We start from the raw sequence: 57,671 nt of genomic DNA on the forward strand, positions 1-57,671 counted from the left end.
AACGGATTGACCGTAGTCATCTGCGCCGTGAAATCGACCTCGATCTTGAGCTCGGTCGTCTTCTCCGGAAAGACGTAACGCGCGATCCAATTGCCCAGCGGATCCTGCTGCCAGTTCACGAAATGATTGGCCGGAGTGACCTTGAGCGAATAACTCAGGATCGGCGTGCGGGTATGCGGCGCCGGCCGCAGACGAATGGTCTGCGGGCCGAGATCGATCGGGCGGTCGTATTTGTAGTGCGTGACGTGGTGTAATGCGACGTAGATCGACACGGGGTGCGGTACTCCAGCAGCTTTTTTAAGCAGAACACCGCTGGTGACCTCGATCAAGCACTAACAACGGGCAAAGGGTGCCTACGCAAGGTGCGGCCCGCCCGCTTTCTTCCTTCTCCTCTTGCGGGAGAAGGTGGCGCGAAGCGCCGGATGAGGGGTACGCCTCCGCGAATTCCGGCGTGAGAGGTGCGCGCGGAGAGAGACCCCTCACCCGTCTCGCCGCTGAGCGGCGAGCCACCCTCTCCCACAAGGGGAGAGGGGAAGAATGCGCGTCCTCTCCGCGATGTCCTACGCCGCTGACGTCAGCCGCTGCAAAAACTGCGTCACCTCGCGCCGGAGCGTCTCGACCTCGCCATGGACGCGTTCGGAGGCGCTGTTGACGCGGCTCGCCACACGGCCGGTATCGGCGGCGGCTTCGCTGATGCCGGTGACGTTGGAGGACATTTGCGAGGTGCCGGCCGAGGCTTCCTGGACGTTGCGGGCGATCTCACGGGTGGCGAGACCCTGCTGCTCGATCGAGGTCGCGATCGAGGCGGTGATGCCGTTGATCTCGGTGATGGTCTGCGCGATCGCCTCGACGGCGGCGACCGAATTGGTGGTCGATTGCTGCATCTCGCCGACCTTGGCGCTGATCTCCTCGGTCGCTTTCGCGGTCTGGTTGGCGAGGCTCTTGACCTCGGATGCGACCACGGCGAAGCCGCGGCCGGCCTCGCCTGCCCGCGCGGCTTCGATGGTGGCGTTGAGCGCCAACAGATTGGTCTGCTCGGCGATCTCGCTGATCAGCTTGACCACGTCGCCGATCCGCATCGCCGCATCCGCAAGCGTGCGAATCTCGCTGCCGGCACGATTGGCTTCGTTCACCGCCCGCCCCGTGCTCGTGGTCGAGCCGGCCACCTGGCGGCTGATCTCCGCGATCGATGATGCGAGCTGCTCCGCGGCACTCGCGACGGTGGCGACGTTGCGCGAGGCCTGGTCGGACGCACTGAGCACGCCGGAGGTCTGCCGGCTGGTCTTCTCGGCCGCCGCCGCCATCTGGCCGGCGTCGGATTCGAGATCGGTTGCCGCGCCCATCAGAGTGCCGGCGACCTGGTCGAGATGCGTGCCGAACTGCTTTGCGAGATCCGCGATCTCGACCACGCGACGGCCGAGGCTGTCGGTGCCGGAATTGATGACGGTGGCTGAACGGCGGAACGAGCCGGGTAATCCCCGCGCGAGGATCTTGCGGAAATATTTACCGCGGCTCGCATAGTCCATCGACGCCGAAGCCTCCCGCAAATAGGCATCGGTAATGTCGAGCATGTCGTTGACCGCCTTCTGAATGGCGCCGATCCGTCCGGCCTGGCGGATGCTGAGGATGCGCGTCTCGAGGTCGCCACGTGCGGCCTTGCGGCACACGTCTGCCATCTCGTCGACGGCCACCGCCGTGCGGTGCTGGCACCAGACGGCGTAACCGAGCAGCACGACCGTCGCGCCAAGCAACGCCGTGGCGGAAATTCCAGTCGCACCGGCCAGCGACAGCACGAACGCAACGACGGCAAGAACGGATGCGAGCGCGGTCGCTCCCTGCGCCTTAGAGAGAGAGCACAAATTCATCGTAACCGACACCCTGTTGCTTGAGCAGCCCGACCATCGCCTCGAAGCTCGCATGCATGCCGTCCTTGGCATTGGCATGCCGCGCCTCTTCCGCGCACAGCGCCTTGTAGATCGGCTTGATACGCTCGATCTGCGCAGGATCGGGTTTGCGGCGATTGGAGTGATAGCCGACGACATTGCCACGCTCGTCGAATGTCGGCGTGACGTGGGCGAACACCCAGTAATGGCTGCCGTCCTTCGCGAGGTTGACGACGTAGGCGAAGATCTCCTGCCTGGACTGAAGCGTGTCCCACAACAGCTTGAAGACGGAGCGTGGCATCTCGGGGTGGCGGATCAGGCTGTGGGGGGCGCCCATCAGCTCCTTCCAGGAGTACTTCGCCATCCGGATGAAGACATCGTTGGCGTAGGTGATGCGGCCTTTGAGATCGGTCTTCGACACGATCAGCTCCTCCTCTCCGAGGAGATATTCCACGCCGGTCGGCCGTATCGCACGCGTCATCGTTGACGAATCCTCACGAAGGGCGAACGCCCCTAGTGGGTGGAGCTCGCATCGCTCCAGGGATTACGGCAGAAGATGTTAATCAGGTGTGACCGCGGGAACCGCCGAGATCACTTCACGGCTCCGTATCATTACTTAGGAGCGTCGCTTGCAGTGCGGGGCTACCGCCGACGCGCAACGAAGGGATTACATCGTCGCGCCCAGCACCCAGGGCGCGAACTCGGCGCCGCCGAAATCAAAACTCTCGCTCTTGGTCGGCTGGCCCGACGCGGTCTTGAGAATCAGATCGAAAATGCGCTGGCCGCACTGCTGGACGCTCTCCTCGCCTTCGAGAATGGTGCCGCAATTGACATCCATGTCCTCTTCCATGCGCTTGTACATCGGCGTGTTGGTGGCGAGCTTGATCGAGGGCGCCGGCTTGCAGCCGAACACGCTGCCGCGCCCCGTGGTGAAGCAGACCAGATTGGCGCCGCCAGCGACCTGCCCGGTCGCGGCAACGGGATCGTAGCCGGGCGTGTCCATGAACACGAAACCCTTCTTGGTGATGGGCTCGGCGTAGCGCAGCACCTCGACGAGATTGGTGGTGCCGGCCTTCGCCATCGCGCCCAACGACTTCTCCAAAATGGTGGTGAGACCGCCGGCCTTGTTGCCCGGGCTCGGATTGGCGTTCATCTCGGCGCCTTCGCGCGTCGTGTACTCATCCCACCAGCGCATGAGATCGACCAGCTTCTCGCCGACCTCGCGGCTGACGGCGCGGCGCGTGAGCAGATGCTCGGCGCCATAAGTCTCCGGCGTCTCCGACAGGATCACGGTGCCGCCGTGACGCACGATGAGATCGCTGGCCGCGCCCAGCGCCGGATTGGCGGAGACACCGGAATAGCCGTCCGAGCCGCCGCATTGCAGCGCCACGGTCAATTCGCTCACCGGAACGGACTCGCGCTTGACCTTGTTGGACTCCGCGAGTGCCTCGCGCACGAAGGCAACGCCGGCTTCCACCGTCTTGCGGGTGCCGCCGACCTCCTGGATGTCCATCGCGCGCAGGCGGCCGGCGAGCTTCTGCTCCTCCATCAGGCCGCCGATCTGGTTTACCTCGCAGCCGAGGCCGAGTACGATGACGTGGGAGAAGTTCACGTGCCGCGCATAACCACCGAGCGTGCGGCGGAGCAGCGCCAGGGGCTCGTTCTGCGTCATGCCGCAGCCGGTCTTGTGGGTCAGCGCGACCACGCCGTCGACATTGGGGAAATCGGCCAGCGGATTGTCGCCGGTGAAGGGATTCTTCTTGAAGACGTCGGCGACCAGGCTTGCGACATGCGCGCTACAATTCACCGAGGTCAGGATGCCGATATAGTTGCGCGTGGCGACGCGGCCGTCCGGACGGCGGATGCCTTCGAAGCTCGCCGGCAGATCGAAATTCGGCGTCGGCTTGACGTCGGCGCAATAGGCATAGTCCTTGGCGAAATCGCCCATGCCGCAGTTCTGCACGTGCACGTGCTGGCCCGGCGCGATCGGGGTGGTCGCGAAGCCTATGATCTGGCCATAGCGTATCACCGGCTCGCCGACAGCGATCGGCTTGATCGCGACCTTGTGGCCGGAAGGAATGCGCTCGACCGTAGTCACGCCGTCGGCCACCAATGTTCCCGGCGGCAAGCTTGCGCGCGCGATCAGCACGCCATCATCGGGATGCAGGCGAATGACGGGGCTGATGGTCATGGGAGGTCTCCTGTATCGAAACTATCGTGCCCCGGACGCAGCGCAGCGCGAAACGATGCGCTGCTGAGCCGGGCCTAGTTGTTTACGTAATGTGCTTCACTGGCTTCTGGGTCCCGGCTCTGCGGAGCGGCGCTACGCGCCGCACCGCGTCCGGGACACAGAGAGAGCTCAGGCCTTGCCGCCGGAATCCTTCCGGGTGGCGTTGACCTGCATCTTGGCGTAGGTCGTCATCAGGCCGACCTCGTTCGAGAGCGTCACCAGCTTGAAGCCCATGTTGATGGCGCGCGCGGCACCTTCGGCGCCGCTGCAATGGATGCCCGGGTTGAGGCCGCGCTTGCCGCACTCCTTGATGATCTTCTCGTAGATCGCGAGGATCTCGGGCTCGGTGCGATCGAGCTTCGGCTCAAGGCCGTAGGAGAAGCCGAGGTCGGACGGGCCGATATAGACGCCGTCGATGCCTTCGACGTCGAAGATCGCTTCCATGTTCTCGACCGCGGTCCTGGTCTCCATCATCGGCAGCAGCACGATGTCGTCGTTGGCCGTCTTCTGGTAGGAGCCCGCGGTGCCGTACATGCCGGCGCGGATCGGGCCGTTGGAGCGCACGCCCTTCGGCGGGTACTTGGAATAGGAGACGAGGTTCCTGGCTTCCTGCGGCGTGTTGACCATCGGGCAGATCACGCCATAGGCGCCGCCATCGAGCACCTTGCCGATGATGCCGGGCTCGTTCCAGGGCACGCGGACCATCGGCGTGATCGGGTGCTTGTCCATCGCCTGGAAGCACTGCACCATCGACAGATAATCCTGCACGCCATGCTGCATGTCGACGGTGACGCTGTCGAAGCCGCATTGCGCGATCATCTCGGCCGAGAAGCCGGAGGGAATCGCGAGCCACGCGTTGACCACGGCCTTGCCCGACTTCCAGATTTCCTTGACCTTGTTCGCCACGTTGCCTTCCTTCTTTGTTGTTCGGACCGTGTTATTTGGACCGTGTGATTTGGACCATCGTCACCATGACGAGCGTCGCGACAGCACAACCGCTGTTACCGCGAACTGGCGCGTCGCGCTACGCTCGCAATGACGCAAGACCTATGCGGTCGCCCTCTGGATGCTGACTTCGCTGACGCCGACCTCGCGGGCGGTATTCACTATTGCCGCCCAGGTGTCATCCGGCAAGGGGATGCCGTTTCGGGTCCGCTCAGCCCGGGTTTTCCGCTCAGGGTCGCCGGGAATCAGCACTTGGTCCATCCCGGCCACCGGCTTGGTGGCACGGATGAAGTCGGCATAGCGCGACACCTCTGCGTCGAAGACATGGGAGGTATCGACCACTTTCGGATCGACGTAGAAGGCCAGCATGCCGTTGGCGAAGCGGCGGCCGCCGGACGTGGCCCCGGTTCCGGTCAAGGCGCCGCCGAGCAGCTCGCACATGAAGGCAAGGCCCGAGCCCTTGTGCTCGCCGAACGCACGGATTGCGCCCGTTCCCTTGGTGTGATCGCGCGGCCCGTCCGGCGTGTAGGGGCCGTAGAGTACGGCCGGCTCCTCGCTCAGGCTGCCGTCGGCATCGACCAGCGCGCCCTTCGGCAGCTTCTTGCCGCCGCGGCTCGCGACCAGCACCTTGCCTTCGGCCACGACTGAGGTCGCAAAATCAAGCACGATCGGATCCTGGCCCTCGCGCGGAATGCCGACGCAATAGGGTGCGGTGGAGAGCCGTTTCTCGACGCCGCCGAAAGGCGCCACCAGCAGCGAGCCCGCGGCATTGACGAAATGTACCGAGATCAGTCCTTCGGCGGCGGCCATCTCGGCCCAATCGCCGACGCGGCCGATATGGCCGGCATTGCGCAGCGCGACGGCGGCAAGTCCCGCCTTCCTGCACTTCTCGATGCCGATCCGGACCGCCTGCGCCGTCACGGTCTGGCCGTAGCCGAACTTGCCGTCGACCACCGCGAGCGAGGGCGTGTCGAGCACGATTTCGGCGTTCTGGTTGGGCACGACCGCGCCGCTCTTCTGCCAGCGGATATAGACGGGGACGCGGATCACGCCGTGGCTGTCATGGCCGGTCAGATTCGCCGCGGTTAGATAAGTGGCGATGCGCCGGGCTTCGTCAGGCGACGACTGCGCATGCGCGAAGACCTCGCTGACGAAGTCGATCAGCTTCTGAACCTGGATGGTGACCATGAGGGTCTGTTTGCCTCTACCTGGCGCCGATTTTGCAGTCACCGGCTTGAGCGGCACTTGAGCGAAAAAATGCGGCGATGTCCATGATTGTTGCCGCGCGCTCGCGCATATCTGCTTTCACTCCTCGGCACTTGCCTCCTCGCCGGCACCGAGCCCTGCGAGACTTTGTTCGAGCTCGCCGAGCATCCCCTGCAACTCGACGAGCTTGCGCGCGCCAAAGCGGCGCGTGATCTCCGCATAGATCGCTTCGGAGGACGGCGCCACGGACGCCATCAGCTTCACGCCTTTTTCCGAGATCGAGACCATGCTGCGGCGCTGGTCCGCCTTGGCGGTCTTGCGCTCGATCAGGTTGCGCGCCTCCAGATCGCGCAGGATGCGCGACAGGCTCGGGCCGAGCAGGAACGCGGTGCGCGCGAGTTCCGTGACCTCGACCGTGTCGATCGCCGCGAGCGCGCGCAGAATGCGCCATTGCTGCTCGGTCAACCCATGCTCACGCAACGAGGGACGGAATTGCCGCATCACGGCTTCGCGTGCCCGCAGCAACGACATCGGCAACGAACGCGAGAAGTCGCGCATCGGCACCTGTCGCGCGGCGGTGGCGCCGTCGTCCGCTGGATCAGCCGGTCTCTTCACGATGATGCCCCTTCAACCGCAAAACGTTTGCAGTGCAGCAAGCCAAAATGGCGTTGACGCATTCACTTAACATGTTAAGTATCTTCGAGCTCCACATTTTGTAAGATCACAAATGGCGCTTTCCAACGACGATATCCGAGCTTGCGCGAGCCGTCTGCATCAGGCGGAGAAGACCCGTACGCAGATCCGGCAGCTGTCGCAGGACTTTCCCGCCATCAGCATCGCTGATGCCTACGCGATTCAGAAGGCCTGGGTCGACGTCAAGATTGCCGAGGGGCGCATCGTCAGGGGACACAAGATCGGCCTGACCTCGAAGGCGATGCAGAGCGCGCTTGGAATCAATGAGCCGGATTCCGGCGTATTGCTCGACGACATGTTCTTCGCCGATGGCGGCCTCGTCCCGACGGAGCGCTTCATCGCGACGCGCGTGGAAGCCGAGCTCGCCTTCGTCATGAGCAAGCGCCTCGCGGGCCCTGACTGCACCCTGTTCGACGTGCTCAACGCCACCGATTTCGTCGTGCCGGCGCTGGAGATTCTGGACACGCGCATCGAGCGCGTCGATCCCCGGACCAAGGCGACGCGAAAGATCTTCGACACCATCGCCGATAACGCGGCCAATGCCGGCATCGTGCTCGGCGGTCGGCCGATCCGCCCGCTGGATGCTGATTTGCGCTGGATCGGTGCGCTCTGTTTCAAGAACGGCCAGCTCGAGGAAACCGGCCTTGCCGCGGGCGTGCTCAATCATCCCGCGACTGCCGTCGCCTGGCTCGCCAACAAGATCGCACCGCTCGGCCTTGCGCTTGAGCCCGGACAAATCGTGCTCGCCGGCTCTTTCATCCGTCCGATCGAGACCCGCAAGGGCGACACAATTCAGGCCGATTATGGCGCCTACGGCTCGGTGAGCTGCTACTTCGCTTAGACGAACAAAAAAACAGGGAGTGAAACCGCGATGCCGCATTTCACGATCGAATATTCGGCCAATCTCGACGACCGCCTCGACATCGGCGCGGCGTGCGAGGTGGTGCGCAAGGCCGCGGTCGAGACCGGCATCTTCCCGCTCGGCGGCATCCGCGTCCGCGCCGTCAAATGCGAGCATTATGCGATCGCGGACGCGCGACAGGACTACGGCTTTCTCGACATGGTGCTGCGCATTGGCGAAGGCCGTGACCTCGAGACCCGCAAGAAAGCCGGCGAGCAAATCTTCCAGGCGCTCTCCCGGCATCTCGATCCCGTGTTCGCAAGCTCGAAATTCGCCCTCTCGTTCGACATGCAGATCAACGACAAGGACACGAGCTGGAAGCGCAACAACATCCACGACGCCCTGAAAGCGGAGGCCGCCCATGGATAAGCCCACGCCGAAAGCCGATGTGTTCCAGGCCAATCGCGACCGCATCGCACCGCTGCTGAAGTCGCTGCGCGCCGACGGCATCGGCCACATGATCGACGGCAAGATCGTGCCGTCGATCTCAGGCGAAACGTTCGAGACGAAATCGCCGGTCGACGGCGCGACCCTCGCGAGCGTCGCCCGCGGCAATGCCGAGGATATCGACGCCGCGGCAACCGCTGCTTCGCTGGCCTTCAAATCCTGGCGCGACATGGCGCCGGCGATGCGGAAGAAGCTGCTGCATCGCGTCGCTGACGCCATCGAGGACAATGCCGAGGACATCGCGGTGCTCGAATGCATCGACACCGGCCAGGCCTATCGCTTCATGGCCAAGGCCGCGATCCGCGCCGCCGAGAATTTCCGCTTCTTTGCCGACCGATGCGGCGAGGCGCGCGACGGCCAGAACACGCCGAGCGACGAGCATTGGAACATCTCGACCCGCGTGCCGATCGGCCCGGTCGGCGTGATCACGCCGTGGAATACGCCGTTCATGCTCTCGACCTGGAAGATCGCCCCTGCCCTCGCAGCCGGCTGCACCGTCGTGCACAAGCCGGCGGAATGGTCGCCGATCACGGCGGCTATCCTGGCAAAGCTCGTCAAGGAAGCCGGCGTTCCCGACGGTGTGCTCAACACCGTCCACGGCTTCGGCGAAGAGGCCGGCAAGGCGCTGACAGAGCATCCCGCCATCAAGGCGATCGGCTTTGTCGGCGAAAGCTCGACCGGCTCGGCGATCATGGTTCAGGGCGCGCCGACCTTGAAGCGCGTGCATTTCGAACTCGGCGGCAAGAACCCGGTGATCGTGTTCGACGACGCCGATCTCGACCGCGCGCTCGATGCCGTCGTGTTCATGATCTACTCTCTCAACGGCGAGCGCTGCACGTCGTCGAGCCGCCTGCTGATCCAGGCCGGCGTCGCCGAAAAGTTCATCGAGAAGCTGACCGCGCGGGTAAAGGCCTTGAAGGTCGGCCATCCCCTCGATCCCGCAACCGAGATCGGGCCGCTGATCCACGAGCGTCACCTGGCAAAGGTCTGCTCCTATTTCGACGTCGCACGCCAGGACGGCGCGACGATCGCCGTCGGCGGCAAGGCCTATGACGGCCCCGGCGGCGGGCACTATGTCGAGCCGACGCTGGTGACCGGCGCACACGGCAAGATGCGCGTGGCACAGGAGGAGGTGTTCGGCCCCTTCCTCACCGTGCTGCCCTTCAAGGACGAAGCAGACGCAATCGAGATCGCCAACGACATCCGCTATGGCCTGACTGGCTATGTCTGGACCAACGACGTCGGCCGCGCTTTGCGCGTTGCCGATGCGCTGGAAGCCGGCATGATCTGGCTGAACTCGGAAAACGTCCGCCATCTGCCGACGCCGTTCGGCGGCATGAAGGCCTCGGGCATCGGCCGCGACGGCGGTGATTACTCGTTCGATTTCTACATGGAAACCAAGCACGTCTCGCTCGCGCGGGGCACGCACAAGATTCAGAAGCTGGGAATTTAGAGCCACCGTCGTTCCGGGGCGCGAAGCGAACCCGGAACCTCGAGATTCCGGGTTCGGTCTTAAGGGACCGCCCCGGAATGACCGGGTCTAGAGAGGGGAAACGGCAATGCCCGTACCGCAACATATCTTCGAGCCGCCGTTCAACATCATCCGCTCCAGCCACGCCGTGCTGGACGTCACCAATCTGAAGCTCAGCCGCGAGTTCTATGAAAGCGTTGTCGGCCTGCATGTCGAGGACGCCGACGACAAGGTCGTCTACTTGCGCGCCGCCGAGGAGCATCAGCACCACTCGCTGGTGTTGCGCAAAGCGGCTGCGCCTGCCTGCAACCGCCTCGGCTTCAAGGTCGGCAATGACGGGGATCTGGACAAGGCCGCAAAGTTCCTGTCCGAGAACGGTCTTGGCTATGCCTTCGTCGATCAGCCCTTCCAGGGCCGCACGCTGCAGTTCACCGACCCCTTCGGCTTCCAGATCGAGCTGTATGCGTCGATGGACCGGCGGCCGCATCTGCTGCGCCGCTACGATCTCTACAGGGGATGCCACCCGCAGCGGCTCGACCATTTCAACGTGTTCGCCGCCGAGGTGCAGGACACCGTCGAATTCTATGCCCGGCTCGGCTTTCGCCTCACCGAATACGCCGAGGAGGACGGACCGAACGGGCGCATCGCCGCGGCCTGGATGCATCGCAAGGGCAATGTCCACGATTTTGCGATCACCAACGGCAAGGGCCCGCGGCTGCACCACTTCGCCTACTGGACGCCGACGGCGATGAACATCATCCATCTCTGCGACGTCATGGCCTCGCAAGGCTTCGTGAAGAACATCGAGCGTGGACCCGGCCGCCACGGCATCTCGAATGCGTTCTTCCTCTACGTCCGCGACCCCGACGGTCACAGGCTCGAGCTCTACACCAGCGACTATTTCACCGGCGACCACGACCACGAGCCGCTGCGCTGGTCGCTGCGCGATCCGCGCCGCCAGACATTATGGGGCGCGCCGGCCCCGCGCTCCTGGTTCGAGCAGGGCTCGCCGTTCTCCGGGCAAGCCGTGCGTGAGCCGAAGTTCGTGGCCGACGTGCTGGTGGCGGATTAATGTCAGTGACTGTCGAGCTTCCCAAGCCGTCGTCCCGGCGAAAGCCGGGACCCATAGCCACAGGGAGACGTTTGGCGAAGACACGTTGTTCGGTACTTCTACCTTCTCCAATCGAGAGATCACGCGGTATGGGTCCCGGCCTTCGCCGGGACGACGAGGAATGAAGAGCAGCAAATGAACCTCCCTCGCCTCGCCACCTATTCCGTCAAGGGTGAAACGAAGTACGGCGCCGTCGTCGATGGCGGCGTTGTCGAGCTCTCCGCGCGCCACGCCAAAGATTATCCGACGCTGCGCGAGGTGATCGCGGCAGGAAAGCTCGCGAGCCTCGCCGAAGAAGCCGCCGGCCGCACGCCCGATCACGCGCTCGGCGATATCATCTGGCTGCCGCCGGTACCCGCGCCGGAAAAGATCATCTGCATCGGCGTCAACTACCCTGATCGTAACGCCGAGTACAAGGACGGCCAGGACGCACCGAAATATCCGAGCATGTTCATGCGCTCGCCGCGTTCCTTCGTCGGCCATGACACGCCGCTGGTGCGCCCGCGCGCATCCGCACAGCTCGACTATGAGGGCGAGATCGTGCTGGTGATCGGCAAGGCCGGCCGGCACATCCCCGAAAGTTCTGCGCTCGACCACATCGCCGCGCTGACGCTCTGCAACGAAGGCTCGGTGCGAGATTGGCTGCGCCATGCCAAGTTCAACGTCACGCAGGGCAAGAACTTCGATTCCAGCGGCAGCCTCGGCCCGTGGCTGGTGCCCTACGTACAGGAATCGCAGATCGCGGACATCCGCCTCACCACGCATGTCAACGGCGAGCTTCGGCAGGACGACCGCACCAGCAGGCTAATGTTTCCGTTCCGCTATCTCATCAGCTATATCTCGACCTTCGCGACGCTTGTCCCCGGCGATATCATCGTCACGGGCACGCCGACCGGCGCCGGCGCGCGGTTCGACCCGCCGCGTTATTTGAAACCCGGCGATGTCGTCGAGGTCCATGCCGAGGGCATCGGGACCTTGCGAAATGGCGTCGTCGACGAAGCCTGAACACCGATTGAAATGGAATAGTGCCATGACCACCCTCACCGGAGGCGAAGCGATCGTAAGCGGCCTTGTCGCCCACGGAGTCGACACCGTGTTCGGCCTGCCAGGCGCGCAGGTCTACGGTCTGTTCGACGCCTTCCACCAGGCTCAGCTCAAGGTGATCGGCGCGCGGCACGAGCAGGCCTGCGGCTACATGGCGTTCGGCTATGCGCGCTCCAGCGGCAGGCCCGGCGTGTTCAGCGTGGTGCCGGGTCCCGGCGTGCTCAACGCCAGCGCGGCACTGCTCACCGCCTTCGGCTGCAACGAGCCGGTGTTGTGCGTCACCGGCCAGGTGCCGACGCAGTTTCTGGGCAAGGGCCGCGGCCACCTGCACGAGATGCCGGACCAGCTCGCGACCTTGCGCACCTATGTGAAATGGGCGGACCGCATCGAATATCCCGGCAACGCGCCGACCACGGTCGCGCGCGCCTTCCAGGAGATGACGTCCGGACGGCGTGGCCCCGCCTCGGTCGAGATGCCCTGGGACGTCTTCACCCAACGCGCGGACACGGCTGCAGCACAGGTGCTGGAGCCCTTGCCCGCGCCGCAGCCCGACCCTGATATGATCAAACAGGCGGCCGCGCTGATCAGGAACAGCAAGGCGCCGATGATCTTCGTCGGCAGCGGCGCGATCGAAGCGCGCGAGGAAATTCTCGAACTCGCCGAGATGATCGACGCACCTGTCGTCGCCTTCCGCGGCGGCCGCGGCATCGTCTCCAATGCGCATGGGCTAGGACTCACGATGGCGGCGGCCTACAAGCTATGGCCGACAACCGATTTGATGATCGCGATCGGCACGCGCGCCGAACTGCCGGCGTCAGGCTTCCGCTGGCCGTATCAGCCGAAGGGGCTGAAATCCATTCGTGTCGATATCGATCCCGCCGAGATGCGGCGGCTCGCCTCCGATGTCGCTATCGTCGCCGACGCCAAAACCGGCGCGGCCGATCTCGTCGCCGCCGTGAAGAAGGCCGGCTACGCCAGGACCAGCGGTCGGCGGGGAGACATCCGGGAAGTGACTGCGACGGCGCAAGCCGAGATCCAGCGCATCCAGCCGCAGATGGCGTATCTCAACATCCTGCGCGAGGTGCTGCCGGCGAACGCGATCGTGACAGATGAATTGTCGCAGTTTGGCTTCGCCTCCTGGTACGGCTTCCCGATCTACGAGCCGCGCACCTTCATCACCTCAGGCTATCAGGGCACGCTCGGCTCGGGTTTCCCGACCGCGCTCGGGGCCAAGGTCGCAAATCCCGACAAGCCGGTGGTGGCGATCACCGGCGACGGCGGCTTCATGTTCGGTGTGCAGGAGCTCGCCACCGCCGTGCAGTTCAACATCGGCGTGGTGACGCTGGTGTTCAACAACAACGCCTACGGCAATGTCCGCCGCGACCAGCGCGAGCGCTTCGACGGCCGCGTGGTGGCGTCGGATCTGGTCAATCCGGATTTCGTCAAGCTCGCGGAGTCGTTTGGCGTCGCATCCGCGCGCGTCACCGCGCCGGACCAGTTCAAGGCGGCGATGGAGAAGGCGCTGGCCCATGGCGGGCCGTATCTGATCTCGGTCGAAGTGATGCGAGATTCGGAAGTCAGCCCGTGGACGTTCATCCACCCGCCGAAGCCTTGAGGTGAACGCCGCCCTGTAGCCGCGCCGCCGCGATCACCAGCAGGCCCGCGCCTGCGACCGCCCAGCAGGCGACCGGGGCCCAGTGCAGCAGCGGCGCGTAGTCAGGCATTTTCTGCAAGCCGCCGGCGACCGCCGCCATCCGCGCGAAGGTCCCGAGTGCCAGCGCCGAGAAGACGAGGCCGGTCACCTTTCCCTCCGCGCCGGTCGAGCCGATCGCCAACGCGGCCGAGATCGCGCTCATCAGCATGCAGCCCCACGCCGCGCCGGCGAGAAACTGCGCGACGATCAGCGTGTTGAGGCTGCCGGCGAATTCGGCCGCAGCAATCGCGACCGCTCCAAGCAGTCCGGCCGCGCCCATCACGATCACGCCGCCACGGTGCTTGACGACGAGGCTTGCCGGAAACATCGCAATGTTGAAACCGATCCAGAACACCGGCATCAGCCATTGCAGCTCATCCGGCTTGGCAAAGCGCAGGTAGAACGGCGCGCTGTTCAGAGCGAAGTGCAACTGATAGCCGAGCGCGAGCGCCACCATCGCGACGATGAAGGCGATCGGCACAAGGCCAAGCGGCTTTGCTGCCTCGGCCGGTGTCGGCGGCGCGGTGTCGCGGGCCACGTCGTGCTCGATCCGTGACAGTCCGAGCGCGGTCAACAGCAGCACTGCGCTCGATATCACGAAGGGTAGCCGCGCGTCGTGCTCGCGCAGCACCACGCCGAGATAGGGCGAGACCGCGCCAGCGACGCCATAGCCGAGCATCGCGAGCGCGGCGAGGAACGGCACCTGCGGCCGGGCGCGGTATCTGCCGAGCAGGGTCAGCGGTGGCGCGCGCAACGCGGACGAGGTGATCGACCAGACCACGATCAGGGCAATGAACCACCCCTGCGCGGCCACGCCGCGCCCTGCGACGAAAGGCAGCGCGACGAACGCGCCGCAGGAGATCGCGGCCAGGAGCCCGACGAACAGGCCAAGCCTGCCGAGATGGGGAGCGATCTTGTCGGCGGCGATCCCCATCACGGTATCGGCGATGGTGAAGATCGCCTGGTCCAGCATCAGGATGAAGATGACGGCTGACGGCGCGATGCCGACCTCAGCCGCGAGCTTTGGCAGATAGACGACGTAGGTGGTCCAGCCAAGCGTGAACGCCAGTTGCAGCACGGCCAGATACAGGCCGGTGCGGTTGGCCGCGCCAGTGCCGGCCGAGAGCTGTGTGGTCGCCATATCGCCGTCTCCCCCGCCGGAAGCTTAGACGAGCGGGGGCTGCGAGGAAACGCGTCAGCGGACCTTTCGGAACGTCAAATTGATCCGCTTGCGCCCGAGCAGCGCGTGCTCGCCGTCGGAGAGCGGCGCCACGCCGTGATAGGCGAGCCTGCTGGGCCCGCCCCAGACCACGACGTCACCATGCACTAGCCGGAAGCGCCGCGGCTTGTCGCTGCGCGCCATGCCGCCGAACAGGAAGGTCGCAGGTAGGCCGAGCGAGACCGAGACGATCGGCGCTGAATAATCCAGCTCGTCCTTGTCCTGATGCAGTGACAGTCGCGTGCCGGGCTCGTAGCGGTTGACGAGGCAGGCATCGGGCGCGAAGCCGGCAAAGCCGCCCTGCTCCGCCGCACGGCGGGCGAGATCGCGGAGCACGGGCGGCATCGCCGGCCACGGCGCGCCGGTCCGCGGGTCGATGGGATCATAGCGATAGCCGGTATGATCGGTGATCCAGCCGCGCTCGCCGCAATTGGTCATGGCCACCGACATCAGATGCCCGCCGGGCGTGGTCATGCGACGGAACGGCGACTGCGCCACGATGGCGCGCACGGCTTCGATCAGCTCGCTCTCGATCGGCTTGACGAAGCCGCGCAACAGCACAGCGCCGTCGGCGATCTCCTCGCGTGACGGCTGCGCCTCGGCAACATTGTCGAACAGATCAGCCGTCAATCGCAGCGCTCATTTGGCATCGTGAAAGATCACACCCAGCGTGTGGCGCTGGCCAGAGCGAATCCGGCTGACGCCATGGCGGAGATTAACGCGGTAGGTGCCGCGTGTCCCCTGCACCGGGCGATGATGCACAGCGAAGGCGACCGCGTCGCCCTGCGCAAGCGGAACCACCTCGGCGCGGGACTGCATGCGCGGTCGCTGCTCGGTCAGCACGAACTCGCCGCCGGTGAAATCGCGGCCGGGCTCGGACAAGAGGATCGCGACCTGGAGCGGGAACACGTGCTCGCCATAGAGATCCTGATGCAGGCAGTTGAAATCGCCCGTCTCGTATTGCAGCAGCAGCGGCGTCGGCCGCGCCTGCCCGGCCTCGTGGCAGCGTTTCAGAAATGCCGCGTGTTCGGCGGGGTAGCGGATGTCGATTCCCATCGCCTCGTTCCAGCGATTGGCGACGCCCTGGAGATGCCCGTAGAGCGCCGGGCGCAGCTGCGCGATCAGGTCGGGCAGCGGATAGGAGAAATATTTGTACTCGCCGCAGCCAAAGCCGTGGCGGCCCATGACGATGCGGCTGCGGAAGTTGGCGTCGTCGGGATAGAGCGCGGCGACGGCGCGGCATTGATCCGGCGCGAGCAGGCCCTTCAGGACGGCGCTGCCATGGGTGTCGAGTTCGCCGGTGATCTGGGGCCAGTCGAGGGCATCGACGTGGGCAGCGGGGTCGGCTTTCGGAGATTGAGACGATTTGCGTGCTGTTGCTGTCATGGCTCGGACTTTCGCAAGGCCACCCGCCCTCTGCCACCCGATTCCCGACTCTCTCCTCGTCATTGCGAGCGCAGCGAAGCAATCCAGAATTCCTCCGCGGAACCAGTCTGGATTGCTTCGTCGCAAGAGCTCCTCGCAATGACGGTGGAGAGACTTCAGCCTCGCACCGGCAGCGTCACCACGTCATAGCCGTGCTTGATCGTGCGCTTCAGAACGGGGTCTTCCAGCTCGAAATCGAAACGGTCGGCGGGGCGGATACCGCCCTTCGCCGCGAACGTACCGCCGAACATGGCGCAGCCGTCGGGGAATTTGCCTCCCTCGAAGCCACGCGCGATCAAGTCAGCGACCGGGAGCATCGCGTCGAGCGCGCCTTCTTGGTAAAGCACTCGCTCGCCCTTGATCGTGGCCCAGGAGCGCAGGATCATCCTGTCCCAATGGCCGATGACGTCCTCAAGCTCCCACAGCGTGGATGCGATCGGCTTGTCGCACATCTGCTTGGACACCGTGACGTTGTAGGCCTCGACCTTGCGGTCGGTGTGGTCGGAGCCGCAGCCGACGAAGATGCGGCCCTGCCAGCCGATCAGCACGAACTCGACTTCGCCGGAGGAATCGCCGCCGGTGCACTCGATGCTATCTTCTATGGTCAAGCGCCGCGCCGAGGCGCGATAGTAGATCGGCGTCGAGGCCGGCGGGGCGATACCCATCTCCTGCAGCTCGGCAATGTGCTTGTCGCGCGCGACCGGATCGCGGCCGGTCCAGCCGGCGATGACCATCTGGTCGATCGCCAGCGTCAGCGGCGTGGTGGTGTCCTGGGCGTCAACGGTGAAAGTCAGGTCAAACACGAATTAGGGCCTCCATGCCGGCAGCAAGCTCGAAGATACGGCGGTCCGATCCGCCCGCGCCCGCCAGCATCAGGCCGACGGGAATCTCACCCTCGCGATGCGCCGGGAGCGAGATGGCGCAGCCGTCGATCATGTTGATCAGGGTGCAGTTGCGGAGCGCCCGCAGGTTTTCCCTGGTGAACGCCTTGTCGTCGGCAAGATCCGAAATTTTCGGCGGCGTGTTGGCGGTGGTCGGCAGCACCAGCGCGTCGTAGGGCGCGATCCGCGCATTGACGCGGGCGATCAGTGAGCGGCGCTCGTTGAGAAGATCGATGTAGTCCGCCGCGCTCTGCGCTTCGCCGCGCATGATACGCACGGAGACTCTGGGATCGTAGACGTCGCCCTTGGATGTGAGCAGGTAGCGATGCCAGGCGAAGCTTTCGGAAGCCGCAAAGCCACCCTTGGCGTTCATCGGTCCGATGTCGTGGAATTCGGCCATCTCGATGCGCTCGATGATCGCACCGTGATCGGCGAGACTCTTGAGCGCCCGCTCGAACGTCCCGGCCACAGCCGCGTCGAGGTCGTCGAGCGCGATCGTGGTCGGCACCGCAAGCCGCATGCCCTTGACAGGCCGCGGCTTCAGCGGGGCGATCGGCTCGTTGGCGAGCACGGCATCGAGAATGGCACAGCAACTGACCGATCGTGCCAGCGGCCCGATGCTGTCGAGCGAGAACGACAGCGGCACAGCCCCGTCGAGCGGTACGCGCCGCTGCGTCGGCTTGTAGCCGACGATGCCGTTATAGGCCGCCGGAATCCGGCAGGAGCCGCCGGTGTCGGTGCCGAGCGCGCCATGCGCCATGCCGTCGAGCACGGACACCGCTGCGCCCGAGGACGAACCGCCGGGCACGTGGCCCTCGGCCCGGTTCCAGACGCCTTTTGGCGTACCGTAATGCGGATTGATGCCGATGCCGGAATAGGCAAACTCGGTCATGTTGGTGCGCCCGATCACGACGAAGCCGGCCTTGCGCAGCCGCGCCACCGTGGGGGCATCCTGTTCGGCCGGCGAGGAATCGTCGAGCGCGCGGGAGCCGGCGCGCGTCACCTGGCCCTTGATGTCGAAGAGATCCTTGATTGAGATCGGGATACCGGCGTAGCGCGACGGCGCCGCCTTCACCTTGCGCAAACCATCCATCGCATCCGCCGCCACAAGCGCGGCGTCCTTGTCGACGTGGATGAAGGCACGCTGCCCCTCGCCAGCCGGATCGGCGATCTTGGCGATGCAAGCCTCGACCAGCTTGCGGGAGGTGGTACGGCCGCTTTCGAGGTCTTCGGCGAGCTTCGTCAGTGTCGGAAAATCGGGCATGTCTGTCTCACGGAATATTTGCGCGCAATGTATAGCGCTGCCTCACTTCGACACAAGCATTGTGCGCATGATGGCATGCATGCGCATTGCTGGACCGTTGACGCGCCATGGTCGATTGTCGCATCAAGATCGCAACAGCCGGGCTTCGCTTGGCCTTGGGAGGACCTGCCGCATGGCCGAACCGCAGCGCGCGCGACCGAAACCGACGCCCGAGACCCAGCATTTCTGGGACGGCACCAAGGCGGGCGAGTTGCGCCTGCAGCGCTGCGACGCCTGCGCACATGTCTATTTCCCGCCACGCCCGTTCTGCCCGTCCTGCGCCTCGCGCAAGGTCAGCATCTTCAAGGCGAGCGGCAAGGGCTTTCTCTACAGCTACGTGATCAACCACCGTCCCGCCGCGCCCGGCTTCACGGCGCCTTACGCGATCGCGGTGGTCGAGCTCGACGAGGGGCCGCGGATGATGAGCAACATCATCGACTGCCCGCAGACGCCGGAGGCGCTCGAGCTCGATATGAAGCTCGAGGTTGCCTTCGAGGCGCTCGACGACAAGATCACCCTCCCCGTATTCCGTCCGGCGAAGGGATAGACCATGCGCAGCAACCAGGTTGCCGTCGTCGGCGCGGCCGAGACCACCGAGCTCGGTGTCATCCCCAACGCCTCGCAGCTCCAGCTTCACGCGGACGCGGCGCTCAATGCTATTGCCGATGCCGGACTGAAGCTGTCGGACATCGACGGCTTCGCCACGGCGGTCGAAACGCCGCAGCAAGTCTGCCACTATCTCGGCATCAAGCCGACCTGGGTGGACGGCACCTCGGTCGGCGGCTGCTCGTTCATGCTGCACGTCCGCCATGCCGCCGCGGCGATCGAGGCTGGCCTGTGCAAGACGGTGCTGATCACCCATGCCGAGAGCGGCAAGTCGATGATCGGCAAGGCACCGCGCTCGATCCCCGCCGACAGCCTGCAAGGCCAGTTCGAGGCGCCGTTCGGCGTCTACGGCCCGCCCAGCATGTTCCCGATCCCGGTGCTGCGCTTCATGAAGACCTATGGCATCACGCACGAGCAGCTCGCCTCGGTCGCGGTGATGCAGCGGGAATGGGCGGCGAAGAATCCGCGCGCGATGATGAAGGATCCGATCACGGTCGCAGACGTCCTCAACTCGCGCATGATCGCCTATCCGTTCCGTCTGCTGCAGTGCTGCCTCGTCACCGACGGCGGCGGCGCGCTGATCCTGACCTCCGCCGACCGTGCCAAGGATTTTCCGCGCAAACCGGTCTACATCAGGGGCACCGGCGAGAGCGTGGAGACGCCGATGGTCAGCCAGATGGAGACTTTCAACTCCTCGCGCGCGTTCAAGACCGCGGGGCCGCTGGCGTTCAGAGAGGCCGGCATCGCGCACAAGGACGTCGATCATCTCATGATCTACGACGCGTTTGCGCATCTGCCGCTGTTCGGCCTCGGCGATCTCGGCTTCATGCCGCACGAGGAGACCGGCAAGTTCATCGCCGACGGCAACACGCGCCCGGGCGGCAAGCTGCCGCTCAACACCAATGGCGGTGGCCTGAGCTACATGCATTCCGGCATGTACGGCATGTACGCGCTCCAGGAGAGCGTCCGCCAGATGCGCGGCATTGCGCCGGCGCAGGTCGCCAACGCGAAGATCTCGGTGTGCCACGGCGTCGGCGGCATGTTCGCCGCGTCGGGCACGATCGTGTTTACGAACGAGAGGTAACGCACCGTCATTCCGGGCGCGCGCAGCGCGCACCCGGAATCTCGAGATTCCGGGTCTGGTGCTTCGCACCATCCCGGAATGACGGGCAAAACAGGAGACATCCACATGAGCAAATCACTGCAAGACAAGGTCATCATCGTCACCGGCGCAGGCCGCGGCATCGGGCGGGAGATCGCGCTGCTCTGCGCTGGCGAGGGCGCCAAGGTCGTCGTCAACGATCCCGGCGTCGCCGCTGACGGCGCCGGCACGAGCGCCGCGCCCGCCGAGGAGGTGGTCGAGGAGATCAAGAAGCGCGGCGGCACCGCGGTTGCCAATTTCGAATCGGTGGCCGAAGCCATCCCTGCCAGCAAGATCGTGAAGACCGCGACCGATCATTTCGGCCGGCTCGACGGCGTGGTCAACAATGCCGGCATCCTGCGCGACATGATCTTCCACAAGATGAGCGTGGAAGCGTTCGAGGCCGTCATCAAGGTGCATTTGATGGGCTCGTTCTACGTCAGCCACGCCGCGGCGCGGATCTTTCGCGAGCAGGAGAGCGGCTCGTTCGTGCACTTCACCTCGACCTCCGGCCTGATCGGCAACTTCGGACAAGCCAATTACGCCGCCGCCAAGCTCGGCATCGTCGGCCTGTCGAAGTCGATTGCGCTCGACATGGGCCGCTTCAACGTCCGTTCCAACTGCGTCTCGCCGTTCGCCTGGACCCGGATGATCGGCACCATCCCGACCGAGACCGAAGCCGAGAAGGCGCGCGTCGAGAAGATCAAGCAGATGGGACCGGAGAAGATCGCGCCGGTCTGCGCCTATCTGCTCTCCGATGCCGCCAAGGACGTCTCCGGGCAGATCTTCGGCGCACGCATGAATGAGCTGTTCCTGTTCAGCCAGAACCGCCCGCTGCGCTCGGTGCATCGGAGCGAAGGCTGGACGCCGCAATCGATCGCGGAACACGGCATGCCGGCGCTGAAGGGTTCGTTCTACAAGCTCGACCGCTCCGCCGACATCTTCCCCTGGGATCCCGTGTAAGCGAATTCCACTTTTGCTGCATTGCGATCTCCGGTTGTCCAGCCGGGGATCGCCCGCTTTACGCCCGATTGCAGGCGGACAGTTTTCTCCCAAACAAAAAAATGGGAGGCGACTATGACAAACCCACTGACCATCTCCACCGACGTCAATGAGCCTGTTCTCGCGCGCCGCACCCTGCTGAAGGGCGCGGCAGCGGCAGTTGCGGCGACGGGCGTCACCATGACCGCAGCGCTGGGGGCGTCCGTGACGCCCTTGGGCCAGACGGGTGCACCGACAAGATCGACCGCGCCACTACCGTTGGGACCCCTGCCGGGCAGCCGTTATCCGGACGCCCATTTGGAATCCGCCAAGAAGGGGCCGCCATCGTTTGGGCCCCCCGGCTTTCCCGCCTTTGCCGGCACCATGGCGGTCGAGCGCGTCGCAACGGGCTTCCGCTGGGCCGAGGGGCCCGTATATTTCGCGGCCGGGCGATACCTGCTGTTCAGCGACATTCCGAACAATCGCATCATGCGCTTCTCGGAGGACGACGGTCACGTCAGCGTCTATCGCCAGCCCTCGATGAACTCGAACGGCAACACGATCGATCGCGAAGGACGCCTGATCACGTGCGAGCACAGCGGTCGGCGCGTGACGCGAACTGAACTCGACGGCTCGATCACCATCATTGCCGACAAATTCAACGGCAAGCGACTGAACTCGCCCAACGATGCGGTCGTGACGGCCGATGGCGCGATCTGGTTCACTGACCCGGCCTACGGCATCGGCGGCTTCTACGAGGGGATCAAAGCGGAGCCCGAGCAGGAGAAGAAGAACGTCTACCGGGTCGATCCCAAGTCCGGTGACGTCAAGGTCGTCGTCGACGACTTTGTCGAGCCGAACGGACTCGCTATTTCGCCGGACGAGAAGAAGCTCTACATCTGCGACACCGGTTTCACCGACGGACCGGACAATCCATCCCATATCCGCGTGTTCGATCTCGACGTCGCCGGGGCAAAGGTGTCGAACAGCAAGGTGTTCGCTGAGATGCCGAAACCGAGCATCACCGATGGCGTCCGCTGCGACACCGAAGGACGCGTCTGGTGCTCGGTGGGCTGGGGGGACGCAAACGAAGACGGCGTACGCTGCTATACGCCCTCGGGCGACTTGCTGGGCAAGATTCATATTCCGGAAACGGTCGCTAATTTGTGCTTCGGAGGTCAGCAGCGAAACCGGCTCTATATTTGCGGCTCGACGTCGCTCTACGCCGTCTACACGAGCGTACAGGGCGCAATGAAGCCGTAGAGAATAATAGAGTGGCGAGTAGCGAATAATTTGGACGCGCGCCGGTTCGCTACTCGCTTCTCAACCCGTATTCCTCAAGCCCGCCGATATGCCGTTGATCGTCAGCTGAATCCCGCGCAGCACCTGCTCGTCCGGGTTCTGCGCGCGATGCTCCTTCAAGAGTTCGACCTGCACGTGGTTGAGCGGGTCGAGATAGGGGAAGCGGTGACGCACCGAGCGCTCCAGCAGCGGGTTGCCCTGCAGCAGACGGTCCTGGCCCATGATGTCCAGCAGCGTCTCGATGCAGGAATGCCATTCGCGGCGGATACGGCCGAAGATTTTTTCGCGGAGCGCCTCATCCGGCACGAGCTCGGCATAGCGCGAGGCGATCGCGATCGAGCTCTTGGCCAGCACCATGTCCATGTTCGACAACAGCATGCGGAAGAACGGCCATTCCTTGTAGAGCTCTTTGAGGAACGGCATGCCCTTGTCGGGATGCTCCGCGATCCACTGCTCGACCGCGCTGCCGAATCCGTACCAGCCGGGCAGCATCAGGCGGCATTGTGCCCAGGAGAACACCCAGGGAATGGCGCGAAGGTCCTCGATCGCCCGCGTCTTCTTGCGCGAGGCCGGGCGGCTGCCGATGTTGAGTGTCGCGATCTCGTTGATCACGGTAGACGCCCAGAAATAATCGACGAAGCCGTCGGTCTCGTAGACGAGGCCGCGATAGGCCTTGAAGGCGAGGTTTGAAAGCTCGTCCATCGCGGTCAGATATTCGCGGCGCGGCGCGCTCTGGCGCGGATGCAGCAGGCTCGCCTCCAGCGTCGCGGCTGCCAGGATCTCCAGATTGTTGCGGCCGACTTCGGCGTTGGAATATTTCGACGAGATGATCTCGCCCTGCTCGGTGATGCGAATCTGGCCGTTCACCGCGCCGCCGGGCTGCGCGATGATGGCGTCATAGCTCGGGCCGCCGCCGCGGCCGACCGAGCCACCGCGGCCATGGAACAGGCGCAGGCGCACGCCATGGCGCTCGAACACGTCGACGAGCCCGATCTCGGCCTTGTAGAGCTCCCAGCCCGAGGTGACGAAGCCGCCATCCTTGTTCGAGTCGGAATACCCCAGCATGACCTCCTGCACGCTGCCGCGGCTGTCGACCAGGCGGCGGTAATCGTGCAGCGAGAGCATGCGGTCCATGATGGTGGAGGACGCCTGCAGATCCTCGATGGTCTCGAACAGCGGCACGATGTTGATGGCGCTGCGCCCGGAGGGATGGACGAGGCCGACCTCCTTCAAGAGCACCGCGACCTCGAGCATGTCAGACATGCCCTTGCACATCGAGATGATGCACTGGGGGATGGCGTCCGAGCCGAACTTCGCATGCGCTTCTGCTGCGGCATGGAAGACGTTGAGCTCGCCCATCGTCTCGTCGCTGTATTTGACGAACGGCGACACCAGCGAGCGCGTCGAGCGCAGCTCGTTGGTGAGCAGCGAGATGCGCGCGTCCTCGCCGAGCGCGAGATAGGACATGCCGGGGTTGGCGGCGTCCATCAGCTCGGCGATGGTGCGCTCGTGCACGGCCGAGTTCTGGCGGATGTCGAGCCGGGCCAGATGGAATCCAAAGCAGTCCACCGCACGCCGCAGCAGCCGCAGCCGGCCGCGGGCGATGACGCCGGCGTTGTTGGAGATCAGCGAGCGGTGCAGCACGTCGAGATCGGCCTTGAGCTCCCCGACGCTGTCATAGGGAGCGCCCTTGCCGACGGGCCGGCGCGTGATCTCGACCTGAAGCATTTCGGCCGTGGCGGTGAGGCGCGCATAGATGCCGGAGACCGCGAGGCGATAGGGCTCGCCGCTCCGATGCGGCGAGGTATCGGGCGAGCGCTCCGCGAGCGTGCGCAGCTCCTCGGAGACGTCGGCGAGATGCGCCGCGATCGACAGCTCTGAGCCGAGCACATGCAGCTCATTGAGATAGAACTGCATCACCCGGCTCGACTGCAGCCGCAGCGTGCCGCGCATCACGTCGGCGGTGACGAAGGGATTGCCGTCGCGATCGCCGCCGATCCAGCTGCCCATGCGCAGGAACGAGGCGAGCTCGCCCGACGCCTGCTGGCCGCCCTCCTCCAGCCGGTCCTCCAGCCCGTTGACCAGCCGCGGCACCTCGCGGAGAAACGTGTAATCGTAGAACGACAGGCCGTTAGCGACCTCGTCGAGCACGGTGAGCTTGGTCCGGCGCAGCAGATTGGTCTGCCACAGCGTCAGCACCTCGCGGCGGAGCTGCTCGTCGCTGGCGGCGGCCTCCTCCGCCGTCAGCGCGACGCGCTCGCGACGATCGAGCAGGCTAGCGACCTCCATCTCGCGGTCCATGGTGCTCTTGCGGCGGACCTCGGTCGGATGTGCGGTCAGGACCGGGCTGACCAGCGCGCTCTTGAAGAAGTTGCGCAGGGCATCGGCACCGATACCCGCCGCCCTCGCGTGGGCGAGCGTCTCGGCCAGGACGCCGGAGCCGCCGCCCTTGTTGGCGCGCATCTGCCGGATGTTGTTCTGGTCTTCGGCGATGTTGGCAAGGTGGGAGAAATAGCTGAAGGCGCGGACGATCCGCACTGTCTCCGAGGTCGACATGCTGTCGAGGATCTGCTCGAGCTCGCGGCGGGCGAGCCGGTCCTCGTCGCGGTGGAATCGGATCGAGGTCTGCCGGATGCGCTCGACCAGGTCGAACACATCGGCGCCCTCCTGGTCGCGCACGGTGTCGCCGAGGATGCGCCCGAGCAGGCGGATGTCGTCGCGCATCCGCGCATCTGCCTCCAGCGCCTGGACGTCCTCGGGGCGGTTGGGGCGCTGATCGGCGGCGTCGGATGGTAATGTCTGGAGGGACATGGCTCGCTCCCCTGGTTCGAGCTCGCTTGACTGCCCGGCTCAGCCGAGTGTGCGATATTTTTCTACCGCAGTGCAAGGTGAACTTGGTGGCGGCGCACACCGCCGGCGCCGTCGTGTCCCGGACGCGCTGCAGCGCCCTTAAGCGTTGCTGCGCAGAGCCGGGGCACGAGAGATTTGCCTGTAACTCATCGCTGCACACGTCCGCGGTCTCGCGGCGCGGGCGCCCGAGCTTTGCTATCCGTTTCGCCCTCGTCGAGAAGAAAGGGCGCAGGGAAGGCCGGGCGCCGGCTGGCACCCAGGGTCCGCACGCGAAAAAAACACGCGGGGGTGACCACAGGTGATGCCGGAACATCCGGCCTTCCCTGCGCAATGGTTTTACGGCTTATGGCGCGCTCTCCCCGGGGAGCGATGCACTATTGCCCCCGTCGCCTCGCGGATGATCGATGCACGCACCCGGTCGGGCCGCACATCACCGCAAGCCTTGACGCACAGACCCCGGGCGTCAGGACCACACGCTTTTGCCGTCCGCGGACGCCCCTCCCCGGACATCCGGAAGCTTGCGCGTGCTCGCTCCCGAAGCCGAAAAGAAACGCTGTAACAGCTCCGGGTCGTTCGCGCAGATCGCGATGGCTCACAGGCGTAGCCCGCCCTGCCACCTCGTCACGCGCCGGCGCTGCCGCGTCCATCGCATCCCGGCTCACGTATCGTGACGATCGCGAAACGCCCTTTTTAACGGGCCAGGAATGCCTGCGGTTTACCCGAAGAGGGAAATTCGGTCAATCAGAATATCTGCGGGACGTGTGCTTGACCTGTATGTGGCGTGTTTTGCCTGTCAGGCAACGCGAGGGATTGGGGGCGCAGCACTGACTGTGCGGGCTCGCATCGCAGTGCAGAGCGCGTAGGATTGCGAAAGCGTTCATATGTTCGTCATCGGCGGACGGATCGATGGGTGCCGCTCACGCTCTCTCCCATCCTACGAGCTCAATCTGAGCGCCGCCTGATGCGCTGGTACAGCCAAAATTTGCAATCTTGGTACTGGTTTCGTGACCAGGCAGGACGCATCTAGCCGCTAGTACCGCGACCGAAGCGAACCCGATCGGCAGTCTCAGTACAAGCCGGTCAATGCAGACAGCGCAGATCGCGGACACTTCCACACTGCCCGGCAGTTTGTGGATAGCCGTTGTGCTTAAGCTGCCCGCAACAGTTGCATCAAGAGACAATGACCGAGGAGATAATCCCATGAAGGCGATCGTTGTAACGGAACGGGCCGCGGGAACGGCCGGGATGAAGCTGGTGGACCGGCCCGAGCCGCAGGCATCGATAAACGACGTCGTTGTTCGGGTTCATGCGTCGGGATTTGTTCCGACCGAGCTGACGTGGCCCTCGACCTGGACCGATCGCCTCGAGCGTGACCGAACGCCGTCGATCCCTGGGCATGAGTTGGCTGGAGTGGTCACCGCTCTCGGATATGGCACTACGGGGTTGTCGGTAGGACAGCGGGTGTTTGGCCTCGCGGACTGGTATCGCGACGGCACGCTCGCCGAGTATGTGGCGATCGAGGCACGCAATCTCGCGCCGCTCCCGGGCGACGTCGACTTCACGGTGGGCGCAAGCCTGCCGGTCTCGGGCCTAACCGCGTGGCAAGGGCTGTTCCAGCATGGCCGTCTCCAGGCGGGGCAGAGCGTCCTCGCACACGGCGCGGCCGGCGCAGTCGGGTCGATGGTAACGCAACTCGCAGGAGAGGCCGGCGCCTACGTCATCGGCTCTGGACGCGCCGCCGACCGTCAGACAGTGCTCGACTTCGGCGCGAAGGAGTTCGTCGACCTCGACAACGATGCCCTGGAAGACATCGGCAAAGTCGACTTGGTGTTCGATGTCATCGGCGGTGACATCCAGAAGCGGTCCGCAGGATTGATTCGAGTCGGAGGAACACTGGTCACCATCGTCGGGCCCGCAGAGGCGCGACCCTCCGACAGCCTGGCGGTCGACTTTGTCGTCGAGGCCGATCGTGCCCAACTGAGTGAGATCGTCCAGCGGGTGCGGGACGGACGATTGCGGACAAACATCGGCAACATCTCGATCTTCGACGATGCGATCACCGCCTTAAACCCGACCAGGCGACGCAAGGGGAATACGATCATTCGCGTTCGTCCCTGAGGGAGCATGCCCATCGATGCACGCAGCGTGCAGGATGGGCTGAGCCCTTGCGAAACCCATCATATTTCGTCATCGGCGGACGGTTTGATGGGTTTCGCTCAAGCTCTACCCCATCCCACGAGCTTAGGTCCTCAAGCTCCCGGATGTGCTTCGCGGTCCATATTAAACGTAGGTCACCCAACTCCGGTTTGGGGCAATCGTGACGGTTACCAGCGGTGATGGTGCCGCCAGCCATAATGATGGCCTCGGCCTCTGCCCCAGCCGTAATGATGACCACGGCCGCCGCGATGACCCCAGCCGTGGCCACCGCCATGTCCGTGGCCGCCCTTGACCTCGATGGTGTCAGTCTGAGACCCGCCCAGTGCGTCCGGCTTGGCAACGGGCATCGCCGAAGCTGAAGGTGAGGGTATTAAAGCAACGGTCCCCGCCACAAAGCCGACCAAGCAAAGCCACTTCATGCAATCGCCTCCCAATAAGAATGAAACCAAGGGCCAGCCGGCCGCGGCACATTGCGGCCGCGTTCGCTCCCGCTCGTCAACAATGAAGCCGGGAAAAAGTTGCAATGAAATCTGACGCATTGCGGAGGCGTAGGATACCTATGCCCGGTTGAAGGCAGTCGTGGTCCACTTCGAATCAGAAGCTGCCTTCACGCACTCCCGCTCCGTTAGGTCGGCAACGGGCGCAGCACACCTCGGATGGGTTGGGCCCTTGGGAAGCCATCATGCTTCGTCATCGCGGACGGTTTGATGGGTTGCTCGCGCTCTACCCGTCTTACGAGTTCTAGGCTGCCTTGACGGCCCTGATCGCGATCCGGCGGACGATTTCCGCAGCGATGTCGCTGATCGAGCCGATGAAGTCGACAGGCCCATCATATTCCGTCGCATTCAAAGGCATACCGCGCGTTGCGGCGCCGTGCGTCCCCAGCACCATCGTGACGCCGCCGGCGAAATGTATCGCCTCCAAGCCACGCGATCCGTCGTTTAGCTCACCGCGCAATACAACTCCGATCGCGCGCCTTCTGCCGTGAGCTGCGACAGACGTGAACAACAGGTCAACCGTCCGATTGCGATACTGGTCTTGCGGGCCCTCAATCAGGTGGACGCGGCTTCGCGCCGCCAGAGAAAGGTGCGCTGCAGGTTCGCCGACGTAGCAGACGCCAACCTCGAACTCCTCGTCCTCGTCCGGTATCATCACGGGCAGCATCGACCGGCGCGCCAGCACCTCACGCAGATAACTGATGCGGTCGCTGGGGCGATGCAGGACCACAAGCACGACGGCGGCCAGATTGGCAGGAAGCGCTCCGAGTAAGTCCCCCAAATCGCGCAAGCCCTCAGCACCGGAAGCGCCGATTGCGACAAAACAAGGCCCGAACTCATCCGCTCGATTTGGCTGCATGTCGCCAAAATGGCAGGCTGCACTGCGACAGGATTGATCTGCCTCAAGTTTGGTCCGAATGAGGTTGGATCGGGCTAGTCTCGCGACTTCACTAGAAAGCGCGTAGCATGGGTTGAGCACAGCGAAACCCATCCCACGAGTTTGCTTCAAGCCGGCACGATCACCTTGCCGATCGGCCAGAGCGCGATGCCCGCGAGCTTGAGGTGGGCCCAGGCGAAGGGAATGCCGATGATGGTGATCGCGAGGGCCAGAGCGGTGAGGAGATGGCCGAGCGCCAGCCACCAGCCGGCCAGCACGAACCAGATGATGTTGCCGATCACCCCGAGCGGGCCGGTGCCGATATCGCTCATGCCGGTGACCTCATAGCGGCTGACCGCCCGCGAGCCGAACGGCATCAGCGTGTAGACCGCGATGTTGAAAGCCGCCCGCGCCCAGGGCAGGCCGATGATCGTGATCGCCATGATGACCGCGGCGACCAGCCAGCCGAGCGCCATCCAGGCGCCGCCGATGAGGATCCAGAGCAGGTTCAGCAGGATGGAAACGGGAGCCATGGGATGATCCGAAGGTCGATGATCCCGTTCATATAACATGATCGCCGAGATCATGGTTCACGACCGCAAGTTGGCGCACGATTGCTATCGATGTCGTCGTCGCTTTGCGCGAGGTCGAGCGCAGCGGGCATCGCCGACCCTCCCTCGAAAGTGATCGTTACCGGGTAACTACGGTGTTCCCTTGCAGGAACGGACGCGCTATCGGAAATCGGCAATCGGGAAAAAATGGCATAGAGCGCAGCTGCGGAAGCGGCCGCTTCAGAACGTCTGTCGGTATTTTTATACCGGAAACAAGCAGTCCCCCGTGTGTTGGAATTGAGTTTCGCAAAACGAGGAGGCTGAGTCTGCGGGGGGTGTCCTGCGCGCGGTCGACGATGGGGCTTTCATGAAAGTGGCAAACGAGGTCATCGAGCTGTTGGTGCAGTCTGCGGGCACATGGCTTTTTGAGGGCCACCGCTCCGGCTTGACCGACCGCGAATGGATGGCACTTCGCTTCCTGGCGCGCGCAAACAGATTCTCGAAAACTCCGAGCGCCCTGGCACCTATCTAGGCACGACTCGGACGAGCGCATCCCAGATCGCCGCCGTACTTGCAGAAAAAGGACTGCTGACGCGCAAGGCGTCGACGGAAGACAAGCGCTCGATCGCGCTGTCCGTGACGCCACAGGGCACGAAGTTTCTCGATCGCGATCCGATCAGTGCCCTTCGGGATCAGGTTGTGATACTCGAGCTTGCCGACAGAACGCGACTACGCGATGCACTCCGGCAGGCCCTTCTCCGTCTCGATACTGCGCTAAGGCGGCATCATACAGACGTTTGCAGCGAGTGCATGTTCTTGGCAGAAAGAAGCAAGCAGAAGGGCAGTCACTTCGAATGCCGTTTGTTTCGAAAAGAACTGGCCCTCAAAGAAACAGAATTGCTCTGCACCCATTTCGAGAGGCGCACCTGAGCGTTTGGCAGCCCTTCCTGGCGGAGGCTTTTCGTCTGTCTTCGGTCAGATCTTCCGCCCCGCCTGCTCCCAATAGGGATCGCGCAGGCGGCGCTTGAAGATCTTGCCGGAATCTTCGCGCGGCAGCCCGGTGCGGATCTCGATGTGCTTTGGCACCTTGTAGTCGGCGAGTGAGGCCTTCAACCGCGCGCGGATATCGCCGGCGTCGAGCGCGATGCCCGGCTGCGGCTCGACAACGGCCATCAGCGCTTCGCCGAACTCGGCATCGGGGATGCCGAACACCGCGCAATCATGCACGCCGGGCACGGCGTGCAGCACGGACTCGATCTCGGCCGGGTAGATGTTGACGCCGCCCGAGATCACCATGTCGCGCTTGCGGTCGCAAATGAAGACGTAGCCGTCTTCGTCGATGTAGCCGACGTCGCCGGAGGTGATGAAGCCGTCGCGATCGATCTCGGCGCGCTTCTCCGGCTTGTTGTGATAGGTGAAATCGGCCATCCCGGCCATGCGCGAGTAGATCTCGCCGATCTCGCCGACGCCCAGCACGCGCCCGTCCTCGCCGATGAAACGCAGCTCGGCGCCGGGTGATATTTTGCCGACGGTGCCGGGCTTCCTCAGCGCATCCTCGGAGGTCGCGAAGGTGACGGCGCTGGATTCGGTCGAGCCGTAGAATTCGTAGATCACCGGCCCCCACCACTCGATCATGGCGCGCTTGACGTCCGCCGGACAGGGTGCTGCGGCGTGAATGATGTGGCGCAGCGAGGAGACGTCGTATTTCTTGCGCACTTCCTCCGGCAGCTTCATCAGGCGGATGAACATGGTCGGCACCATGAAGATGGTGTCGATTTTGTAGCTTTCGATCAGCTCGAGAAATTCCTCGGGCTCGAAGCGCGGCATCAGCACCAGCGCGCCGCCGAGCTTGCCGGCGCGGATGCCGAACGAGTTCGGCGCGGAATGATAGAGCGGGCCCGGCAGGATCGTGCGAGCGCCGGGCTTCAATCCGTAGATCATCGCGCGCATGCGCTCGCCGGCGGCTGCCTGTTCCGGCGTCGGCGCATTGCGCCGTACGCCCTTGGGATGGCCTGTCGTGCCCGAGGTGTAAATCATGTTCATGGGCTGCGGCACGATCGGTCCGTCATAGGGCTGATGCTGCGCGAGCCAGGATTCGAAATCGATCGCGAAGTCCGGCGTCTTCAGATGATCGGGATCGATCTTGTAGCTGGACAGGATCTCCGGCGGCGTCGGCACGCTGAGCACGGTGACGCCTTTCGGGATCGCATCGCGCAAGGCATGTAGCATGTCGGCATGGCCGATCAGCACGGAGGTGCCGGTGTCGTTCAGGATGTAGTTGATCTCTTCCGGCTTGAAGTGCCAGTTGATCGGCACGCCATAGGCGCCCAGCCGCATCGCTGCATAAGCGGCCTCGATGAAGGCGATGTCGTTGCGCATCAGCATGCAGACGCAATCGCCCTGCCTGACGCCGATCTTGCTGAGGCCGGCGGCGATGCGGTCGGCACGGTTGGCGACGTCGACATGGGAGCGGCTGCGCTCGCCGGAGACGATGCCGAGGAAATTTGAGGTTTCGCTCATTGTTGATTTTTCTTCGTTAATTAGTAGCGGTGCCAGTTGGTCGTCATCACCGGGCTTGTCCCGGTGATCCACATTCTGCTTCGTCGCCTTGCCAAAGAACGTGGATGGCCGGGACAAGCCCGGCCATGACGGAGACAAGAGTCAATCCGCAAACTTCGGCGCGCGCTTCTCCAGGTTGGCACGCACCGCCTCGGTCTGATTGGCGCTGCCGATGAGCTTCTGCTGCTCGACGGACTCGGCGAGCAGCGCGGGGCCCGGATCGACCGAGAGATTGTTGAGCAGGCGTTTGGCGGCGCGGATCGCATCGGGGCTCTTGCCGGCGATCTCGCGCGCGACGTCGAACGCGGCAGCGCGCGGATCGTCGCAGATGCGCGTGGCGAGACCGTAAGCCATCGCCTCCTGCGCGGAGAAGATGCGGCCGGTGTAGGTGAGATCGCGCAAGATGTCATCGCGCACCAGTGAAGCCAGGATCGGCGTGCCGGCCATGTCGGGCACCAGACCCCATTTGATTTCCATCACCGACATCCGCGCATCGGGGGTGAGGAAGCGCATGTCGGCGCCGAGCGCGAGCTGGAAGCCGCCGCCGAAGGCGACGCCCTGGATCGCCGCGATCACCGGCACCGGAAGTTGGCGCCAGCCCCACACGGCTTGTTGCGCAAAGTTCGCCTGACCGTGCGTGCGCGCGGTGAGGTCGCGATTTTCGCCACCCGGAATTCCGTTGCCGCCCTTTTCCTTCATGGCGGCAAAACGCCCCATGTCGAGACCGGCGCAGAAGGCGCGGCCCTCGCCGGACAGCACGACGACGCGCACGCTCTTGTCCTTTGAAAGCCGGTCGGTTGCGGCCACAAGCGCCTCGAACATGGCCTGATCCAGCGCATTCATCTTGTCCGCGCGCACCAGGCGCACGTCGGCGACGCCTTCCGAAATCGAGATCGAGACGCGCTCTTCCATGGATGAATTCTCCCCTGGTTCCCTGCTGTTCTTGTTCGGTGCCGCTTTACAGGAAGCCGGCGGCCGGATTTAGTCAATTGATCAATTAACCGACAATCGCGACAGGGGAAACAGCCATGTTCAAGGAAAATCTTCTGGCGGGACGACGCATCCTCGTGACCGGCGGCGGCACCGGGCTTGGCAAGTCGATGGCGGCGCGATTCCTCCAGCTCGGAGCGGAGGTGCACATCTGCGGCCGGCGCAAGATCGTTTGCGACGAGACCGCGACCGAGCTGATGGCCGAGTATGGCGGCCGCGTGAGCAGCCACGGCGTCGACATCCGCAACGCGCTCGCCGTCGAGGAGATGATCGAGACCATCTTTCGCGACGGCCCCCTCACCGATCTCATCAACAACGCCGCCGGCAATTTCATCTCGCGCAGCGAAGAACTGTCGCCGCGCGGCTTCGACGCAGTCGCCAACATCGTCATGCACGGCACGTTTTACGTGACGCAAGCGGTCGGCAAGCGCTGGATCGCGTTGAAGCAGCCCGGCAACGTCGTCTCGATCACCACGACCTGGGTGCGCAACGGGTCGCCTTACGTGGTGCCGTCGGCGATGAGCAAGTCGGCGATCCATGCCATGACGATGTCGCTCGCGGCCGAATGGGGCCGCTATGGCATCCGGCTGAACACGATCGCGCCGGGCGAGATCCCGACCGAGGGCATGAGCAAGCGCATCAAGCCCGGCGACGAAGCCGGCGCGCGCACCAAGGCGATGAACCCCATGGGCCGCGTCGGCACCATGGAGGAATTGCAGAACGTCGCCGTGTTCCTGATCTCCGGCGGCTGCGATTGGATCAGCGGCGAGACCATCGCCATGGACGGCGCGCAGGCGCTCGCCATGGGCGGCAATTTCTACCAGCTCCGCGACTGGAGCGACGACGATTGGAAAACCGCGCGCGAGAGCATCATGGCGCAGAACGAGAAGGACCGGGCCAAGCGGGGGTAGTTCGCTCTCTCGTGCCCCGGACGCAGCGCAGCGCGCCGCCTTCGGCGTGGTGCGCTGCTGAGCCGGGGCCCACGTTTCTTGCACGTCGATAGAATGGGTCCCGGCTCTGCGCAGCAGCGCGAGAGCGCTGCAGCGCGTCCGGGACACGAAACCGCCATTGAACTTCTCCCATCTTGTCATCGCCCGCGGATGACGCCACACTCCCCACCGTAAAAACAAGACGTCACGGGAGAGACATGTCCACCACACAGCCATTGGCTGACCTCGCCGACATGGTGCGCGAGCGCGCCAAGAGCCGCGGCAACGCCATCGCCTTCGACTTCGAAGGCCACGTCACCAGTTTCGCCGAGTTCGACATCAAGACCAATCGCGTCGCCAATGCGCTGATCGCGATGGGTGTGAACAAGGGCGAGCGCATCGCCTATCTCGGCAAGAACAGCGACATCTATTTCGAGCTGCTGATGGGTGCCATGAAGGCCGGCGTGGTAATGGCGCCGGTGAACTGGCGGCTCGCCGGCCCCGAGGTCGCCTTCATCGTGAGCGACTGCAAGGCGCCGGTGCTGTTCGTCGGGCCCGAATTCATCACCCAGGTCCGCCAGATCAAGGACCAATTGCCGGGCGTGCGCAGCGTCATCACCACCGAAGGCGGCGCACCGGAGTGGCAGGATTTCACGGCCTGGCGCGATGCACAGAGTGGCGACGATCCCAAGGTGCCGATCGACACCCGGGACATTGCGATCCAGCTCTACACGTCAGGTACGACAGGCAAGCCGAAGGGCGCGATGCTGTCGCATGCGAACTTCCTCAACCTCGTGCAGACCGGAAATGCCGAGGACAAGCCCGAGTGGAACCGGTGGTCGACCGACGACGTGTCGCTGGTCGCGATGCCGATCTTCCACATCGGCGGCTCCGGCTGGGGCGTGATGGGGCTCTATCACGGCGCCCGCGGCGTGATCGCGCGCGAGTTCGATCCGACCAAGGTGCTGGATTTCTTCGAGCAGTCCGGCATCACAAAGCTGTTCATGGTGCCCGCGGCGATGCAGTTCGTGGTTCGGCAGCCGCGCGCCAAGACGGTCGATTTCTCGCGGCTGAAATACATGCTCTATGGCGCCTCGCCGATCCCGGCGGCGCTGCTGAAGGAATGCATCGAGATCTTCAAATGCGGCTTCGTGCAGATGTACGGCATGACCGAGACCACCGGCACCATCGTCGCGCTGCCGCCGGAGGATCACGTCGAGGGCCTGGAACGGATGCGCTCGGCGGGCAAGGCGCTGCCGGGCGTCGAGATCGCGATCCTTGATGTCGACGGCAAGCCGCTGCCGCCGCGCGAGGTCGGCGAGATCGCGACGCGCTCGGGCTCCAACATGGCAGGCTACTGGAATTTGCCGGAAGCGACCGCCGCGACGCTGCGCGGCGACGGCTGGCTGCGCACCGGTGACGCCGGTTACATGGACGAGGACGGCTATCTCTACATCCACGACCGCATCAAGGACATGATCATCTCCGGCGGCGAGAACATCTACCCGGCCGAGGTCGAGAGCGCGCTGTGCGATCATCCTGACGTCGCCGAGGCCGCCGTGATCGGCATTCCCGACGACAAATGGGGCGAGGCAGTGAAAGCCGTCGTGGTGATGAAGCCGGGCAAAGAGGCAACCGCCACTGACATCATCAACTTCACCCGCGAGCGTATCGCCGGGTTCAAGACGCCGAAGAGCGTGGAGTTTTTGCCGGCGCTGCCGAGGAATCCAAGCGGCAAGATTTTGCGGCGGCAGTTGAGGGAGCCGTATTGGGCGGGGAAGGATAGAAGGGTGAATTAGCTAGGCCGTCGTCCCGGGGCGCGCGCAGCGCGAGCCCGGGACCCATAACCACAGGGAGCGGTTTGGCGAAGACTCGTGGTTGCCAGCCTGCCTCAACACCTTCTCCCTGGGGTAATGGGTCCTGGCTTTCGCCAGGACGACGTGGAGAGATAGCTCGCAACAATCCCTCAATGCTTCCCCGGCCCCATATACCCGAACAGAAATCCCGCCACTTTCCGCATCTGGATCTCCTCGCTGCCCTCGGTAATGCGATAGCGGCGGTGGTGGCGGTAGATGTGCTCGAACGGCTTGTGGCGTGAGTAACCCATGCCGCCATGGACCTGCATGGCGCGGTCGGCGGATTCGCAGCAGAGGCGGTTTGCCCAGTAGTTGCACATCGAGACGCGGTCGGACAGCGTGCGCTCGATCTGCTCCTCGGTGAGCTTGTCCATCTCCCAGGCGGTCTTGCGGATCAGCAGCCGCAGCATCTCGGCTTGCGTCGCCAGCTCGACCAGCGGGAACTGGATCGCCTGGTTCTCGGCCAGCGCCTTGCCGAACGGTTTTCGCTCGCGCGCATATTTCACGCTCTCGTTGATGCAGTAGACCGCTGCTCCCAACGAACTCGCCGCCTGCCGGATGCGGTTCTGATGGACAAAACATTGCGCCAGCGACAGGCCGCGGCCGACCTCACCGAACAGCGCGTCCTCCGGCACGAATACGTCCGTGAAACTGACGCGGGGATGATCGGTCGGCATGTTGAAGGTCCACATGTACTCTTCGATCTTCACGCCGTGGCTCTCGGCCGGCACCAGGAAACAGGTGATGCCGCGCGCATCGCCGTCATTGCCGCTCGTGCGCGCGAACAGCGCGCAGTGGGTGGCGACGTGCATGCCGGTGGTCCACATCTTCTCGCCGTTGATGATCCAGCCCTTGACGTTGTCGCGGGTCGCGGGCACTGCGCGCGTTTCCATGTGGGTCGCATCCGAGCCGTGATTGGGCTCAGTCAGGCCGAAGGTGATGCGGTACTTGCCCTTGATCGAACCGTCGATCATCGCCTTCTGGTCGTCGCGGCCATAGCGGTCGAGCATGGTGGCGACGGGGAAGTTGCCGACGATGGAATGCTCGTTCTGGAGGTCGTTGTGCAGGCCGAGCCCCTTGGCGGCAAAATGCTCGCGGATCACGGCCATCCAGAGGTTGGAGCCATCCTTGCCGCCATACTGCTTCGGCACCGGAAACCGCAAATGACCGGCAGCGTCCGCGAGATCCTTGGCCTTGCGCAGCAGCGCTTCCCATTCGTGACGCGGCAGGCCGCCATTCTCGAAATCGGTGCGCGCCCATTCGCGACGATGATCGAAGAAGCGGATGTTATCGTCGGCCTCCTCCAGCGGCTTGATCTCGCGTTCGATGAAACGGTCGAGCTCTGCGAGATAGGCGACGAGATCGGCAGGCAGTGAGAAATCCACGGTTCTCTCCCGGATGATTTTTCGTTTTGCGTTAAGGCGCTATACGCACTTTTACTTCTCACGATTAAGGTGAGAAGAGCGCCGCCAAGTCAAGCAATGCGAGACGTGTGAGAGGCGCAAGGCGCGCCCGCGCAATTCGATGGTGTTGAAACGCGCCTGCGCGCTAGTATGGCCGCAATATACCTTCACGAGAAAATGCGGGAGCGACCATGGAGCTGAAGTTCTCAAAGGTGGAACGCAAGGGGCCGATCACGATCGTCACGCTGTCGCGGCCCGAGGTCTACAACGCGCTGCACACCGACGCGCATTTCGAGCTGCAAAAGGTGTTCGACGATTTCTCCGCCGATCCCGAGCAGTGGGTTGCGATCGTCACCGGCGCCGGCGACAAGGCGTTCTGCGCCGGCAATGATCTGAAATGGCAGGCGGCCGGCGGCAAGCGCGGCTGGGACAAGGGTGGCTTCGCCGGCCTCACCGCGCGCTTCGACTGCGACAAGCCGATCATCGCCGCGGTCAATGGCGTCGCCATGGGCGGCGGTTTCGAGATCGCGCTGGCCTGCGACCTCATCATTGCCTCGGAGAACGCGACCTTCGCCCTGCCCGAGCCGCGGGTTGGGCTGGCCGCACTCGCCGGAGGCCTGCACCGGCTGCCACGCCAGATCGGGCTGAAGCGCGCCATGGGCATGATCCTCACCGCGCGCCATGTCAGCGCCAAGGAAGGTCTCGAACTCGGCTTCGTCAACGAGGTGGTGCCGCAGGGCGAGGCGCTCACGGCCGCGCTGCGCTGGGCCGACATGATCACCAAGAATTCGCCGATGTCGATCCGCGCCTCGAAGCAGGCAATTCAGAAGGGGCTTGGCGTGTCGCTGGAGCAGGCGATCGAGGAGCAGCGGGAGTATCCGGCGGTGAAGGCGATGGTGGCCTCGCAGGATTACGTCGAAGGACCGAAGGCGTTTGCGGAGAAGCGGCCGCCGAAATGGATCGGGAAGTAAACTGTTTCCGTCATGGCCGGGCTTGTCCCGGCCATCCACGCCTCACCGCACGGCGCGAAGAACGTGGATGCCCGGGACGAGCCCGGGCATGACGATGCGGAGAGAGTAGCGCGCCTGCATCAACGCCGTCATTGCGAGCGCAGCGAAGCAATCCAGACTGTCTCCGCGGAGACGGTCTGGATTGCTTCGTCGCTACGCTCCTCGCAATGACGAGGAGAGGTCTACTCGCCTCGCGACAGCTCGCGCTTGTACGATGCGTAATTCGGCTGGTCGACTGCGAGCTTGTCCATCGTCGTCTGCCAGAGGTGCTCGGCAAGGCCTGGCGTTGCGAGATCGAGCTCGCCCTTGGCGATGCGCTCGGCGAGTGCGCGGTTGAGGTCGGTGACCGAGCCGTCCATGCCGAGCAGAACACGCAGCCGCTCCACCTCCGCGGCATCGCTCCCCTCCTCCCGCGTCAGCTGCCGCGTCACGAGGTCGAGGATGTTGACGGCGACGCGCAGCTTGAAGGCCTGATGGCCGGAGATCAGCGGCGTGATCTCGTTGCGGAGGAAATCGGCGACCGACTTCGTCAGCTCGATCGGGGTCGGCTCGTCCTGCATGGTCAACTCCCCCGCGGCGCCAGCAGCCGCAACAGATCGATCTCGGTCTCGGAAGCGCGACGGCCGATCATGGCGCGTTCCATCGAATGGTCCGGGCCTTCGCGAAACCGCTGCATCATGCCGCCGCACATGATGCCCCAGCGCAGCGTGCCCATCACTTCCCAGAATTTGACACGCGATGGGTCGACCTTGCGTCCCGCGGACTCATAGCCGGCGAACAGCTCCTCACGCGAACCAAACCCGCCGACCGGCTTGTCGATCTCGCCAAAGCGCCAGGAGTTGACGCAGACCCAGCCGAGATCCTCCATGGGGTCGCCGAGATGAGCGAGCTCCCAGTCCAGCACCGCGCGCACGCCATCGGCACCAATGATGAGATTGCCGTTGCGGAAATCGCCATGCACCAGCGTCGTCTCGGCGGCAGGGCCCGGATCGTGGTCGCGCAGCCAGCGCAGCGCCAGCTCGAACACCGGCTTTGGCCAGTCCAGGCTGCGATAATCGCGCTCGAACTCGGCGATCTCCTGGCTCGCATCGCGACTGCGCAGCTCGGGCAATTTGTTCTGCGGCAGCCTGTGCAGGCCCGCAAGCACGCCGCCGATCTGCCGTGCGAGAAGCGGCCGCGCCGCCGCGAACTCGTCATCGCGAAGAATCTTGCGCGCGATGGTCTCGCCCTCGACCCGCTGCATGATGAAGCCGGTGCCGAGATCGTCGTCCGGCGTGAGCACATGCATCACACGCGGCGACGGCACGTCGGCCTCATAGGCGAGCTGCATCAGCTGCGCTTCTGCGGCAAGACCCGCCGCGCGCGTCGGCGCCGCGCCATAGCCCTTCGGCGAGCGGCGCAGGATTGCGCCGATCACGCCATCGGGATGCGCAATGTCGAAGCGCCAGGTTTCCTGGCTGGCGCCGCCGGACAGCTTGGCCACGCCCGTCGCGCCGGTCGCCCCCTCGCACCAGCGCGCGACGCTGCGGGAGAGTTCGGCCTCGATCATTTGCCTTTGAACTGTGCCGGGCGCTTCTCAAGGAACGCACCGACGCCTTCGCGGAAATCATCCGTGTCGCCGGCGCGGAGCTGGCACCGGAATTCGAGATTGAGCTGATCCTCGAAGGAGTTTTCCGGGCTGTCCCAGTAGAGCTTGCGGATCAGCGACAGCGCGACCGTCGGGCCGCTGGCGAGGTCGTGCGCGAGCTTCATCGCCTCCTCCATCAGCACGCCGTCATCATAGACGCGGTTGACGAGGCCCCATTCCAGCGCCTTCTCGGCCGGGAGCCGCTCGCCCATCAGCGACAATTCGATCGAGCGTGCCTTGCCGATCAGCCGCGGCAAGAGCCAGGTCGAGCCGCAATCCGGCACGAGGCCGATACGGCGGAAGGCTTGAAGAAAGTAAGAGGACCGCGCGCATAAAATCATGTCTCCGAGCAGCGCGAAGCTCATGCCGGCGCCGGCCGCCGGGCCGTTGACCGCGGTCACGATCGGGCAATGCAGGTTGCGGATGCGGCGCAGGAAGGGATGGAAGCCAGTCTCGAGCGTCAGGCCGGCCTTGGTCTTCTTCGACTGGTTGTTGCGGCCCTGGAGATTCGCGCCGGTGCAGAACGCTCGCCCCGCGCCCGTCAGCACCACGCAGCGCACCTCGTCCTTCTTCTCCTCGATCGCGTCGAGCGCTTCTGAGAGACCGCCCAGCATGTCCACGGAGACCGCGTTCATCACCTCCTGGTGGTCGAGCTTGAGGATCGCGACCGCACCGTCGAGATCGAGCGTGACGTGTTTGAACTGCATGGTTTCCTCGTGAGTTGCGGCCTGCGCCAGTTTCGCAGACCGGAATTGCTTTTGCCGGAGCGCATATTTGATTTTTGGCGCGGTCTTGTCCATGGTGATCGGAGCATAGCAAGCAATCTTGCGCGCAGCGGCTGATGCGCGAATGCCAAAAAAAGGAAACGCGCCATGAACCTTTTCGACCTTTCAGGACGGGTCGCCGTGATCACCGGCGGCAATGGCGGGATCGGACTCGGCATCGCGCAGGCGCTCGCCGGCCAGGGCTGCAACGTCTCGATCTGGGGTCGCAATCCTGACAAGAACAGCAGCGCTGCCGCGAGCCTGGCGGGTCTACCGGGCAAGGTCGATACGCGGGTCTGCGACGTCACCGACCCGGCGTCGGTCAACGCCACGATGAAGGCCACGCTCGACCTATTCGGCCGGGTCGACGGCTGCTTCGCCAATGCCGGTATCGGCGGCGGCGGCCGGCGCTCCTTCATCGAACGCACCGAGGAGGAATGGCGCACGATGTTTGCGACCAACCTCGACGGCGTGTTCCACGCGTTCCAGGCGGCCGCAAAACACATGACCCAACGCGCCGAGGCCGGCGATCCCTTCGGCCGGCTGGTGGCGACTTCGAGCCTCGCCTCGATCTTCGGCACCGCACGCAACGAGCACTACGCGGCGACCAAGGCTGCGATCAACGCCCTGGTGCGCGCGCTCGGCGTCGAGCTGGCGCGCCACGGCGTCACCGCGAATGCGATCCTGCCCGGCTGGATCAAGAGCGACATGACCTCGGGCCTGATGGCCAACGAGAAGTTCGTGGCCAACGTGATGCCGCGCATTCCGGTGCGACGCTTCGGCAAGGCCAGCGATTTCGGCGGCATCGCGGTGTATCTGATGAGCAAGGCCTCGTCGTATCACACCGCGGATACGTTCGTGATCGACGGCGGCTATACGGCGTTTTGATTCTTGTAGCCCGGATGGAGCGCAGCGCAATCCGGGACCGCCAAAGCAAACAAGACCCGGATTACGCTGCGCTCCATCCGGGCTACAAATCATAATGAGGGGAACGGCAGAATGTTTTCACACGTGATGATCGGCACCAACGACCTCGACAAGGCCAAGGCGTTCTACGACATTTTGCTGTCCACGCTCGAGGTGCGGCCGGCGCGCGTCGACGGCCATCGCATCTTCTACATCACCAAGACCGGCGTGTTCTCGGTGACGAAGCCGATCAACGGCGAGGCAGCGACGTGCGCGAATGGCGGCACCATCGGCTTTGCCGCCAACTCGCCGGAGCAGGTCAATGCATGGCATACGGCCGGCGTCGCCGCCGGCGGCGTTCCCTGCGAAGATCCTCCCGGCATCCGCCAGGGCCCGGGCGTCAACCTCTATATTGCGTATTTGCGTGACCTCGACGGCAACAAGATCTGCGCGATGCATCGGATGGCGAGCTAGATCGGCATATTCAGTGTCGTCCCGGCGAACGCCGGGACCCATAACCACGGGGAGTGGTTGTAGCGCAAACTCGTAACTCCGAGTCTTCGTCAAACTCCTCCCTGTGGTTATGGGTCCCGGATCTGCGCTGCGCTTGTCCGGGACGACGCTGGAGAGTGTTCGCCCCCATTCAAACAACATTTCAAACGCTCGCGATATTCCATCGCGTGGCATGGCTCGCGTTGGAAAAATGCGCGCTCGCACTTTGGCGACGCTGCGACTATTCTCGCCTGCAGCACGATCTCAGCGCCCCCGGGAGGAACAATGACAAAACACACCTATATTCCCCGCACCACCAACTACACCCTCAATCCCGGCGACGAGCTCAACGACCTCAGGATGTCGGACCAGGTCCGGCCGCTCTATGATCACGTCAGGAAGTTCATCCGCGACACCGTCGAGCCGATGTCGATCGAGTTCGCCAAGGCCGGCGAAGGCAAGGAAGACCGCTGGAGCTTCACGCCGAAGCAGCTCGAGGTGCTGGAGAAGGCCAAGAACAAGGCCAAGCAGGAAGGCCTCTGGAATTTCTTCCTGCCCGACGACGAGACCGGCCAGGGCCTGAAAAATCTTGACTACGCCTACATCGCATCCGAGCTCGGCAAGAGTCCGCTGGCCTCGGAGAGCATGAACTGCTCGGCGCCCGACACCGGCAACATGGAGGTGCTGGAGCGCGTCGGCACCAAGGAGCAGAAGGAGAAGTGGCTGAAGCCGCTGATGAACGGCGAGATCCGCTCGGCCTATGTGATGACCGAGCCGAACGTCGCCTCCTCCGATGCCAAAAACATCTCGACCACCGCGAAGCTCGTCGGCGACGAATGGGTCATCAACGGCGAGAAGTATTACATCTCGGGTGTCGGCGATCCCCGCTGCAAGATCCTCATCGTGATGGTGAAGACCAATCCGGATGCGGCGCCGAGCAAGCAGCAGTCGCAGATCCTGGTGCCGCGCGACACCCCCGGCGTCGAGGTGCTCGGTCCCATGTACGTGTTCGGCCAGGACCACGCGCCGCGCGGCCATATGCACATGCGCTTCAACAACGTGCGCGTGCCCAAGGAGAACATTCTGCTCGGCGAAGGCCGCGGCTTCGAGATCTCGCAGCTTCGGCTAGGCCCGGGCCGCATCCATCACTGCATGCGCACCATCGGCAAGGCCGAGAAGGCGCTCGATTTGATGGTGCAGCGTGGCCTCACCCGCGAAGCCTTTGGCAAGAAGATCGCCCATCTCGGCGGCAACATGCAGATCATCGCGCAGGCGCGCTGCGAGATCGAGGCGATGCGGCTGATGGTGTTGAAGGCCGCCAAGGCCATGGACGTGCTCGGCAACAAGGAGGCTCGCGTCTGGGTGTCCATGGTCAAGGCCATGGTGCCGGAGCGCGCCTGCAAGATCATCGACCAGTCGATCCAGATGCACGGCGCCACCGGCATCTCGCACTGGACCCCGCTCGCCGAAATGTACCAGGACGTCCGCCATCTGCGCTTCGCGGATGGTCCGGACGAGGTGCACTGGATGGTGGTGGGACGCCATGAGCTAAGCATGGCTTGAGGTCTCGCCAAGCGCGGCCCTGCCGTAGGGTGGGTTAGCGAAGCGTAACCCACCACTGTTCGTCTCCGGGGAAGCGAAAGAGGTGGGTTACGCTAGCGCTAACCCACCCTACAATACTGCGATGTTCAACACCGCGCTACGACGCGGCCACCTCGCCGACCTTGTCCTGCGTCTTGGTCTCGAAATCGCTCGCGTCATGCCGCTCGTGGAGCTGGCTGGCGGGATCGCCGGAGACGCGGTTGACCATGCGGCCGCGCTTGACGGCCGGGCGCTTGGCAATCTGGTCGGTCCAGCGCTGCACGTGCTTGTAGTCCTGCACGGACAGGAATTCGCCGGCGCCATAGACCAGCCCCTTGGCGAGCGCGCCGTACCAGGGCCACACTGCCATATCGGCGATGGTGTATTCGCTGCCGGCGAGATATTCGTTGTCGGCGAGCCGGCGATCGAGCACGTCGAGCTGGCGCTTGGTCTCCATCGCGAAACGGTCGATGGCATATTCGATCTTGGTCGGCGCGTAGGCGTAGAAATGGCCGAAGCCACCGCCGAGATAGGGCGCGCTGCCCATCTGCCAGAACAGCCACGACATCGCCTCGGTGCGGCTCTTGATGTCCTTCGGCAGGAAGGCGCCGAACTTTTCCGCGAGGTAGAACAGGATCGACCCGGACTCGAACACCCGGATCGGCTCCGGGCCGGAGCGGTCCATCAGCGCCGGAATCTTGGAATTCGGATTGATGTCGACAAAGCCGCTGCCGAACTGGTCGCCATTGCCGATCTTGATCAGCCAGGCGTCGTATTCCGCGCCCTTGTGGCCGAGCGCCAGAAGCTCCTCCAGCATCACGGTGACCTTGACGCCGTTCGGCGTCGCCAGCGAATAGAGCTGGAAGGGATGCTTGCCGACCGGCAGCTCCTTGTCATGGGTGGGACCGGCAATCGGCCGGTTGATGCTGGCGAACTGCCCGCCGTTCTCCTTGTTCCAGGTCCAGACTTTCGGCGGCACGTAGGCGGGGGTGTCGGTCATGGGAGGGCTCCGGCGAAAAAGATGCGCCTGCATTAATTAGCCCACGGACGGCCGATGGCAAGCCCCGCCGGCCCTGCGTCCGGCGCGGGCCTCGAGGCCGCGTCATGCATCCGACGTTGCCGAGGACGGCCATCACGAGAATCCGCTTCTGTCGAGCCAGGCGTACGGCTTCACGCAACACGGCGTGTGCACGCAAGATGCGCCGCCAAATCCGGATTGGCATTGCGCAAGACGATGGTCTAGCGTCGATGAGCCTTCGCTCAAGATTGCAACGACAGCAACGCGAAGGCCGCCGGGAGAGAACGATGAAATCGCCGATCTGCGACATGCTGGGCATCGATTTCCCCCTGCTCGCCTTCAGCCATTGCCGCGATGTCGTCGCCGCTGTCAGCCGCGCCGGCGGCTTTGGCGTGCTCGGCGCGACTGTGCACACGCCTGCTACGCTCGAGCGCGAGCTGAAATGGATCGACGAGCACGTCGACGGAAAGCCCTACGGCGTCGACGTGCTGATCCCCGAAAACATGTCGACCGCAGGCGAGAAGGACGTCACCTGGAAGAGCCTGGAGGCGCGCGTGCCGCAGGAGCACCGCGACTACACACGCGATCTCCTGAAGAAATACGACATCGAGCTGACCGCGACCAACGTGGCCGACAACCAGCCGCAGCCGTTCGATGCGAAGACGGCGCTGCAACTCCTGGAGGTCTCGTTCAACCACCCGATCCGCCTGATCGCCAATGCCCTGGGCGTGCCGCCGAAGGCGATGATCGAGATGGGCAGGAAACACGGCGTGCCGGTTGCTGCCCTGGTCGGCGCCAAGGAACATGCGCTGCGCCAGGTCGCGGCGGGAGTCGACATTCTCGTGGTGCAGGGCACCGAAGCCGGCGGCCATTGCGGCGAGGTCTCGACCATGGTGCTGGTGCCGGAGGTGATCAAGGCGATCAAGGCTATCCGCGACGTGCCGGTGCTGGCGGCCGGCGGCATCATGACGGGACGGCAGATGGCAGCCTGCATGGCGATGGGTGCCGCGGGCGCCTGGACTGGCTCGGTGTGGCTCGCCACTGTCGAGGCCGAGACCACGGAGATCTTTCGCGAGAAGATGATCGCGGCATCGTCGCGCGATGCGGTTCGCTCGAAGGGCCGCACCGGAAAGCCGGCACGGCAGCTTCGCTCGGTCTGGACCGACGCCTGGGACCGCGCACCCGAGAGCCCCGGCGCACTGCCCATGCCGCTGCAAAGCATCGTCAGCCGCGACGCCTTCAACTCGATCGACCGCGCCGCGGCGGGCGGCAACGCGAAGGCGCGCGATCTCGTGAGTTACTTCGTCGGCCAGGGCGTCGGGCTGATCGACAGCGTGAAGTCGGCCGGCGCGGTGGTGCAGGAGTTCAAGGAAGAGTTCGCCGAGGCCGTCGAGCACATGAATGCGCTGGTGGCGGAGTGATTGCCACACACCGTCATTGCGAGCGCAGCGAAGCAATCCAGACTATCACCGCGGAAAGACCCTGGATTGCTTCGCAGCGCTCGCAATGACGAAACAACTGACATCGTGAATTGAAGCATGACAGATAAGAAGCATATCCCCGAAGACCGCATCCCCGTCATTGTCGGCGTCGGCGAGATCGTCGACCGCCCCAAGGAGATCACCAAGGGTCTCGAGCCGCTCGACCTGCTCGAACAGGCGCTGCGGCGCGCGGAAGCTGATGCCGGCGCGATGCTGCTCGGCGAGGTGCAATCGCTCGACGTCGTCAACTTCCTGAGCTGGCGCTATCGCGATCCGGAGAAGCTACTGGCGCAGCGGCTCGGCATCGCGCCTTCGCATTGCTATTACGGCCCGGTCGGCGGCGAGAGCCCGATCCGCTACATCCACGAAGCCGCAAAGCGCATCGCGCGCAGTGAATGCAGTGTTGCCGCAGTTTGCGGCGCGGAGGCACAGTCGACGGCGACCAAGGCGGAGCGTGCCGGCGCAAAGCTGCCATGGACGCTGTTCGCGCATGATGTCGAGGAGCCGAAGCGCGGCGCGGCATTCCAGAAGCCGCTGGCCGTGAAGCTCGGCGTGTTCCGGCCCGTGACCGTCTATCCGTTCTACGAAGCGGCATCGTCCGCCCATTGGGGCCAGACGCCGCGCGAGGCGATGGCTGAGTCGGGGACGCTATGGTCGCGCTATTCGGAAGCCGCTGCGCAAAATCCAAATGCCTGGTTGAAGCGACGCTATGCGCCGGACGAGATCACGACGCCGACCGCCGACAACCGGCTGATTGCCTGGCCCTACAACAAGCTCATGGTCGCCAACCCCAGCGTCAACATGGGCGGTGCGCTACTGCTCACCAGCCTCGCCAAGGCGCGTGCGGCCGGCATTGCCGAGGACAAGCTCGTCTACCCGCTCGGCGGCGCCTCGGCGGAAGAGCCGCGCGACTATCTCCTGCGCGACCAGTTTTATGAAAGCCATCCGCAGAACGCAGTCTTGAAGGCCGTGATGGATTTCGCCGGCGGCGACGGCAAGAAGTTCGACGCGATCGAGCTCTATAGCTGCTTCCCGTGCGTGCCCAAGATGGCGCGGCGGACCCTGGGGCTGGATGGGGACGTGCAGCCGACCGTGACCGGCGGCCTCACCTTCTTCGGCGCGCCGCTCAACACCTACATGACCCATGCGGCCTGCGCGATGGTGCGGCGTGTTCGCGACGGCGCAAAGCTCGGCCTGCTCTACGGCCAGGGCGGCTTCGTCACCAAGCATCATGCGCTGGTGGTGTCGAAGGCCCCGCCGCGTGAAGCATTGGCACAGGAGACGAACGTGCAGGCGGCGGCGGACAGCAACAAGCGCGCGGTGCCGGAGTTCGTCACGGATGTCTCAGGCAAGGGCAAGGTGGAGAGCTTTACGGTGCTCTACGGCCGTGGTGGCGATGTCGAGCACGGCGTGGTGATGTTGCGGACGGAAAACGACAGACGCACGCTGGCGCGGATTCCGGCGGGCGATACCGCGACGCTGGCGCATCTGCTCGACATGAACAGGACGCCGGTGGGTTCGCTTGGAGAGATCACGATGGCCGCGGATGGCGTACCGGAGTGGCGGGTGGTGTAGGCCTCGTAGGGTGGGTTAGCCGAAGGCGTAACCCACCTCTTTTGCTTGCTCGGAGACGAACAGTGGTGGGTTACGCTTCGCTAACCCACCCTACAGGACCGCCCTACCCCTTCGGCGCCTGCTTCTCCGACGCCGTCGCCGGCTTGCCCTTGGCGCCGGCGCCGGTCACGCGGACCTGGTCGCCGTCGGAGAGGCCGTCCGGTGGTGCGGTGATGACGCGGTCGTCGGGCGCGATACCCGAGGCGAGCTCGATCTCCTTGCCAAGATCGCGCGCGATGGTCACCGGCTTGAACAGCACCTTGTCGTCCGCACCGACGGTCGCAACGCGCAGGCCGCTGCCGTTGAAGATCAGCGCGCTGGCGGGAATGCTGAGCGGCGCGGTGTCGCGCTGCAGGCTGAGCTTCACGCTGGCGTAGCCGCCGGGCATCAGCTCACCTGCGGAATTGTCGAGACCAAGTTGCATGCGCGTCGTGCCGGAGGCGACATCAACCGCCTGCGAGGAAGCCTCCACCGTCGCCTGGAAAGTCCGGTTCGGATACTCCGGCAGCACGATGGCGGCCTTGGCGCCGATCTTGATCGCGGGCACGTAGTTCTGGGGAACGTTGATGTAGACGCGCAGCTTGGTGATGTCGGAGACCACGAACATCGCCGGGCCCGAGCCCCCGCCCGAATTGATCAGCGCACCGACGTCGGTGTCGCGCGCCGTGACCACACCGTCGAACGGAGCGGTGATCTTCTTGTAACCGGCCAGCGCTTCAAGGCGCTCGACATTGGCCTGGCCCGAGCGAACCGCCGCGTTCTTGTTGGAGAGATCGGCGGTACGCTCGTCGATCTCCTGCGCGGAGACGAAGTTGGAGGCAACCAGCGTCTTGCGGCGGTTGAGGGTGGCTTCCGACAGCCTGGCACTGGACTGCTGGCTAGCGAGGTCGGCGCGGGCCTGAAGCAGTTGCTGGTCGAGGTCGGGCGCCTCGATCTCGGCGATCACCTGACCGGCCTTCACCCGTGCACCGATGTCGGCGCTCCAGCTTTTGAGATAGCCGGGAACGCGGGCAAAGATCGGCGCGCGATAATAGGCTTCGAGGCGGCCCGGTAAATCGATGGTGGAATTGAGGGCCTTGGCGTTGGGCAGCGTCACCGCGACGCTGGGAACAGCCTGGTCATCGGTCCATGCCTTCAGTCTGGAGCCCTGCTCCTCGCGGGCGCGGATGCCGGTGCCCACGACCAAGCCTGCCGCGATCAGCGCCACCACGCCGAAAATGCCCAGTTTCCGGTGCGACACCGGGGAGCGGGGTTCAGTGGGCGACATGCGGAGACTCCGATGAGGCGGCGGCTTTGGCGCCTTGCTTCTTGTGGACCATGCTGAACACCACGGGAACAAACATCAACGTGGCGAAAGTTGCAAAGATCAGGCCGCCGATCACGGCGCGGCCGAGCGGCGCATTCTGCTCGCCGCCCTCGCCGAGTCCGAGGGCCATGGGCGCCATGCCGATGATCATGGCGAGCGCGGTCATCAGCACCGGGCGGAACCGGACGAAGCCGGCCTCGAGCGCCGCGGCGATGGGATCGCCGAGCTCTTCGTAGCGCTCGCGGGCGAACGAGATCACGAGCACGCTGTTGGCGGTGGCAACGCCCATGCACATGATGGCGCCGGTCAGCGCCGGGACCGACAGCGTCGTCTCGGTGGCGAACAACATCCAGACGATGCCGGCGAGTGCGGCGGGCAGCGCCGTGATGATCACGAAGGGATCGGACCAGGACTGGAAGTTCACGACGATCAGGAAATAGATCAGGACGACCGCCCCGAGCAGGCCGAACAACAGGCCGGTGAAGGCGCTGTTCATGGTCTGCACCTGGCCAAGCAGCACCACGGAAGAGCCTTTCGGCACCTCCTTGGCGGTGTCGGCAATCACCTGGCGGATGTCGGTCGCGACCGCACCGAGATCGCGGCCCGAGGTCGTGGCGAAGATCTGCACCATCGACTGGATGTCGTATTGCGAGACCACCGCGCTCGAGGTCGAGCGCCTGATGTCGGCGATGCCGCCGAGGATCGGCGACTGCGAATTGCCGGCGGCCGTGATCGGCAGCGTCTGAAGCGCGCTGAGCGAATCCATCTGGTATTGCGGCGTCTGCATCACGATCGAATAGGACACGCCGTTATCCGGATTGAGGTAGTAGGTCGGCGCCACCTGCGAGGAGCCGGCAAGGTTAACCACGAGACTGTTGGTGACGTCGCGCTCGGTCAGGCCGACATATTGCGCGCGGGTGCGGTCGACATCGATGTTGAAGGTCGGATTGTTCGGCGACTGCTGGATGCGCGCATCCGCGACGCCGGGAATCCTGCGGACCTTGGCCAGCAGATTGTTGGCATAAGCGAAGTTGGCGCTGAGATTGGCACCGCGGATCTGCAGGTCGATCGGCGCCGGCGCGCCGAAGTTCAGGATCTGGCTGACGATGTCGGCCGGCAGGAAGGCGAAGCTGACGCCGGGGAACAGCCGCGGAAGTTGCTCACGCAGCACGCGCACATGCTCATCGGTCGGCTTGTGGCCTTCCTTCAGCTTGATCTGGATGTCGCCATCCTGCGGGCCGATCACGCCGGTGTTGTTGTAGGTCATGTTGATGCCGGAGATCGGCATGCCGATGTTGTCGGTCAGCGTTTCGATCTCGCCCGGGATCAGCTTGCGGATCGCCTTCTGCACGTCGGCGAGCTGGTTCGCGGTCTCCTCGACGCGGGTGCCGACCTGGGTGCGGACATGCATCAGGATGTTGCCGGCATCGACCGCCGGGAAGAAGTTGCGTCCGAGGAACGGCACCAGCGCGAAGGACGCGCCGACCACGCAGAGGAAGCCGATCACGAACAGTGGACGGTGCGCAAGCGCGAGCCCGAGGAAATTGTGATAGCCGCCGCGAATGCGCTCGAAGCGAGCCTCGAAGCCGCGCTGGAACCACACCAGGGGATTGCGCGACTTCGGCGGGCCGTCCTCGTGATGGACATGTGCCTGCAACAAATAGTTCGCCATGGTCGGCACCAGCGTACGCGACAGCAGGAACGACCAGATCATCGCGAACATCACCGCTTCCGCCATCGGCACGAACAGGAAGCGCGCCACGCCGGTGAGGAAGAACATCGGTACGAACACGATGCAAATGCAGAGCAGCGAAACAAAAGCCGGCGTCACGATCTGGTTGGCGCCGTCGAGGATCGACTGCTCGACCGGCTTGCCCTGTTCCAGATGGTAGTTGATGTTTTCGATCGTGACGGTGGCGTCGTCGACGAGAATGCCGACCGCGAGCGCGAGGCCGCCGAGTGTCATGATGTTGAGCGTCTCGCCGATCGCCGACAGCATGATGATGGCGCCGAGCACGGAGAGCGGGATCGAGACCGCGATGATGACGGTCGAGCGCCAGCTGCCGAGGAACAGCAGGATCATGATGCTGGTGAGCAGCGCCGCGATCACGCCTTCGACCGCGACGCCTTCGATGGCGCCGCGGACGAACACCGACTGATCGCCGATGAAGCCGATCTTGAGCGCGTCCGGAAGCTGGTCCTTGACGTCGATCACCTTCTGCTTGATGCCCGCGATGATGTCGAGCGTCGAGGTCGCGCCCGCCTTCAGCACCATCATCAGCACCGAGCGGTTGCCGTCGACATGGACGATGTTGGTCTGCGGCGGGTTGCCGTCCCTGACGGTCGCGACGTCGCGCACATAGACCATCGCGCCGTTGACGGTCTTGATCGGGAGATTGCCGAGCTCCTCGAGCTTCAGCGGCGAGTTGTTGAGCTGAATGATGTATTCGAACTGCCCGATCTTCTGGGTGCCGACAGGCGTGATCAGGTTCTGGGCCGCAAGCGCATTGGCGACGTCCTGGCCGGACAGGCCCCGGGCCTGGAGCGCGGTGGGGTCGAGGTCGATCTGGACCTGGCGCTGCTTGCCGCCGAACGGATAGGGGATAGCTGCGCCAGGCACGGTGACCAGCGGCGTACGGAGCTGGTTGATGCCGATATCGGCGAGGTTCTGCTCTGTCAGCCCGTCACCCGACAGCGCCACCTGGACGATCGGCACGGTGGAGGCGGAGTAGTTCAGGATCAGGGGCGGCGTCGCGCCCGGCGGCATCTGCTTGATCAGCGTCTGCGAGATCGCGGTGACCTGCGCATTGGCGGTGCGGATGTCGACGTTCGGCTGGAAGAATATCTTGATAATGCCAAAGCCGTTATAGGAATTGGCGGTGATGTGCTCGATGTCGTTGACCGTCGTCGTCAGCGCGCGCTGGAACGGCGTGGTGATGCGGCCCGACATCTGGTCGGGCGGCAGGCCGGTGTATTGCCAGACCACGCCGATCACGGGGATGCGGATGTCCGGGAAGATGTCGGTCGGCGTCCGCAGCGCCGCCAGCGGTCCGATGATCAGAAGCAGGAGCGCGAGCACGACAAACGTGTAGGGCCGGCTCAGGGCAATACGGACCAGAGCAATCATTCGTTGGGCAATTCCAGATCAGGGACAGGAAACACCGCCCCCGCGGGTTCCTCGGCTGATTTACCTGAAGACCGCCCAAATGGCCAACGACGCCGCGTCACGTGCGGTAACTTCCCTGCTATCGCACTGCGAAATCGCATTCCAGATATGCAGCTCATGCCCGAAAGATGACAGAAGCCGCTGTCCCCCGCGTAAAAAAAGCGGCGCCCGAAGGACGCCGCTTTCAGGAATTTCGTGCCCGCCGGCCTAAGCGGCGCGGACGTTGGTCAGGAACTTGCTGACCTCGGTCTTGAGCCGGCCGGAGTCGTTGGACAGCATCTGCGCCGCCGACAGCACCTGTGAGGAAGCCGTGCCGGTCTCGGTTGCGCCGCGCTGCACGTCGGTGATGTTGGATGAGACCTGCTGGGTGCCCTGCGCCGCCTGCTGGACGTTGCGGGCGATCTCCTGGGTCGCCGCGCCCTGCTCTTCCACGGCCGCCGCGATCGCTGACGAGATCTCCGACAGACGCTCGATGGTCGACGAGATCTCCTTGATGGCGCCGACCGAGTCATTGGTCGCCGCCTGGATGCCGGAGATCTGCTGGCCGATCTCACCGGTGGCCTTCGCGGTCTGCTCGGCGAGCGCCTTCACCTCGGAGGCCACCACTGCAAAGCCGCGGCCGGCTTCGCCGGCACGTGCGGCTTCGATGGTCGCGTTCAGCGCCAGCAGGTTGGTCTGGCCGGCGATGGTGTTGATGAGCTCGACGACGTCGCCGATGCGCGAGGCCGCCTTCGAGAGCTCGCTGACGCGTTCGGTGGTGGAGCGCGCCTGGCCGACGGCATCGCCCGCCATCCGCGCCGATTCCTGCACCTGGCGGCTGATCTCGCTCACCGATGAAGCCATCTCCTCGGTCGCCGAGGCCACCGACTGCACGTTGGTCGAGGCTTCCTCCGACGCTCCGGCAACCGTGGTCGCCAGCCGCTGCGAGCGATCGGCAGTGGAGGTCAGCGTCGAGGCGGAGGCCTCGAGCTGGATCGAGGCCGAAGACACGGTTTGGACGATCTCGCCGATCATGGTTTCGAATTCGCGGGTGATGTTGTCGACGCGGCGACCGCGCTCGATCTTGGCTTCGGCATCGGCGGCGGCAGCCTCGTCGGCGGCCTTCTTGGCGATCAGCGCTTCCTTGAAGATCTGGAGCACGTCGGCCATGGCGCCGATCTCGGTCTTCTCACCGCGGTGCGGGACTTCGGCGGAAAGGTCGCCCTTGCCGAGCGCCTGCATCGGCTCGGTAATCGAGTTGATGCCGTTCGAGACGTCCTGGACGAGGTAGAAGCCGACGCCAATCCCGATGATGACGGCCGCGCCGAGAATGATCGAGACCAGCATGAAGGCATAATTGTAGCTATCTGCAGCGTCCTGAGCCGCCTGGTCTCCACCCTTGGTGTTCAGCTCGATGTCCTTCCTCAGGACCTCGTCGGCCTGAAGCCCGATCTTGTTGACCGTCTTCGTGTTCAGCTCATGCGCTTCGTGCGGGACCTTGCCGGCGTCCTTGCGCGACAGCGCCATGACCTCCTGGGTGCCCTTCTTGTACTCCTCCCAGAGCTTCGACCATTCTCCGTAGAGCGCCCGCTCTTCAGGCGAGGTGATCATGCCTTCATAAGTTTTGCGAAACTTCATGTTGGCCTCAATCACGGTCGCGAGCGTCTTTTCCATCGCGAGCTTCTCGTCCAGCGTTTCCGATAGCATATGCTCTCGGATGACGTTGCGGTAAGTGATCACGCCGGCACGCAGGTCGCCGAGCACGCGCACGCTGGGCATCCAGCTCGTGGTGATGTCGACGGTGTTGGCATTCATCGACCGCATCTTCATGACGGCGAGCAGACCCATGCCGGCCATCGCGACCAGCAGGAACGCCACGACACTGATGATCTTGGCGCGAATGGAAATGGTGGCGAGCATATGGAGTCTCTTGTGCTGGCGCGGCGGCGCGTCCGGAAATTCTACGAATCAACCTAAGGGAGCAGCACCGACATCCAACACGAGAGCACCTGAGCAGATGTTAACGACGACTCCGTACAAGTACGAAGCCCGAAACAAATGAACAGGGCGCTAAAAATGCCCTGCGCCTAGCGCATGAGCCCAAGCGCGTCGGAGAAAAACTCCGCGCCGCCGAAGTTTCCGGACTTCAAGGCGAGCAACATGTCGCTTTTTTCAGCACCGACCGCGCGCAGCACCGGAACGCCCGCCGCGATCTCCGCTCCCACGAGAAAGCCGGGAATCCTCAACCGATCGACCACGGCGCCGGATGTCTCTCCGCCGGCAACGACCAGGCGCTTGACGCCGGCTTGCACCAGACCCTCGGCGATGTCGGCCATCGCCTGCTCGATGGCATGACCGGCCGCGTCGCGACCATGGCGCGCCTGGAGCGCGGCGACCTGATCGGGCGTCGAGCTCGATGCGATCAGAACCGGACCGTCCGCCAGTCGCGGCTTCGCCCAGGCCAGCGCGCGCTGCGCCTCGTCCTCGCCCGTAGTTATACGGTCCGGATCGAGATGCAGCACCGGCATGACACGCTCCGCATTGGCAATCTGCTGAAGCGTCGCCTGCGAGCAGCTTCCGGCAAGGCACGCCGCCGGTCCGCCGACCGCTGCCCCCGCCTCGCTGCTCGCCGCGGTCGATGTGACCTTGCCTGTCGACACCAGCGCTCGCGCCAGCCCAAGACCCATGCCGGAGGCGCCGACCGACACCCGATGCTGGACAGCGACGAGGCCGATGGTCTCAAGGTCGCGGTCGAACACGGCGTCGATGATCGCCGCGCCGACACCCTTGCTGGCGAGTTCGGCCAGCCGCGCCCGCACGGCATCCGCGCCGCGCGTGACGGTTGCGAGGTCGACGAGGCCGATTTGTGTCCTGCTCTGGCGCGCCAGCACGCGCACCAGATCGGAATCGCGCATCGGGTTGAGCGGATGGTCCTTCAGCGGGCTCTCGTTCAGCGGCACGGCGCCGACGAACAGATTGCCCTGGTAGACGGTGCGGCCGGTCTCCGGAAAGGCCGGCGTCACCAGCACGGTCGCCTCGCCGCAATCGGCGCGCAGCGCGTCCATCACCGGGCCGATGTTGCCGGCATCGGTGGAATCGAAGGTCGAGCAGATCTTGAAGAGTACGTGGCTCGCACCGCGGCCGCGCAGCCATGTCTCGGCCGCGCGCGAGCGCGACACGGCGAGGCCGGCCTCGATCGAACGGCTCTTCAGCGACACCACGACGGCGTCGACCTCGGGCAGCGCAAGATCGTCCGCGGGCACGCCGATGGTCTGCACGGTGCGCAGGCCCGCGCGCGTCAGCGTGTTGGCGAGGTCGGAGGCGCCGGTGTAGTCGTCGGCAATGCAGCCAAGAGATATTTTCGCTGCAAATGTCACGGCTTCACTCCCGCATAAGGCCTGAACCAGGCAAGGCCGTCGGTGGTCTTGCCGCGCGGATTATATTCGCAGCCGACGAAGCCGGCATAGCCGAGCCGGTCGAGTTCGTCGAACAGGAACGGATAGTTCAGCTCCTCGCCGTCAGGCTCGTTGCGCGAGGGGATGCTAGCGATCTGGATGTGGCCGATGAGCGGCATCATCTCGCGCAGCCGCATCGTGACGTCGCCATGGATGATCTGGCAGTGATAGATGTCGAACTGGAGCTTGAGGTTCGGAAGCCGCAGCTCCTGGATCAGGTCGCGCGCGAATCCGAAATCGTTGAGGAAATAGCCGGGCACGTTGCGCGCATTGATCGGCTCGAGCACGATGTCGATGCCGTGCGGCGCAAAGAACTCGGCGGCCCACGCCACCGATTTATAGAACGCCTCGATCGCGACGCGCTCGCCACGGTTGGCGATCCCCGCCATCAAATGCAGCCGCTTGACGCCGGTCGCCTTGGCGTAGGGCAGCGCCGTCTCCAGGCTCGCCTTCAGCTCGGGGAATCGCGACGGGAGTGCCGCAAAGCCCTTCTCGCCGGCATTCCAGTCGCCCGGCGGCAGGTTGAACAGCGCCTGGGTCAAGCCGTTGCGCTTGAGCCGCTCGCCGACCGCTTCGGCCGGATGCTCATAGGGAAAGAGAAACTCGACGGCGGTGAAGCCGGCTGCCGCAGCGGCATCGAAGCGATCGAGGAACGGCACCTCGGTGAACATCATCGAGAGATTGGCGGCGAAACGGGGCATGGGAATCCTCTTTTCTACTTGTCGCCGGGAAGCTTGACGCCGGTGACCTGCGCATACATTCGCGCCACCGAGGCGTCGTCGTCGCGGCCCATGCCGGCGGCTGATGTCATCAAGAACATCTGGAGCGCCGCGGCGGAGACCGGAACCGGGAATCTGGCACTGCGCGCCATGTCCTGGATGATGCCGAGGTCCTTGACGAAGATCTCGACCGCACTGCGCGGCGTGTAATCGCCGTCGAGCACGTGCGGCATGCGGTTTTCGAACATCCAGGAGTTTCCGGCGGACGCCGTGATCACCTCATAGACCTTGCGGATGTCGAGACCTTGCTTGGCCGCGAATGCGATCGCCTCGCTGGCCGCGGCGATATGCACGCCCGCGAGCAACTGGTTGATCATCTTGAATGCGGCGCCCTGGCCTGCGGCATCGCCGAGCTCGTAGAGCTTTGCGGCCATGGCATCGAGCGCGGGCCGCGCTTTCTCAAACGCAGCCGGACTGCCGGAGGCGAGGATCGTCAGCTCGCCCTGCGCTGCGCGCTGCGCCCCGCCGGAGATCGGCGCATCCAGATAGTGCCGGCCGGTCGCCTCCAACTGCTTGGCGAGACGCTGCGCCACGTCGGGATCCATGGTTGCCGACGACAGGAAGACGCTGTCCTTGGCCATGGTTTCGGCGACGCCATCCTTGCCGAACAGGATCGTCTCGGTCTGCGCGGCATTGACGACGACGCTGACGACGATGTCGGCGCCCTTGGCGGCTTCAGCCGGCGTCTTGGCGCCCGCGCCGCCCTCCGTCACGAAACGCGCGACCGCATCAGCCGAGACGTCGCAGCCGGTGACGACATGACCGGCGCGCTTCAGCGAGGTCGCCATGCCAAACCCCATCGAGCCGAGCCCGATGACGGCGATGCGCTGATTCTGTGACGTGGAGGCGGACATACAACTGATCCTTGCGACGTTTCCCGGAGGGCCGCCCTTTGCGGCAGCTTGGCAACCGAATAACACGGCTTGGCCGCGCTGCCAAAGCGTGAGACAAACGGACATGACGGCCATGAGCAACGAGACGCGGCTGCGCGAAGACATTTGCCGCTTCGGACGGTCCCTGTTTGAGCGTGGGCTGACGCCCGGCTCCTCCGGCAATATCAGCGTCAGGCTGGACGGTGGCGGCTGGCTGGTGACGCCGACCAATGCCTCGCTGGGCTTTCTCGATCCCGCAAAACTGTCGCAGCTGGACGATCAGGGCCGATTGGTTTCGGGCGATGCGCCGACCAAGGAAGTTCCGCTGCACACCGCGCTCTACGCCACGCGCGGGAGCGCAAGGGCGATCGTGCATCTGCATTCCACCCATTCGGTCGCGCTGTCGATGCTCCCGGAGATCGACCCGCGAGCCGCGCTGCCGCCGATGACGGCCTATTATCTGATGAAAT

General features: G+C 64.4%; 49 protein-coding genes (2 of these 49 running past the window's edge). 21 read left to right on the forward strand and 28 right to left on the reverse strand.

Annotation, left to right across the window (positions count from 1 at the left end; genetic code table 11):
* The 7 genes from AC0L27_RS01750 to hpaR form a co-directional block, all read right to left on the reverse strand.
* Window positions 1–272, reverse strand: the 5' end (the start) of a protein-coding gene (locus tag AC0L27_RS01750; RefSeq protein ID WP_354206964.1) for a transglutaminase family protein. Its footprint begins 2,998 nt before the window's first position; the window shows 272 of its 3,270 coding nt (coding positions 1–272); its start codon is at window positions 270–272; the stop codon falls past the left edge of the window.
* Window positions 273–560: 288 nt separating this feature from the next.
* Window positions 561–1,865 carry a methyl-accepting chemotaxis protein gene (locus tag AC0L27_RS01755; RefSeq protein WP_354206966.1) on the reverse strand — a complete coding sequence of 435 codons (1,305 nt, stop codon included), beginning with the start codon at window positions 1,863–1,865 and terminating at the stop codon, window positions 561–563.
* A complete protein-coding gene (locus tag AC0L27_RS01760) occupies window positions 1,843–2,364 on the reverse strand; it encodes a PAS domain-containing protein (protein WP_354254060.1) in 522 nt (173 codons plus the stop codon). The genes AC0L27_RS01755 and AC0L27_RS01760 overlap by 23 nt, the downstream gene beginning before the upstream one ends.
* Window positions 2,365–2,550: 186 nt before the next feature.
* Window positions 2,551–4,074, reverse strand: coding sequence for a UxaA family hydrolase (locus tag AC0L27_RS01765; RefSeq protein WP_354206970.1), 1,524 nt, complete (start codon window positions 4,072–4,074; stop codon window positions 2,551–2,553).
* Between the two features lie 168 nt (window positions 4,075–4,242).
* Window positions 4,243–5,019 (reverse strand): HpcH/HpaI aldolase family protein, encoded by a 777-nt coding sequence (locus AC0L27_RS01770; RefSeq protein WP_035974924.1) that lies wholly within the window; start codon window positions 5,017–5,019, stop codon window positions 4,243–4,245.
* A gap of 141 nt (window positions 5,020–5,160) precedes the next feature.
* Window positions 5,161–6,246: a malate/lactate/ureidoglycolate dehydrogenase gene (locus tag AC0L27_RS01775; RefSeq protein ID WP_473317880.1), complete on the reverse strand. Its 1,086-nt coding sequence runs from the start codon at window positions 6,244–6,246 to the stop codon at window positions 5,161–5,163.
* Between the two features lie 117 nt (window positions 6,247–6,363).
* Window positions 6,364–6,882: a homoprotocatechuate degradation operon regulator HpaR gene (gene hpaR / locus AC0L27_RS01780; RefSeq protein ID WP_354057515.1), complete on the reverse strand. Its 519-nt coding sequence runs from the start codon at window positions 6,880–6,882 to the stop codon at window positions 6,364–6,366.
* Between the two features lie 109 nt (window positions 6,883–6,991).
* Between hpaR and hpaH the strand changes: the two genes are divergently transcribed.
* The 6 genes from hpaH (at window position 6,992) to AC0L27_RS01810 (ending at window position 13,546) form a co-directional block, all read left to right on the forward strand.
* Window positions 6,992–7,798, forward strand: a complete 807-nt coding sequence (gene hpaH, locus AC0L27_RS01785) for a 2-oxo-hept-4-ene-1,7-dioate hydratase (RefSeq protein WP_275170578.1) — start codon at window positions 6,992–6,994, stop codon at window positions 7,796–7,798.
* A 30-nt stretch (window positions 7,799–7,828) separates the two neighbouring features.
* Window positions 7,829–8,227, forward strand: coding sequence for a 5-carboxymethyl-2-hydroxymuconate Delta-isomerase (locus AC0L27_RS01790; protein WP_354206975.1), 399 nt, complete (start codon window positions 7,829–7,831; stop codon window positions 8,225–8,227).
* Window positions 8,220–9,758 carry a 5-carboxymethyl-2-hydroxymuconate semialdehyde dehydrogenase gene (gene hpaE / locus AC0L27_RS01795; RefSeq protein WP_354206977.1) on the forward strand — a complete coding sequence of 513 codons (1,539 nt, stop codon included), beginning with the start codon at window positions 8,220–8,222 and terminating at the stop codon, window positions 9,756–9,758. The genes AC0L27_RS01790 and hpaE overlap by 8 nt, the downstream gene beginning before the upstream one ends.
* Window positions 9,759–9,864: 106 nt before the next feature.
* Window positions 9,865–10,848, forward strand: coding sequence for a 3,4-dihydroxyphenylacetate 2,3-dioxygenase (gene hpaD, locus AC0L27_RS01800; protein ID WP_354206979.1), 984 nt, complete (start codon window positions 9,865–9,867; stop codon window positions 10,846–10,848).
* Between the two features lie 174 nt (window positions 10,849–11,022).
* A complete protein-coding gene (locus tag AC0L27_RS01805) occupies window positions 11,023–11,892 on the forward strand; it encodes a fumarylacetoacetate hydrolase family protein (RefSeq protein ID WP_354206981.1) in 870 nt (289 codons plus the stop codon).
* Window positions 11,893–11,917: 25 nt separating this feature from the next.
* Complete coding sequence (locus tag AC0L27_RS01810) at window positions 11,918–13,546, forward strand: thiamine pyrophosphate-dependent enzyme (RefSeq protein ID WP_473317881.1); 1,629 nt, start codon at window positions 11,918–11,920, stop codon at window positions 13,544–13,546.
* On the opposite strand, the gene AC0L27_RS01815 is transcribed toward AC0L27_RS01810, so the two are convergent.
* From AC0L27_RS01815 to AC0L27_RS01835, 5 genes are all read right to left on the reverse strand, one after another.
* On the reverse strand, window positions 13,524–14,765 hold the full coding sequence (locus AC0L27_RS01815) for an MFS transporter (protein ID WP_354206985.1): 1,242 nt from the start codon (window positions 14,763–14,765) through the stop codon (window positions 13,524–13,526). The genes AC0L27_RS01810 and AC0L27_RS01815 overlap by 23 nt on opposite strands.
* A gap of 54 nt (window positions 14,766–14,819) precedes the next feature.
* Window positions 14,820–15,473 (reverse strand): DNA oxidative demethylase AlkB, encoded by a 654-nt coding sequence (gene alkB, locus AC0L27_RS01820; RefSeq protein WP_354206987.1) that lies wholly within the window; start codon window positions 15,471–15,473, stop codon window positions 14,820–14,822.
* Between the two features lie 9 nt (window positions 15,474–15,482).
* A complete protein-coding gene (locus AC0L27_RS01825; RefSeq protein WP_473317882.1) occupies window positions 15,483–16,229 on the reverse strand; it encodes a 2OG-Fe(II) oxygenase in 747 nt (248 codons plus the stop codon).
* Window positions 16,230–16,384: 155 nt separating this feature from the next.
* Entirely contained in the window at window positions 16,385–17,071 is a 687-nt protein-coding gene (locus AC0L27_RS01830; protein ID WP_354206991.1) for a DUF2848 domain-containing protein, read from the reverse strand.
* Window positions 17,064–18,413 (reverse strand): amidase, encoded by a 1,350-nt coding sequence (locus tag AC0L27_RS01835; RefSeq protein ID WP_354206993.1) that lies wholly within the window; start codon window positions 18,411–18,413, stop codon window positions 17,064–17,066. The genes AC0L27_RS01830 and AC0L27_RS01835 overlap by 8 nt, the downstream gene beginning before the upstream one ends.
* 172 nt (window positions 18,414–18,585) lie before the next feature.
* Here AC0L27_RS01835 and AC0L27_RS01840 point away from each other — a divergent pair, with 172 nt between their 5' ends.
* The 4 genes from AC0L27_RS01840 to AC0L27_RS01855 all read left to right on the forward strand — a co-directional run bounded on the left by AC0L27_RS01840 (window position 18,586) and on the right by AC0L27_RS01855 (window position 22,443).
* Complete coding sequence (locus tag AC0L27_RS01840; RefSeq protein WP_354206995.1) at window positions 18,586–18,999, forward strand: Zn-ribbon domain-containing OB-fold protein; 414 nt, start codon at window positions 18,586–18,588, stop codon at window positions 18,997–18,999.
* Between the two features lie 3 nt (window positions 19,000–19,002).
* A complete protein-coding gene (locus AC0L27_RS01845; RefSeq protein WP_354206997.1) occupies window positions 19,003–20,142 on the forward strand; it encodes a thiolase C-terminal domain-containing protein in 1,140 nt (379 codons plus the stop codon).
* A gap of 105 nt (window positions 20,143–20,247) precedes the next feature.
* Window positions 20,248–21,162 carry an SDR family oxidoreductase gene (locus AC0L27_RS01850; RefSeq protein WP_247288650.1) on the forward strand — a complete coding sequence of 305 codons (915 nt, stop codon included), beginning with the start codon at window positions 20,248–20,250 and terminating at the stop codon, window positions 21,160–21,162.
* Between the two features lie 114 nt (window positions 21,163–21,276).
* On the forward strand, window positions 21,277–22,443 hold the full coding sequence (locus AC0L27_RS01855) for an SMP-30/gluconolactonase/LRE family protein (protein WP_275170565.1): 1,167 nt from the start codon (window positions 21,277–21,279) through the stop codon (window positions 22,441–22,443).
* A 60-nt stretch (window positions 22,444–22,503) separates the two neighbouring features.
* Here the strand turns inward: AC0L27_RS01855 and ppc are convergent, their stop codons facing one another.
* Window positions 22,504–25,293, reverse strand: coding sequence for a phosphoenolpyruvate carboxylase (ppc, locus tag AC0L27_RS01860; protein WP_354207000.1), 2,790 nt, complete (start codon window positions 25,291–25,293; stop codon window positions 22,504–22,506).
* A 1,239-nt stretch (window positions 25,294–26,532) separates the two neighbouring features.
* On the opposite strand from ppc, the gene AC0L27_RS01865 reads away from it, so the two are divergent.
* Window positions 26,533–27,450, forward strand: a complete 918-nt coding sequence (locus AC0L27_RS01865) for an NADP-dependent oxidoreductase (RefSeq protein ID WP_354207002.1) — start codon at window positions 26,533–26,535, stop codon at window positions 27,448–27,450.
* Window positions 27,451–28,230: 780 nt separating this feature from the next.
* Here AC0L27_RS01865 and AC0L27_RS01870 read toward each other — a convergent pair.
* Both AC0L27_RS01870 and AC0L27_RS01875 read right to left on the reverse strand, forming a co-directional pair.
* Window positions 28,231–28,977, reverse strand: a complete 747-nt coding sequence (locus AC0L27_RS01870) for a chemotaxis protein CheB (protein ID WP_354207004.1) — start codon at window positions 28,975–28,977, stop codon at window positions 28,231–28,233.
* 14 nt (window positions 28,978–28,991) lie between these two features.
* A complete protein-coding gene (locus AC0L27_RS01875) occupies window positions 28,992–29,396 on the reverse strand; it encodes a YccF domain-containing protein (protein WP_354056395.1) in 405 nt (134 codons plus the stop codon).
* Between the two features lie 477 nt (window positions 29,397–29,873).
* Here AC0L27_RS01875 and AC0L27_RS01880 point away from each other — a divergent pair, with 477 nt between their 5' ends.
* The gene (locus AC0L27_RS01880) at window positions 29,874–30,344 is read left to right on the forward strand and encodes a MarR family transcriptional regulator (RefSeq protein ID WP_473317883.1); all 471 of its coding nucleotides are present in this window, start codon (window positions 29,874–29,876) and stop codon (window positions 30,342–30,344) included.
* A 45-nt stretch (window positions 30,345–30,389) separates the two neighbouring features.
* Here AC0L27_RS01880 and AC0L27_RS01885 read toward each other — a convergent pair whose 3' ends face one another.
* Window positions 30,390–31,934, reverse strand: a complete 1,545-nt coding sequence (locus tag AC0L27_RS01885; protein ID WP_354207009.1) for an acyl-CoA synthetase — start codon at window positions 31,932–31,934, stop codon at window positions 30,390–30,392.
* 141 nt (window positions 31,935–32,075) lie between these two features.
* The gene (locus AC0L27_RS01890; RefSeq protein WP_354207011.1) at window positions 32,076–32,885 is read right to left on the reverse strand and encodes a crotonase/enoyl-CoA hydratase family protein; all 810 of its coding nucleotides are present in this window, start codon (window positions 32,883–32,885) and stop codon (window positions 32,076–32,078) included.
* Window positions 32,886–33,001: 116 nt separating this feature from the next.
* Here AC0L27_RS01890 and AC0L27_RS01895 point away from each other — a divergent pair, with 116 nt between their 5' ends.
* Both AC0L27_RS01895 and AC0L27_RS01900 read left to right on the forward strand, forming a co-directional pair.
* Complete coding sequence (locus AC0L27_RS01895; RefSeq protein ID WP_275170557.1) at window positions 33,002–33,874, forward strand: SDR family oxidoreductase; 873 nt, start codon at window positions 33,002–33,004, stop codon at window positions 33,872–33,874.
* Window positions 33,875–34,110: 236 nt separating this feature from the next.
* Complete coding sequence (locus AC0L27_RS01900) at window positions 34,111–35,691, forward strand: fatty acid--CoA ligase (RefSeq protein ID WP_473317884.1); 1,581 nt, start codon at window positions 34,111–34,113, stop codon at window positions 35,689–35,691.
* 167 nt (window positions 35,692–35,858) lie between these two features.
* Here the strand turns inward: AC0L27_RS01900 and AC0L27_RS01905 are convergent, their stop codons facing one another.
* Window positions 35,859–37,133: an acyl-CoA dehydrogenase family protein gene (locus tag AC0L27_RS01905; RefSeq protein ID WP_354207015.1), complete on the reverse strand. Its 1,275-nt coding sequence runs from the start codon at window positions 37,131–37,133 to the stop codon at window positions 35,859–35,861.
* Window positions 37,134–37,342: 209 nt separating this feature from the next.
* On the opposite strand from AC0L27_RS01905, the gene AC0L27_RS01910 reads away from it, so the two are divergent.
* On the forward strand, window positions 37,343–38,122 hold the full coding sequence (locus AC0L27_RS01910; protein ID WP_354207017.1) for an enoyl-CoA hydratase-related protein: 780 nt from the start codon (window positions 37,343–37,345) through the stop codon (window positions 38,120–38,122).
* Between the two features lie 221 nt (window positions 38,123–38,343).
* Here AC0L27_RS01910 and AC0L27_RS01915 read toward each other — a convergent pair whose 3' ends face one another.
* From AC0L27_RS01915 to AC0L27_RS01925, 3 genes are read right to left on the reverse strand one after another with little or no spacing between them, the layout of a single operon-like run.
* Entirely contained in the window at window positions 38,344–38,721 is a 378-nt protein-coding gene (locus AC0L27_RS01915) for a DUF6285 domain-containing protein (RefSeq protein WP_354207019.1), read from the reverse strand.
* A gap of 2 nt (window positions 38,722–38,723) precedes the next feature.
* Entirely contained in the window at window positions 38,724–39,710 is a 987-nt protein-coding gene (locus AC0L27_RS01920) for a phosphotransferase family protein (protein WP_354207021.1), read from the reverse strand.
* On the reverse strand, window positions 39,707–40,495 hold the full coding sequence (locus tag AC0L27_RS01925) for an enoyl-CoA hydratase/isomerase (protein WP_354207023.1): 789 nt from the start codon (window positions 40,493–40,495) through the stop codon (window positions 39,707–39,709). Before AC0L27_RS01925 ends, AC0L27_RS01920 begins: the two co-directional genes overlap by 4 nt.
* A 165-nt stretch (window positions 40,496–40,660) precedes the next feature.
* Between AC0L27_RS01925 and AC0L27_RS01930 the strand changes: the two genes are divergently transcribed.
* The 3 genes from AC0L27_RS01930 to AC0L27_RS01940 all read left to right on the forward strand — a co-directional run bounded on the left by AC0L27_RS01930 (window position 40,661) and on the right by AC0L27_RS01940 (window position 43,513).
* Window positions 40,661–41,440 carry an SDR family NAD(P)-dependent oxidoreductase gene (locus AC0L27_RS01930; protein ID WP_354207025.1) on the forward strand — a complete coding sequence of 260 codons (780 nt, stop codon included), beginning with the start codon at window positions 40,661–40,663 and terminating at the stop codon, window positions 41,438–41,440.
* Window positions 41,441–41,551: 111 nt separating this feature from the next.
* Window positions 41,552–41,932, forward strand: coding sequence for a VOC family protein (locus AC0L27_RS01935; protein WP_354207028.1), 381 nt, complete (start codon window positions 41,552–41,554; stop codon window positions 41,930–41,932).
* A 303-nt stretch (window positions 41,933–42,235) separates the two neighbouring features.
* Window positions 42,236–43,513: an acyl-CoA dehydrogenase family protein gene (locus AC0L27_RS01940; RefSeq protein WP_275170548.1), complete on the forward strand. Its 1,278-nt coding sequence runs from the start codon at window positions 42,236–42,238 to the stop codon at window positions 43,511–43,513.
* Window positions 43,514–43,649: 136 nt separating this feature from the next.
* Here the strand turns inward: AC0L27_RS01940 and yghU are convergent, their stop codons facing one another.
* Complete coding sequence (gene yghU / locus AC0L27_RS01945) at window positions 43,650–44,531, reverse strand: glutathione-dependent disulfide-bond oxidoreductase (protein WP_354207030.1); 882 nt, start codon at window positions 44,529–44,531, stop codon at window positions 43,650–43,652.
* Window positions 44,532–44,836: 305 nt separating this feature from the next.
* Here yghU and AC0L27_RS01950 point away from each other — a divergent pair, with 305 nt between their 5' ends.
* On the forward strand, window positions 44,837–45,970 hold the full coding sequence (locus AC0L27_RS01950) for a nitronate monooxygenase (protein ID WP_354207032.1): 1,134 nt from the start codon (window positions 44,837–44,839) through the stop codon (window positions 45,968–45,970).
* 117 nt (window positions 45,971–46,087) lie between these two features.
* Complete coding sequence (locus AC0L27_RS01955; RefSeq protein ID WP_354207034.1) at window positions 46,088–47,605, forward strand: acetyl-CoA acetyltransferase; 1,518 nt, start codon at window positions 46,088–46,090, stop codon at window positions 47,603–47,605.
* Between the two features lie 103 nt (window positions 47,606–47,708).
* On the opposite strand, the gene AC0L27_RS01960 is transcribed toward AC0L27_RS01955, so the two are convergent.
* The 6 genes from AC0L27_RS01960 to ltnD form a co-directional block, all read right to left on the reverse strand.
* Entirely contained in the window at window positions 47,709–48,911 is a 1,203-nt protein-coding gene (locus AC0L27_RS01960) for an efflux RND transporter periplasmic adaptor subunit (protein WP_354056421.1), read from the reverse strand.
* On the reverse strand, window positions 48,898–52,077 hold the full coding sequence (locus tag AC0L27_RS01965) for an efflux RND transporter permease subunit (RefSeq protein WP_354207036.1): 3,180 nt from the start codon (window positions 52,075–52,077) through the stop codon (window positions 48,898–48,900). The genes AC0L27_RS01960 and AC0L27_RS01965 overlap by 14 nt, the downstream gene beginning before the upstream one ends.
* Window positions 52,078–52,323: 246 nt before the next feature.
* Window positions 52,324–54,015: a methyl-accepting chemotaxis protein gene (locus tag AC0L27_RS01970; protein WP_354207038.1), complete on the reverse strand. Its 1,692-nt coding sequence runs from the start codon at window positions 54,013–54,015 to the stop codon at window positions 52,324–52,326.
* Between the two features lie 167 nt (window positions 54,016–54,182).
* A complete protein-coding gene (gene otnK, locus AC0L27_RS01975; protein ID WP_354207040.1) occupies window positions 54,183–55,472 on the reverse strand; it encodes a 3-oxo-tetronate kinase in 1,290 nt (429 codons plus the stop codon).
* Entirely contained in the window at window positions 55,469–56,251 is a 783-nt protein-coding gene (gene otnI, locus AC0L27_RS01980) for a 2-oxo-tetronate isomerase (RefSeq protein ID WP_275170541.1), read from the reverse strand. Before otnI ends, otnK begins: the two co-directional genes overlap by 4 nt.
* A gap of 14 nt (window positions 56,252–56,265) precedes the next feature.
* Entirely contained in the window at window positions 56,266–57,183 is a 918-nt protein-coding gene (gene ltnD, locus AC0L27_RS01985) for an L-threonate dehydrogenase (RefSeq protein WP_354207043.1), read from the reverse strand.
* A gap of 103 nt (window positions 57,184–57,286) precedes the next feature.
* On the opposite strand from ltnD, the gene otnC reads away from it, so the two are divergent.
* Window positions 57,287–57,671, forward strand: the 5' portion of a protein-coding gene (gene otnC, locus AC0L27_RS01990) for a 3-oxo-tetronate 4-phosphate decarboxylase (protein WP_354207045.1). Its footprint extends 284 nt past the window's final position; only the first 385 of its 669 coding nucleotides appear in the window; it begins with the start codon at window positions 57,287–57,289; the stop codon falls past the right edge of the window.

Source organism: Bradyrhizobium sp. Ken51 (assembly GCF_055807435.1).

Excerpts from the sequence above, each read along its gene's own strand:
- AC0L27_RS01755 (WP_354206966.1), bottom strand. The coding sequence starts at position 1,865 with ATGAATTTGTGCTCTCTCTCTAAGGCGCAGGGAGCGACCGCGCTCGCA.
- AC0L27_RS01760 (WP_354254060.1), bottom strand. The coding sequence starts at position 2,364 with ATGACGCGTGCGATACGGCCGACCGGCGTGGAATATCTCCTCGGAGAG.
- AC0L27_RS01765 (WP_354206970.1), bottom strand. The coding sequence starts at position 4,074 with ATGACCATCAGCCCCGTCATTCGCCTGCATCCCGATGATGGCGTGCTG.
- AC0L27_RS01775 (WP_473317880.1), bottom strand. The coding sequence starts at position 6,246 with ATGGTCACCATCCAGGTTCAGAAGCTGATCGACTTCGTCAGCGAGGTC.
- hpaH (WP_275170578.1), top strand. The coding sequence starts at position 6,992 with ATGGCGCTTTCCAACGACGATATCCGAGCTTGCGCGAGCCGTCTGCAT.
- AC0L27_RS01790 (WP_354206975.1), top strand. The coding sequence starts at position 7,829 with ATGCCGCATTTCACGATCGAATATTCGGCCAATCTCGACGACCGCCTC.
- hpaE (WP_354206977.1), top strand. The coding sequence starts at position 8,220 with ATGGATAAGCCCACGCCGAAAGCCGATGTGTTCCAGGCCAATCGCGAC.
- hpaD (WP_354206979.1), top strand. The coding sequence starts at position 9,865 with ATGCCCGTACCGCAACATATCTTCGAGCCGCCGTTCAACATCATCCGC.
- AC0L27_RS01805 (WP_354206981.1), top strand. The coding sequence starts at position 11,023 with ATGAACCTCCCTCGCCTCGCCACCTATTCCGTCAAGGGTGAAACGAAG.
- AC0L27_RS01810 (WP_473317881.1), top strand. The coding sequence starts at position 11,918 with ATGACCACCCTCACCGGAGGCGAAGCGATCGTAAGCGGCCTTGTCGCC.
- AC0L27_RS01815 (WP_354206985.1), bottom strand. The coding sequence starts at position 14,765 with ATGGCGACCACACAGCTCTCGGCCGGCACTGGCGCGGCCAACCGCACC.
- AC0L27_RS01825 (WP_473317882.1), bottom strand. The coding sequence starts at position 16,229 with ATGACAGCAACAGCACGCAAATCGTCTCAATCTCCGAAAGCCGACCCC.
- AC0L27_RS01835 (WP_354206993.1), bottom strand. The coding sequence starts at position 18,413 with ATGCCCGATTTTCCGACACTGACGAAGCTCGCCGAAGACCTCGAAAGC.
- AC0L27_RS01840 (WP_354206995.1), top strand. The coding sequence starts at position 18,586 with ATGGCCGAACCGCAGCGCGCGCGACCGAAACCGACGCCCGAGACCCAG.
- AC0L27_RS01845 (WP_354206997.1), top strand. The coding sequence starts at position 19,003 with ATGCGCAGCAACCAGGTTGCCGTCGTCGGCGCGGCCGAGACCACCGAG.
- AC0L27_RS01850 (WP_247288650.1), top strand. The coding sequence starts at position 20,248 with ATGAGCAAATCACTGCAAGACAAGGTCATCATCGTCACCGGCGCAGGC.
- AC0L27_RS01855 (WP_275170565.1), top strand. The coding sequence starts at position 21,277 with ATGACAAACCCACTGACCATCTCCACCGACGTCAATGAGCCTGTTCTC.
- ppc (WP_354207000.1), bottom strand. The coding sequence starts at position 25,293 with ATGTCCCTCCAGACATTACCATCCGACGCCGCCGATCAGCGCCCCAAC.
- AC0L27_RS01865 (WP_354207002.1), top strand. The coding sequence starts at position 26,533 with ATGAAGGCGATCGTTGTAACGGAACGGGCCGCGGGAACGGCCGGGATG.
- AC0L27_RS01870 (WP_354207004.1), bottom strand. The coding sequence starts at position 28,977 with ATGGGTTTCGCTGTGCTCAACCCATGCTACGCGCTTTCTAGTGAAGTC.
- AC0L27_RS01875 (WP_354056395.1), bottom strand. The coding sequence starts at position 29,396 with ATGGCTCCCGTTTCCATCCTGCTGAACCTGCTCTGGATCCTCATCGGC.
- AC0L27_RS01880 (WP_473317883.1), top strand. The coding sequence starts at position 29,874 with ATGGATGGCACTTCGCTTCCTGGCGCGCGCAAACAGATTCTCGAAAAC.
- AC0L27_RS01885 (WP_354207009.1), bottom strand. The coding sequence starts at position 31,934 with ATGAGCGAAACCTCAAATTTCCTCGGCATCGTCTCCGGCGAGCGCAGC.
- AC0L27_RS01890 (WP_354207011.1), bottom strand. The coding sequence starts at position 32,885 with ATGGAAGAGCGCGTCTCGATCTCGATTTCGGAAGGCGTCGCCGACGTG.
- AC0L27_RS01895 (WP_275170557.1), top strand. The coding sequence starts at position 33,002 with ATGTTCAAGGAAAATCTTCTGGCGGGACGACGCATCCTCGTGACCGGC.
- AC0L27_RS01900 (WP_473317884.1), top strand. The coding sequence starts at position 34,111 with ATGTCCACCACACAGCCATTGGCTGACCTCGCCGACATGGTGCGCGAG.
- AC0L27_RS01910 (WP_354207017.1), top strand. The coding sequence starts at position 37,343 with ATGGAGCTGAAGTTCTCAAAGGTGGAACGCAAGGGGCCGATCACGATC.
- AC0L27_RS01915 (WP_354207019.1), bottom strand. The coding sequence starts at position 38,721 with ATGCAGGACGAGCCGACCCCGATCGAGCTGACGAAGTCGGTCGCCGAT.
- AC0L27_RS01920 (WP_354207021.1), bottom strand. The coding sequence starts at position 39,710 with ATGATCGAGGCCGAACTCTCCCGCAGCGTCGCGCGCTGGTGCGAGGGG.
- AC0L27_RS01925 (WP_354207023.1), bottom strand. The coding sequence starts at position 40,495 with ATGCAGTTCAAACACGTCACGCTCGATCTCGACGGTGCGGTCGCGATC.
- AC0L27_RS01930 (WP_354207025.1), top strand. The coding sequence starts at position 40,661 with ATGAACCTTTTCGACCTTTCAGGACGGGTCGCCGTGATCACCGGCGGC.
- AC0L27_RS01935 (WP_354207028.1), top strand. The coding sequence starts at position 41,552 with ATGTTTTCACACGTGATGATCGGCACCAACGACCTCGACAAGGCCAAG.
- AC0L27_RS01940 (WP_275170548.1), top strand. The coding sequence starts at position 42,236 with ATGACAAAACACACCTATATTCCCCGCACCACCAACTACACCCTCAAT.
- yghU (WP_354207030.1), bottom strand. The coding sequence starts at position 44,531 with ATGACCGACACCCCCGCCTACGTGCCGCCGAAAGTCTGGACCTGGAAC.
- AC0L27_RS01950 (WP_354207032.1), top strand. The coding sequence starts at position 44,837 with ATGAAATCGCCGATCTGCGACATGCTGGGCATCGATTTCCCCCTGCTC.
- AC0L27_RS01955 (WP_354207034.1), top strand. The coding sequence starts at position 46,088 with ATGACAGATAAGAAGCATATCCCCGAAGACCGCATCCCCGTCATTGTC.
- AC0L27_RS01960 (WP_354056421.1), bottom strand. The coding sequence starts at position 48,911 with ATGTCGCCCACTGAACCCCGCTCCCCGGTGTCGCACCGGAAACTGGGC.
- AC0L27_RS01965 (WP_354207036.1), bottom strand. The coding sequence starts at position 52,077 with ATGATTGCTCTGGTCCGTATTGCCCTGAGCCGGCCCTACACGTTTGTC.
- AC0L27_RS01970 (WP_354207038.1), bottom strand. The coding sequence starts at position 54,015 with ATGCTCGCCACCATTTCCATTCGCGCCAAGATCATCAGTGTCGTGGCG.
- otnI (WP_275170541.1), bottom strand. The coding sequence starts at position 56,251 with ATGCCCCGTTTCGCCGCCAATCTCTCGATGATGTTCACCGAGGTGCCG.
- ltnD (WP_354207043.1), bottom strand. The coding sequence starts at position 57,183 with ATGTCCGCCTCCACGTCACAGAATCAGCGCATCGCCGTCATCGGGCTC.